The sequence below is a fragment of the Pedobacter sp. NO84 genome (assembly GCF_059703915.1).
Genome location: NZ_AP046575.1, coordinates 692,058 through 749,728, shown reverse-complemented (window position 1 = coordinate 749,728; position 57,671 = coordinate 692,058). Strand labels below are relative to the sequence as shown.

General features: G+C 39.3%; 44 protein-coding genes and 2 tRNA genes (2 of these 46 cut by a window edge). 24 read left to right on the top strand and 22 right to left on the bottom strand.

All coding sequences use genetic code 11. From position 1 onward, the window contains the following. Positions 1–856 carry the 3' portion of a glycoside hydrolase family 43 protein gene (locus AC6H0V_RS03425; RefSeq protein ID WP_497562308.1) on the top strand. It extends 806 nt beyond the left edge of the window, so only the last 856 of its 1,662 coding nucleotides appear in the window; its start codon lies off the left edge, out of view; its stop codon occupies positions 854–856. 157 nt (positions 857–1,013) lie between these two features. Here the strand turns inward: AC6H0V_RS03425 and AC6H0V_RS03420 are convergent, their stop codons facing one another. From AC6H0V_RS03420 to AC6H0V_RS03405, 4 genes are read right to left on the bottom strand one after another with little or no spacing between them, the layout of a single operon-like run. Then, the gene (locus AC6H0V_RS03420) at positions 1,014–2,108 is read right to left on the bottom strand and encodes a glycoside hydrolase family 43 protein (protein ID WP_497562307.1); all 1,095 of its coding nucleotides are present in this window, start codon (positions 2,106–2,108) and stop codon (positions 1,014–1,016) included. Positions 2,109–2,159: 51 nt separating this feature from the next. Beyond that, positions 2,160–5,018, bottom strand: coding sequence for a glycosyl hydrolase 115 family protein (locus AC6H0V_RS03415; protein ID WP_497562306.1), 2,859 nt, complete (start codon positions 5,016–5,018; stop codon positions 2,160–2,162). 4 nt (positions 5,019–5,022) lie between these two features. After that, complete coding sequence (locus AC6H0V_RS03410) at positions 5,023–6,132, bottom strand: endo-1,4-beta-xylanase (protein ID WP_497562305.1); 1,110 nt, start codon at positions 6,130–6,132, stop codon at positions 5,023–5,025. After that, the gene (locus AC6H0V_RS03405; RefSeq protein ID WP_497562304.1) at positions 6,104–8,245 is read right to left on the bottom strand and encodes an alpha-glucuronidase family glycosyl hydrolase; all 2,142 of its coding nucleotides are present in this window, start codon (positions 8,243–8,245) and stop codon (positions 6,104–6,106) included. Before AC6H0V_RS03405 ends, AC6H0V_RS03410 begins: the two co-directional genes overlap by 29 nt. A 193-nt stretch (positions 8,246–8,438) precedes the next feature. Between AC6H0V_RS03405 and AC6H0V_RS03400 the strand changes: the two genes are divergently transcribed. The 7 genes from AC6H0V_RS03400 (at position 8,439) to AC6H0V_RS03370 (ending at position 21,398) form a co-directional block, all read left to right on the top strand. Next, positions 8,439–9,476, top strand: coding sequence for a LacI family DNA-binding transcriptional regulator (locus AC6H0V_RS03400; protein ID WP_497562303.1), 1,038 nt, complete (start codon positions 8,439–8,441; stop codon positions 9,474–9,476). Positions 9,477–9,593: 117 nt separating this feature from the next. After that, entirely contained in the window at positions 9,594–11,078 is a 1,485-nt protein-coding gene (locus AC6H0V_RS03395; RefSeq protein WP_497562302.1) for a xylulokinase, read from the top strand. Positions 11,079–11,133: 55 nt separating this feature from the next. Further along, positions 11,134–12,465, top strand: a complete 1,332-nt coding sequence (gene xylA / locus AC6H0V_RS03390; RefSeq protein ID WP_497562301.1) for a xylose isomerase — start codon at positions 11,134–11,136, stop codon at positions 12,463–12,465. Positions 12,466–12,562: 97 nt separating this feature from the next. Beyond that, positions 12,563–14,248, top strand: a complete 1,686-nt coding sequence (locus AC6H0V_RS03385) for a sodium/sugar symporter (protein WP_497562300.1) — start codon at positions 12,563–12,565, stop codon at positions 14,246–14,248. A gap of 357 nt (positions 14,249–14,605) precedes the next feature. Further along, positions 14,606–17,761: a SusC/RagA family TonB-linked outer membrane protein gene (locus tag AC6H0V_RS03380; protein WP_497562299.1), complete on the top strand. Its 3,156-nt coding sequence runs from the start codon at positions 14,606–14,608 to the stop codon at positions 17,759–17,761. A gap of 8 nt (positions 17,762–17,769) precedes the next feature. Continuing rightward, entirely contained in the window at positions 17,770–19,221 is a 1,452-nt protein-coding gene (locus AC6H0V_RS03375) for a SusD/RagB family nutrient-binding outer membrane lipoprotein (protein ID WP_497562298.1), read from the top strand. 83 nt (positions 19,222–19,304) lie between these two features. Beyond that, entirely contained in the window at positions 19,305–21,398 is a 2,094-nt protein-coding gene (locus AC6H0V_RS03370) for a S9 family peptidase (protein ID WP_497562297.1), read from the top strand. A gap of 603 nt (positions 21,399–22,001) precedes the next feature. Here AC6H0V_RS03370 and AC6H0V_RS03365 read toward each other — a convergent pair. The 4 genes from AC6H0V_RS03365 to AC6H0V_RS03350 form a co-directional block, all read right to left on the bottom strand. Then, positions 22,002–22,075: transfer RNA gene (locus AC6H0V_RS03365), tRNA-Pro, on the bottom strand. A 126-nt stretch (positions 22,076–22,201) separates the two neighbouring features. Beyond that, positions 22,202–22,288, bottom strand: a tRNA-Ser gene (locus tag AC6H0V_RS03360). Between the two features lie 22 nt (positions 22,289–22,310). Next, positions 22,311–22,532, bottom strand: coding sequence for a GIY-YIG nuclease family protein (locus tag AC6H0V_RS03355; protein WP_497562296.1), 222 nt, complete (start codon positions 22,530–22,532; stop codon positions 22,311–22,313). A 226-nt stretch (positions 22,533–22,758) separates the two neighbouring features. Further along, positions 22,759–24,834, bottom strand: coding sequence for an HD family phosphohydrolase (locus AC6H0V_RS03350; RefSeq protein WP_497562295.1), 2,076 nt, complete (start codon positions 24,832–24,834; stop codon positions 22,759–22,761). 130 nt (positions 24,835–24,964) lie between these two features. Between AC6H0V_RS03350 and AC6H0V_RS03345 the strand changes: the two genes are divergently transcribed. The 7 genes from AC6H0V_RS03345 to AC6H0V_RS03315 all read left to right on the top strand — a co-directional run bounded on the left by AC6H0V_RS03345 (position 24,965) and on the right by AC6H0V_RS03315 (position 31,320). Next, positions 24,965–25,759, top strand: coding sequence for an SPFH domain-containing protein (locus AC6H0V_RS03345; protein ID WP_497562294.1), 795 nt, complete (start codon positions 24,965–24,967; stop codon positions 25,757–25,759). A 61-nt stretch (positions 25,760–25,820) separates the two neighbouring features. After that, positions 25,821–26,357, top strand: coding sequence for a hypothetical protein (locus AC6H0V_RS03340; protein WP_497562293.1), 537 nt, complete (start codon positions 25,821–25,823; stop codon positions 26,355–26,357). After that, positions 26,341–26,511, top strand: coding sequence for a type II toxin-antitoxin system antitoxin (locus AC6H0V_RS03335; protein WP_497562292.1), 171 nt, complete (start codon positions 26,341–26,343; stop codon positions 26,509–26,511). Before AC6H0V_RS03340 ends, AC6H0V_RS03335 begins: the two co-directional genes overlap by 17 nt. A gap of 74 nt (positions 26,512–26,585) precedes the next feature. Continuing rightward, complete coding sequence (locus AC6H0V_RS03330) at positions 26,586–27,764, top strand: acetyl-CoA C-acyltransferase (RefSeq protein WP_497562291.1); 1,179 nt, start codon at positions 26,586–26,588, stop codon at positions 27,762–27,764. Between the two features lie 16 nt (positions 27,765–27,780). Further along, positions 27,781–28,710 carry a hypothetical protein gene (locus AC6H0V_RS03325; protein ID WP_497562290.1) on the top strand — a complete coding sequence of 310 codons (930 nt, stop codon included), beginning with the start codon at positions 27,781–27,783 and terminating at the stop codon, positions 28,708–28,710. Positions 28,711–28,780: 70 nt separating this feature from the next. Further along, positions 28,781–30,379 (top strand): peptide MFS transporter, encoded by a 1,599-nt coding sequence (locus tag AC6H0V_RS03320; protein ID WP_497562289.1) that lies wholly within the window; start codon positions 28,781–28,783, stop codon positions 30,377–30,379. A gap of 212 nt (positions 30,380–30,591) precedes the next feature. Further along, positions 30,592–31,320, top strand: coding sequence for a polyprenol monophosphomannose synthase (locus tag AC6H0V_RS03315; protein WP_497562288.1), 729 nt, complete (start codon positions 30,592–30,594; stop codon positions 31,318–31,320). Positions 31,321–31,361: 41 nt separating this feature from the next. On the opposite strand, the gene AC6H0V_RS03310 is transcribed toward AC6H0V_RS03315, so the two are convergent. From AC6H0V_RS03310 to proS, 5 genes are all read right to left on the bottom strand, one after another. Then, entirely contained in the window at positions 31,362–31,862 is a 501-nt protein-coding gene (locus tag AC6H0V_RS03310; RefSeq protein ID WP_497562287.1) for a YdeI/OmpD-associated family protein, read from the bottom strand. Positions 31,863–32,324: 462 nt separating this feature from the next. Then, complete coding sequence (locus AC6H0V_RS03305; protein WP_497562286.1) at positions 32,325–33,182, bottom strand: TIGR02757 family protein; 858 nt, start codon at positions 33,180–33,182, stop codon at positions 32,325–32,327. A gap of 27 nt (positions 33,183–33,209) precedes the next feature. Continuing rightward, on the bottom strand, positions 33,210–34,349 hold the full coding sequence (locus tag AC6H0V_RS03300) for a cystathionine gamma-synthase (protein WP_497562285.1): 1,140 nt from the start codon (positions 34,347–34,349) through the stop codon (positions 33,210–33,212). Positions 34,350–34,406: 57 nt separating this feature from the next. Then, positions 34,407–35,093, bottom strand: coding sequence for a hypothetical protein (locus AC6H0V_RS03295; protein WP_497562284.1), 687 nt, complete (start codon positions 35,091–35,093; stop codon positions 34,407–34,409). 74 nt (positions 35,094–35,167) lie between these two features. After that, positions 35,168–36,640 (bottom strand): proline--tRNA ligase, encoded by a 1,473-nt coding sequence (gene proS, locus AC6H0V_RS03290; RefSeq protein WP_497562283.1) that lies wholly within the window; start codon positions 36,638–36,640, stop codon positions 35,168–35,170. Between the two features lie 162 nt (positions 36,641–36,802). Between proS and AC6H0V_RS03285 the strand changes: the two genes are divergently transcribed. Further along, positions 36,803–37,741, top strand: a complete 939-nt coding sequence (locus tag AC6H0V_RS03285; protein ID WP_497562282.1) for a hypothetical protein — start codon at positions 36,803–36,805, stop codon at positions 37,739–37,741. 21 nt (positions 37,742–37,762) lie between these two features. Continuing rightward, positions 37,763–39,274 carry an OmpP1/FadL family transporter gene (locus AC6H0V_RS03280; RefSeq protein WP_497562281.1) on the top strand — a complete coding sequence of 504 codons (1,512 nt, stop codon included), beginning with the start codon at positions 37,763–37,765 and terminating at the stop codon, positions 39,272–39,274. Positions 39,275–39,372: 98 nt separating this feature from the next. Here the strand turns inward: AC6H0V_RS03280 and AC6H0V_RS03275 are convergent, their stop codons facing one another. After that, entirely contained in the window at positions 39,373–40,647 is a 1,275-nt protein-coding gene (locus tag AC6H0V_RS03275) for a M16 family metallopeptidase (protein WP_497562280.1), read from the bottom strand. After that, complete coding sequence (locus AC6H0V_RS03270; protein ID WP_497562279.1) at positions 40,640–41,878, bottom strand: M16 family metallopeptidase; 1,239 nt, start codon at positions 41,876–41,878, stop codon at positions 40,640–40,642. Before AC6H0V_RS03270 ends, AC6H0V_RS03275 begins: the two co-directional genes overlap by 8 nt. Before the next feature lie 185 nt (positions 41,879–42,063). Here AC6H0V_RS03270 and AC6H0V_RS03265 point away from each other — a divergent pair, with 185 nt between their 5' ends. Further along, positions 42,064–43,188, top strand: coding sequence for a CofH family radical SAM protein (locus tag AC6H0V_RS03265; RefSeq protein WP_497562278.1), 1,125 nt, complete (start codon positions 42,064–42,066; stop codon positions 43,186–43,188). 231 nt (positions 43,189–43,419) lie between these two features. Here the strand turns inward: AC6H0V_RS03265 and AC6H0V_RS03260 are convergent, their stop codons facing one another. After that, positions 43,420–44,268 carry a ferritin-like domain-containing protein gene (locus AC6H0V_RS03260; protein WP_497562277.1) on the bottom strand — a complete coding sequence of 283 codons (849 nt, stop codon included), beginning with the start codon at positions 44,266–44,268 and terminating at the stop codon, positions 43,420–43,422. Positions 44,269–44,286: 18 nt separating this feature from the next. Further along, positions 44,287–45,012, bottom strand: a complete 726-nt coding sequence (locus tag AC6H0V_RS03255; RefSeq protein WP_497562276.1) for a ferritin-like domain-containing protein — start codon at positions 45,010–45,012, stop codon at positions 44,287–44,289. Positions 45,013–45,153: 141 nt separating this feature from the next. On the opposite strand from AC6H0V_RS03255, the gene AC6H0V_RS03250 reads away from it, so the two are divergent. From AC6H0V_RS03250 to AC6H0V_RS03225, 6 genes are all read left to right on the top strand, one after another. Continuing rightward, positions 45,154–45,933 (top strand): LytR/AlgR family response regulator transcription factor, encoded by a 780-nt coding sequence (locus AC6H0V_RS03250; RefSeq protein WP_497562275.1) that lies wholly within the window; start codon positions 45,154–45,156, stop codon positions 45,931–45,933. Continuing rightward, the gene (locus AC6H0V_RS03245) at positions 45,923–48,859 is read left to right on the top strand and encodes a sensor histidine kinase (protein ID WP_497562274.1); all 2,937 of its coding nucleotides are present in this window, start codon (positions 45,923–45,925) and stop codon (positions 48,857–48,859) included. The genes AC6H0V_RS03250 and AC6H0V_RS03245 overlap by 11 nt, the downstream gene beginning before the upstream one ends. A 377-nt stretch (positions 48,860–49,236) precedes the next feature. Continuing rightward, positions 49,237–49,443 carry a hypothetical protein gene (locus tag AC6H0V_RS03240; protein WP_497562273.1) on the top strand — a complete coding sequence of 69 codons (207 nt, stop codon included), beginning with the start codon at positions 49,237–49,239 and terminating at the stop codon, positions 49,441–49,443. A gap of 72 nt (positions 49,444–49,515) precedes the next feature. Continuing rightward, complete coding sequence (locus AC6H0V_RS03235; RefSeq protein WP_497562272.1) at positions 49,516–50,634, top strand: GNAT family N-acetyltransferase; 1,119 nt, start codon at positions 49,516–49,518, stop codon at positions 50,632–50,634. A gap of 302 nt (positions 50,635–50,936) precedes the next feature. Then, on the top strand, positions 50,937–52,283 hold the full coding sequence (gene purB / locus AC6H0V_RS03230; protein WP_497562271.1) for an adenylosuccinate lyase: 1,347 nt from the start codon (positions 50,937–50,939) through the stop codon (positions 52,281–52,283). A 127-nt stretch (positions 52,284–52,410) separates the two neighbouring features. Further along, a complete protein-coding gene (locus AC6H0V_RS03225; RefSeq protein WP_497562270.1) occupies positions 52,411–52,962 on the top strand; it encodes a NifU family protein in 552 nt (183 codons plus the stop codon). A gap of 116 nt (positions 52,963–53,078) precedes the next feature. On the opposite strand, the gene AC6H0V_RS03220 is transcribed toward AC6H0V_RS03225, so the two are convergent. The 5 genes from AC6H0V_RS03220 to AC6H0V_RS03200 form a co-directional block, all read right to left on the bottom strand. Then, the gene (locus AC6H0V_RS03220) at positions 53,079–53,867 is read right to left on the bottom strand and encodes an inositol monophosphatase family protein (protein ID WP_497562269.1); all 789 of its coding nucleotides are present in this window, start codon (positions 53,865–53,867) and stop codon (positions 53,079–53,081) included. A 110-nt stretch (positions 53,868–53,977) separates the two neighbouring features. Beyond that, positions 53,978–55,141, bottom strand: coding sequence for a prolipoprotein diacylglyceryl transferase (locus AC6H0V_RS03215; RefSeq protein ID WP_497562268.1), 1,164 nt, complete (start codon positions 55,139–55,141; stop codon positions 53,978–53,980). 50 nt (positions 55,142–55,191) lie between these two features. Then, entirely contained in the window at positions 55,192–55,626 is a 435-nt protein-coding gene (locus AC6H0V_RS03210; RefSeq protein ID WP_497562267.1) for a nuclear transport factor 2 family protein, read from the bottom strand. A gap of 144 nt (positions 55,627–55,770) precedes the next feature. Further along, positions 55,771–57,378, bottom strand: coding sequence for a glycoside hydrolase family 43 protein (locus AC6H0V_RS03205; RefSeq protein ID WP_497562266.1), 1,608 nt, complete (start codon positions 57,376–57,378; stop codon positions 55,771–55,773). A gap of 13 nt (positions 57,379–57,391) precedes the next feature. Beyond that, positions 57,392–57,671, bottom strand: partial view of a pectinesterase family protein gene (locus AC6H0V_RS03200; RefSeq protein ID WP_497562265.1) — the 3' portion only. Its footprint extends 674 nt past the window's final position; 280 of the gene's 954 nt are visible here — the last part of the coding sequence; its start codon lies off the right edge, out of view; the stop codon is at positions 57,392–57,394.

Genomic DNA, 57,671 nt, shown 5'->3' with positions numbered 1-57,671 from the left:
GCATGCCGAACTCGTGGAAGGTCCTGATGGCAAAACATATGCCGTTTTCTTAGCGGTACGGCCATACAACGTAAGTTATTACAACACGGGAAGGGAAACTTTTATAGCTCCAGTTACCTGGACCGCCGAGGGATGGCCAATCATTAATCCAGATTATAAAGAAGTCCAATATCAGTACACTTTCAATTATAAGGAGGTTAAACAAAAAAACACCCCCCCACAAAGTGGAAATTTTGCTTATAGAACAAGCTTTGAAGAAAAAATAGACCCTTCACTCCTTTTCCTTAGAACGATGGATACCAGTTGGTTTAAACTTGATCGTTCGAAAGGGCTAACTATGAAACTGAAACCAGAAACTTGCATGGGCGATGGCAATCCGGCATTTCTAGGGAAACGCCAACAGCACCTACAGTGTGCTGCTACTACTGTTCTAGATTTTTCGGCAACGGCCGAAAATGAGAAAGCTGGAATGTTGATTTTTCAAGGAGAATATAATTTCTATTATATCTGCAGATCAATCTCCAATGGGAAACCTGTAATTCAGCTTTTTAAAGGCAATCGCGCTACAAAATCCATGGATTTGATAACCGAAAAAGAACTTCAGACCACTAGCAAGTCCATCTATCTTAAAATTAGCGCAAACACTGATCGTTATTGCTTTGCGTATGCCGAAATCGAGGGGAATTGGAATGTATTAAAAGACAACGTCGAGGGGAAATACCTCAGCACCCAGGAAGCGGGAGGTTTTATTGGTTCGTTATTCGCTTTATACGCTACATCCTCAGGTAAAGCTTGTATGAATACGGCAAGCTTTAAATGGTTAGATTACGAGGGTAACGATTTGATCTATCGTTAGCTAATTAAGCAAAAAATCCCGCCCTGAACCAACAGGACGAGATCGACTAACCAAATTGATCTTTATTTTTTTTTTACCACAAAGGCACAAGCCGCAAGCCCGGTTGATTAACCAAACCTTAGTGTGTCGTGACTTTGTGGTTAATAGATGATTGACTTTACTTTGCTATCGGTTCTATCAATGCCAATGTTCCATCCGGATTATGGGTAAGTGCGGTTACCTTGATATTTCTTAAGTGAGTTTTATTAGATAGTTCTGTATCATGATAAAAAATCCACCATTTTCCTTTTACTTCTACAATAGAATGATGGGTTGTCCAGCCCTGTACGGGATTCATAAAAGTTCCTTGATAGGTAAATGGCCCTTTCGGACTATCACCAATTGCGGAAGCCAAGTAATGTGTATCGCCAGTTGAATAGGTAAAGTAGTACTTGTTGTTATATTTATGCATGTAAGCGCCTTCAAAAAATCGTCTGTCGTGATCTTGGGTTAACAGTTCCTTACCATTTTTATCAATGATTTTCACCTCACCCACCGGACCATCAAAGCTGAGCATATCTTTGCTTAATTTGGCAACTCTTGCCGAAATCGCAGGTTCATCGCCTTTTCCCAAATCAGTTTTAGAACCGTTTGCGTTGTATTTTCCATTACTCCATCGTTGTAGTTGTCCGCCCCAAATTCCACCAAAATACATATAACTGGTACCATCAGTATCTGTAAAAACAGCGGGATCAATACTAAAACTTCCTTCAATAGGTTGTGGTTGGGCCACAAATGGCCCAGCGGGATTTTTGGATGTGGCTACACCGATCCTAAATACATCGTTTTTATCCTTAACAGGAAAGTAGAGATAGTAAGTTCCATTTTTAAAAGCCGCATCTGGTGCCCAAAGCTGCCTTCCAGCCCAAGGGATGTCTTTTACACTTAATGCCACTCCGTGATCGGTTACTTTACCACCTATGCTGTCCATGCTAAGAATATGGTAATCTTTCATATCAAAATGGTCTCCCATATCATTTTCTGGCGTACCTGTAGAAATATCATGGGATGGATAAATGTAAATCTTTCCTTCAAAAACATGTGCTGAGGGATCGGCTGTATAAATTTCTTTTATTAATGGGGGAGAAAGAAACTTAGATTTTTTAGTCGAATCAGCAGTGGTTTTTTCTGCGGTTTTAGGGTTTTGTTGACAACCGCTCGCTGTTAAAGCCACTAGTAGCAAGGCACCCCAAAATTTTAGGTTTTTGTTCATGAGATTATATTTTGGTTAATAAATTAATTCATATGTATCTATGCAAAGGCATCAATTGCTAACAAATGTTTCAGGAGGCCCAAGATAACTTGGTTTTAATCCCCCTAGGTTTAGTACTAGTTTTTGGAGCACAACACCCGGGCTCACTAGCCAATAGTTGATTTTATGTTTACCCGCTTGATCAAATTTTAGCTCCGTTTTAAAAATTTTAATGCTATTGGCTACAGATTTTTCCCATTGTTTATCGGTTTTATAATCGGCACTGATATTCACTATTTCCATCGGCCCATCATCTACAGACAAGGCAAACTTTAGCCCCCCGTTGTTCGCAAAATCGATTGTTGGCGAAACGTAACTATACAGATCAAAATGGCCAGGATCTTTTAGATAAATATCGTATTCCAGATGCGGACCATTTAATTCTAATCTTAGCGGAGCCTCCGTAACGGGCATTGTAGTAACTCCACCAGTGGTTTTCCCATAATTTGGAATGGTTTTCCAAGAAATTGGCCTAGCATTTATTGCCCTCGAATAATTGGGCGCCTCCATAGAAATAACACCATCCTGCTCCACAAATCCAGTTATCTTTTGCTCTGCAAACCTCCTATTATCTATAGTTACCGGAATGTTGATCTTTGAACCCTCGGGCCCATTAACCTGCACCTCGGTTGTTGTTTTGCCTGCAGGTGCTTTACCCCAATTAATGGTTATTTCGATTCGCTGTTCCTCAAGTAGCTCACCCTTTGGCTTGCTAACGCTGATGTAGGATGGGGCTACGATCTGATAGTTAAATTTTTCGTTCCGTGTATTGAAAATTTCAAAGGATGATGATTTATTTCCATAGTAATTAAATGATGGAAGGTTAGTACTTACTTTTTGGTTCGCATACCATGCCAAATCATTTCCTGATAAGGCAATTCCCCACCTATTTGTTGAAAGATCGGCTTGCTCTAAGGTGAAGGTTTTGGGCATGATATTGGTTTCTGGCTGCTGCCAATTGGTATAACCGATATGCGTCTGGTCCATCATGTGATCCCACTTTCCGCCAGCCATTACCTTATTGTAATAATTGCTTATTTCGGCATCTTTTTTAAACAGCGAATCTGCAGCTTTAGCATATGAATTAGTACTTATTCTTTTCTGGGTTGCATATAGTTTATTCTTTGCTACCGCATAATAGAGGTGATATAAATTTCTACTAGCCTCTATCGGATGTAGCACCAATTGATAATAGGCATCCTTTTGATCGTTGGCAAGCTGATCCGAAATGTATTTCGCTCTGTCAAACAAGGCGTCAAAATCTGCTATTACCCGATTAAATTCGTTATAATTTACCAAGCTATAGGTACTGCTGTTAAGTAATTCTGGCTTAACCCTTCCATTGTATTTGCTACCCAAGTCGATCAGCTCTGCAATTTGGGGAGCAAATTGATCACCAAATTGCTTTGATGCCCATTTGATGGTGTATTCCTTCAGCTGTTCGGCAGGGATGGCGTCTGGTGACCAGGCATAGTCTAAAAAGAACTCTATCGGAAATTCCATTGGTTTAAGATCGCCAACATTTACAATCCAAATCTGATTTGCTTGATATTGATAAGCGAGATTCATTTGCTCCCAAATTTTTTGAATAGGATTGGTATTTATCCATTTGTAATTTCTTGGTCCGCCAACGTAATCAAAATGGTAGTAAATCCCATAGCCACCGCTTCGAGGAGCTTCATTTAATTTGGGAAGCTTCCTGATGTTTCCCCAATTGTCATCAGCCAGCAACAGGGTTACATCATCGGGAACACGCATACCCTGATCGTAATAATCTTGTACCTCTTTATACAGCGCCCAAATTTGCGGCGTTTGTGATGCAGGTTTTTTGGTCACTTTCTCGATAATTTCACGCTGATCTTTAACAATCCGCTCTAGTAGAGCTGTGGCGGTGCCTTCAGACATGGGTTCATCTCCGTCGCCCCGCATCCCGATGGTGATAATCTGTTCCTTATCCGCTACGCGCTTCAGGCCACTTTCCCAAAATTCTCGCAATTGTTGTGGGTTTTGGTCATAGTTCCATTTTCCGCCCTTGTATCTTCTCCATTCATCGTGTGCCCGTGTTAAGGGCTCGTGATGTGAGGTTCCTATCACCACTCCGTATTCATCCGCCAGCACCGGATTAAGGGGGTCATCGTCGGTAAATGCATTTCCCCACATGGCTGGCCATAAATAATTTCCCTTTAATCTTAGAATTAGCTCAAAAACTTTTTCATAAAATTGATGGTTAAATCCTCCAAACTGCTTTTTAGACCATCCTGAAAGAGCAGGTGCTTCATCGTTAAGGAAAATGCCCCGATACTTTACTGCGGGAGAGCTGATTACATGTTTCCCTGCTCTAATAAAGAGATTTTCACTTTTTTTGATAGGTACATCGGCCCAGTAATACCATGGAGAAACACCAATTTGATATGAAATTTCATAGATACCATAAATGGTTCCCCGCTTATCGCTCCCAGCAACAATAATTGCGCTGTCTATCCCTGCTATAGGATTTTTAACCACTTCAATTAAGGTACTCTCCCATTTTCCGGCAATCCCCGCAACATTGATTTTATTTTCCCTAATCAATTGATCAATAACGGTGCTGTGTCCAATAGTACCTATAATAACTGCCATAGGCGATGTTTTGTCTATCGAGAGTAATGGCTTTTTTCCGGTAACCTGTTCAATATCTTCTTGAAGATTTTTAGCTGCTCTCATCACCCCTGGGTAATCGTTAGCGCTTAATACCAATGATGCGGTTTTACCCTTGTTTGCTAACGAAAAACTTCCTGCCACGTAGGTTTTGCTAACAAAGGGATCAGTACCCGAGGCAAAACAAGCCGAAGATAGGACTACGAAGAAGATCAAAGGGAAGCAACTTTTCATGATATTATTTGTTAAAATTGATCACTTTATAATAGGCCTGCTTTGGTTTCAGTTGCGAATCGAAAAGCAATGGATAATTTTTTCTCCCCATAACCGGATACTCGTCTAACCAGGTGTGCCGATCAGAAACATTCCAAAAAGTAACATTGGTAATTACTTTTTTGTAATCCCGAAACACTTTAAATACCATGGCATACTTATCTGCCTGTTTTTGGACCAGTTCTGGGGTATATTCATCCGATTCATCTGGACGTCTTGCCCGTTTATTTTTCTCCCAGGGATAAATGGAAAGATCTACTTCGGTAAATTGGATTTCGAGCCCTAGCGACGCATATCGCTCAATTGCGGCACGTAGATCATGTTCGCTAGGCTCATAGATAGACCAATGGCCCTGTAGACCAACACCGTTAATTGGAATCCCCTTATCCTTTAAGCTTTTTAATAGGCGATAAACGCGCTCTCTTTTTTCTGGACGTTCGGTATTGTAGTCATTGTAATATAATTTTGCGTTGGGATCTGCAGCATGTGCATATTCAAACGCTTTTATGATAAATTCATCCCCGCATATTTTGTACCATTTAGAATTCCTAAAATACTTGGTCGAATCGTCGTCTATTGCTTCGTTTACTACATCCCAGGCATAAATTTTTCCTTTATATCGGTTTACTACCGTGGTGATATGGGTTTTTAGACGCTCGAGTAATACTTCTTTGCTCACTTCATTTCCATCTTTGCCTACAAAAATCCAGTTGGGCGTTTGTTGATGCCAACACAGGTTATGTCCCCGGATTTTAATTCCATTCTTAACGGCAAAATTTACGATGCTATCTGCAATCTTCCAATTAAAAACCCCCTCTTTGGGCTGAATAGGCCCCATTTTCATTGCATTCTCAGCTGTAATGCTGTTAAATTGTTGCTTTATCATTGTGCCCTCGTCGCCCGATAAATTACTAGGACCTACAGCTACCCCAATCGAAAAATAAGATGAATAGTAGTCTTTAAGTCCTTTATCCATTTTTTGGGCACTGCAATTGATAGATAGAAGAAGTGTAGTAACTAGCAAGGCTGAGAAACTATTCAACAACCTAATTTTGGTCTTTAATTCCTGGTACATATCTAAATTCTAAATTTTCGTAATAGCTTAAATCGTGTGCTGGTTTAAATAATGCATCTGGGATGGGTCTTCCTGAAAATGATTGAAAATAAAGCACGCAAGCATCTCGCCACCATATAGCTTCTTGTTGTTGGATAGCCAAAAGCTGCTTTACTTGAACGAAAGTATCATTATCGATGCTGCCAGCTAGGCCATTCCATTTTAGGATCATATTGTCCACTTGTACCGTTCCCTGATTATATTTCTTAACCAGTCCATCCCATAAGATATCTCCAGATTTTAATCTGTAATCCCATGGGAGATGATGAAACCATAACAGGTATTCTTCTGGGCAGGTGGTTAGATTATTGAATTTATCAGCAATTGGCTTAGCATACTGTGCTGTAGCATTGCTTCCTGTCTGCGTTCTGTTAAATCCGATCCCGTTTTTATCGGCCTGATGATAGTAAACAGCGGTCCAATCGGCTCTAGCTTTATCTTTGATCCAGGGTGATGGTCCATAATGATGACTCCATCCCATCAAATGGGCCAATCCTAAAGGTGTCATATAATTAACCACTGCTTCGCGGCTGTCCATCATTAGTCCCTGGATTACCTGCGTTATTTTGTCATCGGTTTTAAACGAAAGACGGATCCATTCTTTTGCAATCTGATTTGAAGTAAGCTGATGATTCCAGGCTAGCCTTCCAAAAGCGAACCAATTGGCCTGTGCAAAAGGGTGGCCACACCAATTAATGTCGTTACCAATATTGGCCACTCCGGCAATTGCTGTAATTTGATAGGGATAAAGGCTCCCATCGATGATTTTTGCAACAGTGCTCCCCGCTCCCCTCACGTAGGTATCCGCATCAAGTACTTCTTTAAAGAGCGGAGCCAAATAAACCAGATTGGTCGACATTCCAAGGTACTCTTGCGTAAGCTGAAGTTCCATCATGGTGTTTGTTTTTTCGAGCGCGTCAAACAAAGGGTGGAAAGGTTCTCTGGGCTGAAAATCCAACGCACCGTTTTTTACCTGAATAATCACATTGCTATCAAATTGACCGTCAAGGGGTTTAAATTCGGAGTAAGCTTGTTTAACCCTATCTTCAGGTACGTGCTGATCGTAAACAAATGCCCGCCACATTACTATCCCTTGATGGGGTTTTAATGCTTTGGCCAGCATATTGGCACCGTCGGCATGGTTTCGCTCGTAATTTTGTGGACCCGGCTGCCCCTCAGAATTTGCTTTTACTAAGAAACCCCCAAAATCAGGAATGAACTTATAGATTTCTTCTGTTTTTTTCTTCCACCATTTAATAACCTCTGCATCTAAAGGATCCGCTGTTTTCAATCCGCCAATTTCAATAGGAGCACTAAACCTAGCAGTTAAATATACCTTTATCCCATACGGGCGAAAAGTATCAGCTAAGGCTTTAACCTTCACTAACCAATCCTGCGTTAATACCAGTGCATTGGCATTAACATTGGTTAATACCGTGCCATTAATCCCCACAGACGCATTTGCCCGAGCATAATCAACATATCTCTGATCGATATACCCTGGCAAAGTTTGCCAGTTCCATAACGAAAATCCAGCATATCCCCTTTCCACTGTTCGATCTAAATTATCCCAATGATTTAGTATTCTATACTTTACCTTAGGCTGGTCCGAAAAATTTAATGCTGAAATGGGCTCCTGAAGTTGTAATTTTCTCAAAAACGCAAATGTCCCGTACAAAATTCCCACATCAGTTGCTGAAGATATGAGTGTTATTTTTTTTCCTCCTAAGATTTGAGAAAGGATTACAAAACCTTCAGGGTTTGATGGAACAGTGGCATTTAAGTGATATCTTTCAAGATCTGATGACTTGACCAGTACAATGGATCCATTGATTGGAGAGGTGGTAGTGCTTAATTTTTTCCCAATAAGGCCATTCAGCCCCCGGTAAATTTCATTGCTTGCTACGGTTAAGGTTGGAGAATTTCCAGCTACAAATAGGGAGCTGAAAATACCTGAATATTGGGCAGCGATTTTTGGGTTTAGCAGGTCGTATTTTAACCAAAGTCGATAATTATCATCGGCTTTGGCAAACAATCCAATAACAACAAGAAAAATAGTGAATCTATATTTCATAATGATCTATTCGAAAGGCATGGTTCTCGATAAAACCTACGACCCGTATATTTGGTACAACGAAAATATATTTATTTTTCTAAAATTGCAATCGATTGCACATTTTTATTTTATAAAACAAATTTGTTGCAGAAAAAATTGTTTTGATTAACTTTGAAAATAGAGTTCCGACTTATTAGCTTATATTGACGCATTGAAAAAAAAAATTACCATATACGATATTGCCAAGGAGCTCAACATTACTGTTTCGACAGTATCGAGGGCCCTTAGCGGCTTTCCGGCCATAAGCGATACCACCCGTGAGGCAGTAATGGAAACCGCAAAGAGGTTAAACTATAGTCCTAATCGATTGGCGTCAGCTCTTAAATCGGGCAAAACTTATATAATCGGAGTAATAGTGCCCAGCGTTCAGGCACATTTTTTCGCGTCAATTATTCATAGCATCGAAGAGGGGCTGAAAGATAGCGGCTACAGGGTTATTCTATTTCAGTCTAACGAATCGCTCCAAAACGAGATCGATGGGATTAAAACACTAATGGAGGCCCAAGTTGACGGTATTATGGCCTCTGTTTCTCTAGAAACGCAGAACACATCCCACCTAAAGGAAATCGTTAAACAGAACAAACCACTTATTTTATTTGACCGTGTTCCTGAAGAACTGAACGTGCCTACAGTAACACTAGATGATTTCAAGGCCGGTTATATCGCTACCCAACATTTAATTGATCAGGGCTATCGTCGAATTGCATTTGTAACTACAAGTCACCAAGTTAAGGTCTTTACGGATCGCCTCGAGGGCTATAAGGCGGCACTACAGGCTAATGACTTACCTGTTAAGGAAGATCACATTATTTTTGGGGGGCTGTCTATTAAAGATGGGAGATTTGGAGCAGGAAAACTGATGCGCAAGACAGATCAGCCAGACGCCATTATTGCTGGCGATGACTTTACAGCACTTGGCGTGATCAAAAAGTTAAAAGAGCTGAACCTAACCCCTCCCCATATTGGAGTTATAGGATTTGCCAACGAAGCATTTTCTGCATACATCACACCAAACCTCTCTACAATTGATCAGCATGCCAATCAAATGGGCACAGAATGCGCCAAGATGTTCTTAAAAATGATTGGACAGAAAAATCCTTATAGTGATATTTCACACATCATATTGCCCCCCTCACTCGTAGAAAGACAATCTACAGACAATACTAAATCTGTTACTACATTGGCATAGTATTTTATTTGTTGCATAAAAACTTATTTTTTTTCAAAGAATTATTTGACATTGTTAAATTAACATATATCTTTATGCAACCGTTTGCATGAACATGAATTTAATTTTATTAACCAAATGTATTTATTAGGGATAGATATTGGTACCTCATCGATAAAAGTTTCGGTAGTTGATGCCAATACACAGCGATGCATTACTGCTGTTCAGTATCCCGAGGAGGAAGCGATTATCATTTCCGAAAAGCCTGGTTATGCAGAACAAGATCCGATGGAGTGGTGGCACAATGTTCAGCTAGCCATACTAAAATGCAATGCCTCAGACCTCTATAATCCTAAAGAAATAAAAGCAATCGGTATCGCCTACCAAATGCATGGGCTTGTTATTGTAGATCAAGAGCAAAATGTGCTGCGCAATAGCATCATATGGTGCGATAGCAGGGCGGTTGAACTTGGGGAAGCTGCATTTCAAGCAATCGGTCCTGAACTGTGCCTCAAAAAATTGTTAAACTCGCCAGGAAATTTTACAGCATCAAAACTAGCCTGGGTTAAAAATAATGAACCAGAAATTTATAATAAGATCTATAAATTTATGTTGCCGGGCGATTTCATCGCCATGAAACTTAGCGGAGAAATCACAACCTCTATCTCAGCATTATCCGAAGGCATTTTTTGGGATTTTGAGGCAGACAAAATTTCTTCAGAACTAATGGAATATTACGGGTTAGACTATGGTCATATTCCCGAAATCCGACCGCTTTTTGGCGAACACGGGAGTTTAAAGGAAGGCATTTCGCAAAAATTAGGGCTAACTGCAGGCATTCCCATCACTTATAAGTCCGGAGATCAACCAAATAACGCACTTTCTTTAAACGTTTTAAAACCTGGAGAAGTGGCCGCAACGGCGGGAACCTCCGGTGTGATCTATGGCATTAGCGATGAATTAACCTACGATCAGAACTCTAGGATAAACACCTTCGCAAACATCAATTATACACCTGAAAAGAAACGAACCGGTGTGCTGCTCTGCATCAACGGAACGGGGAGCTTATACCGATGGGCAAAAAATAATTTCGCCCCTTACCTCTCCTACTCAGAAACCAATCAGATTTCATCTAAATCCCCAATTGGCAGCAAAGGATTGAAAATTCTTCCCTTTGGTAATGGCGCAGAAAGAATGCTCAATAATCGGTATACCGGAACACAGTTGATCGGTGTAGATCTTAATCTGCATGATCAGGCCGACATCTTTAGGGCGGTACAAGAAAGTATTGCCTATTCCTTTCGCTACGGATTAGACATTATGCGTGAAAATGGAATGAAACCAAAAGTGATTAGAGCCGGGCATGCCAATCTCTTCTTAAGTGATCTTTTTACCCAATCGTTTGTTGATGTAACAGGTATTCCTGTAGAGATATATGAAAGTGATGGCGCTACCGGTGCGGCGATAGGCGCAGGTATTGGAGCGGCGATATTTACCAATGCAGACGATGCATTCTCCAAACAGAGCCCCCAACGTGTTGTAACTCCAAAGAACGAAAAGGTTTGCGAACAACTCTATCAGGAATGGAAAGGATACCTAAACAGAACATTAGAAAATCAATAAAAAATGCTTACTAAATATTCTATTTTTAAGCAATTACTACAAATAAACAGAAAACATGAGTAAAGTAACAAAAGGAGGAACTGAATTTTTTAAGGGTATAGATCAAATCCAATTTGAAGGCCTTCAAAGTGATAATCCATTTGCATTTAGATGGTATGATGCAAATAAAATGGTTGCAGGTAAAACCATGACCGAGCACTTTAAATTTGCCTGCGCATATTGGCATTCTTTTAATGGAAATGGGGCAGATCCTTTTGGAGGACCTACACATATTTTTAAATGGGATGAAAAAACAGATGCCGTAGAAAGGGCAAAAGACAAAATGGACGCAGCTTTTGAATTTATTACCAAAATGCAGTTGCCCTATTATTGTTTTCACGATGTTGATATTGTAGACTATACCGATAATGTGGTTGAAAACGAGAAAAGACTACAGCAGATGGTAGATTATGCCAAGAAAAAGCAAGAAGAAAGTGGGGTAAAACTACTGTGGGGCACCGCAAATCTTTTTAGCCACAAACGCTACATGAATGGAGCTGCAACAAACCCAGACTTCAATGTACTGGCCCATGGAGCAGCACAGGTTAAAGCAGCACTTGATGCTACCATCGCCCTTGGCGGAGAAAACTATGTGTTCTGGGGAGGTCGCGAAGGATACATGAGTTTGTTAAACACCAACATGAAACGCGAACAGGAACATTTGGCCAAATTTTTACATACTGCTAAAGATTATGCGCGCAAACAGGGCTTCAAAGGCACTTTTTTCATCGAACCAAAACCTTGCGAGCCTTCTAAACATCAATATGATTATGATGCTGCAACCGTAAAAAGCTTTTTACAACAATATGATCTTTTGGGCGATTTTAAATTAAACCTCGAAGTAAACCATGCTACCCTTGCAGGGCATACGTTCCAACATGAACTTCAAGTGGCGGTAGATAGTGGCCTTCTAGGATCAATTGATGCTAACCGTGGCGATTATCAGAATGGATGGGACACAGACCAGTTCCCAAATGATATCAATGAACTAACAGAAGCCATGATTATCATCTTAGAAGGGGGCGGATTAAATGGTGGGGGCGTAAATTTCGATGCCAAAATAAGAAGGAACTCAACCGACCAGAGCGATCTTTTCTACGCCCATATCGGAGCAATGGATATTTTTGCTAGAGCTCTCGTTACTGCAGATGCAGTGCTACAAAAATCAGATTACAAACAAGTTAGAAAAGAGCGTTACGCCACTTTTGATAGTGGAAAAGGAGCGGATTTTGAAAATGGAAAGTTAACCTTAGAAGACCTTAGGAACCACGCCGCCAATAATGGCGAACCAGAAACTAAAAGTGGAAGACAAGAATACTTGGAAAATTTGATTAACAGATATATTTAATTCAAACGCTTAGATGAGGGCTATGAATAAACGGATGAACCAATGAACTAATGAACTAATAAGCTATCAAAAAACCTAACCAAATATAAACTCACAAATGAACAACTTACTAAACATCAAGGACTATATTGTTTTCGCAATATATTTTGTAATTGTGGCGGGGTATGGTCTGTACATCTACAGAAAGAAAAAATCGCATGCCACGGGCTCCCAAGATTATTTCCTCGCCGAAGGTTCACTTACCTGGTGGGCCATAGGGGCATCGCTCATTGCATCCAATATTTCTGCCGAACAATTTATTGGCATGAGCGGCTCGGGCTTTAAAATGGGTCTTGCTATTGCCACCTACGAATGGATGGCTGCTGCCACACTGATCGTTGTAGCCGTATTCTTCATTCCTGTTTACTTAAAGAATAAGATTTCAACAATGCCGCAGTTCCTCAATCAGCGGTACAATGGTACGGTTGCCATGATAATGGCCATATTTTGGCTCTTATTATACGTGGTCGTAAACCTAACTTCCATTTTATACCTTGGCGCATTGGCAGTAAGCAGTATCTCTGGATTTGATATTGATTTCTGTATGTATGCCATCGCCATTTTTGCAATCATCATTACCTTGGGCGGAATGAAGGTTATTGGTTATACGGATGTAATCCAAGTATTCTTCTTGATATTGGGAGGATTAGCCACTACTTATCTCGCCTTAAATCTGGTATCAGACCATTATGGCACAAGTGGGATATTTGAGGGCTATAAGGTGATGAGCCAAAAAGCTTCAGAACACTTTCACATGATTTTGAAACCTGAAAACGAAAGTTATATCGACCTTCCTGGTCTAACCGTTTTGATTGGCGGAATGTGGATCGTGAACCTTAATTACTGGGGATGCAACCAATACATTACCCAAAGGGCCCTAGGCGCCGATTTAAAAACCGCTCGTGGAGGAATACTATTTGCGGCATTCTTAAAATTATTGATGCCAATTATAGTGGTATTGCCAGGTATTGCTGCCTATGTACTGTATAAGGATGGTGCTTTTCAAACCGAAATGCTGCAAGGCGGTTCGGTAAATCCAGATAGAGCCTATCCAGTATTATTAAACCTGTTGCCATCTGGTCTTAAAGGACTTTCTTTTGCTGCTTTAACCGCCGCAGTTGTTGCATCCCTAGCGGGGAAGGCAAACAGTATCGCCACTATTTTTACACTTGATATATATAAAAAGGCAATAAAAAAAGATGCTTCAGAAAAGACATTGGTAAGTATTGGAAAGATTACGATTGTAGTGGCCATGGTGTTGGGAGTAATCATCGCTCCGCATTTGGGAATCGACAAAAAAGGGGGCTTTCAGTTTATCCAAGAATATACCGGTTTCTTTTCACCAGGTATCTTCGCAATGTTCATCTTAGGGTTCTTTTGGAAAAAAACTACTTCAAATGCCGCATTATTTGCAACGGTTGGAGGGTTTTCGCTCTCAGTTTTCCTTAAACAACTTCCATTGTTTGCCAATCTAGAATTCTTAAATAGCTTTGGCTTCTCTAAATTGGTACTGCAGGAGAATGGTTCTAGAATTTATGAAATTCCGTTTTTAGACCGAATGGGCTTCGTATTTCTATTTTGTGTAATCGGAATGGTCATCATCAGCCTGATTGAAAACAAAAAAGGTGTTGTTCCAAAAGGACTTGAAGTAGATTCAAGCATGTTTAAAACTACGAAAGGATTTACTGTGGGTGCCTTAATCATCATAGGCATACTGGTTGCCCTTTATACCATTTATTGGTAGTTGAAAAAATAACCCTTACCCCTAAATTAAAGCTCCTAATAACTTATTAGGAGCTTTTTTATTTTGCTCGGTACGGTTTCCGCTACTGTAACTAACTATGCTTATGAATGTCTTGATTAATGCCTTTGTTTTACTGCTATTTTAGCGGTATTTCATTATTACCTTAGAGATATTACAGTTTAGGCCTCAATATATCATCAAAATTAGGGTAAAGACCTCCTTCCTTGGCATTTTTCGATAAATTAATCTCTTTCTTACAGCTTTAAGATGAAATAATCAAATTTCATATGTTAAAATTGTGTTAAATTTATATTAATATTATATTGCATTTACAAACAACCTTTAAACCAATAAATTATGAGAAAAATTTTTACATCACTTTTTCTTTCTTTTATGCTCTTACTCAGTCTTTCATTACAGGCTCAGGTAAGAACCATAACCGGGAAAGTAACTGCTGCTGATGATGGCCAGCCATTACCGGGAGTAGGCATTAAAATTAAAGGCACTACCACTTCTAGTGTAACCAATGTTCAAGGAACTTATTCTATCGCAGTACCAAATAATAATGCGGTGCTTGTATTTAGCTATATTGGTTTTGAAGCACAAGAAATTACGGTAGGTACAAAAACCACCATAAATGTGGTACTAGCTTCAGATACGAAGCAATTACAGGAAGTAGTGGTAAACACCGGATTAGGCATTACTCGCCAGGCCAAATCACTGGCTTACTCTGCACAAGCGGTTAGTGGTGAAGACTTAAACTTTAACCATCAACCAAATTTGTTAAATGCCCTACAAGGTAAAATTGCAGGCGCAACCATTACAAGTGTAGGTGGTGGCCCTGGGCAGGGTACTGCACTCCGTATCCGTGGTGTAAACTCAATAGATGCGAGCACATCTGGAGACCCTTTATATGTAATTGATGGAGTTCAGGTAGACAATACCACTTCTACATTTGGTGCTACACAAAATGGCTCACAGGGCTTTAGGGCAAGATCAGTGGGTAACCGTGCCTCTGATGTTAATCCAGAAGATATAGAAACCATTAATATCCTTAAAGGTGGGGCAGCTACTGCATTATACGGATTAAGGGGCGCAAATGGAGTGGTGGTTATCACCACTAAAAAAGGCTCAGGAAATGGCTTTAGAATCAATTTTTCAAGCACCTACGGTCTTGATAACATTAATAAAATTCCTGAAGTACAAACAACCTATACCTCTGGGGTATTAGGTAACTATAACAATGGAAGCAATGGTATCGGACCAGCATGGGGGCCAACCATCGAGGAAGCAAAAACCGGTGCTAAAGTATTCGGTAACACTGCAGCTGCAGATCCAAGCCATCCCGATAAATTGTTTGATAACTATGAACGTGCTTACGAAACTGGGACCCAAGCTAAAACCAGCATTTCGGTGGCGGGTGGCTCAGAGAGTATTAAGTTCTTCTCATCTGCTTCAACCTTGTTTCAAAAAGGAATGATGCCAGGAACAGATTATAAAAACCTTTCTGCACGTTTGAATACCGATGTTACTATCAGTCCTAAGATAAAAGCAGGCGTAAACATGAACTTCACTAATTCAGGTGGTTTCCGTTACAGCCCTGACCGTTTTGGCGAATCATTAGCCTATTGGGCACCTCGTGTTGATGTATCAGATTACATTAAACCAGATGGTACCCAAAACTATGTGGGAACCAACAACCCGGTTTGGGGTGCCGAAAACAATAGGTTAAAAGATAATGTAAACCGTTTTATAGGTGGCGCTAATTTGAGTTACCAACCGATATCATGGCTTAATCTGAGCTATCGCTTTGGGGTTGACACCTATTCTGATAACCGGGTAGCTAATTCTCCAGCCGCACGTGGCGTTCCTGGGGAGGTAACCTACGATAACTCTACGGGGCTTGTGGGCGAGTATAACACCAATTTCAGAGCTCTAAACTCTACCTTTATTGCTACATTATCTCATAAGATTACTAACGATATAAACGGTACGATACGCCTCGGACATGAACTTTATAACAGAAGATATAAAGAAGCTAGAACTGAAGGAACCAACTTCAACATCTGGAACTTCTATAACCTGTCTAACGCAAAAACAATTACCGTAGGCCAATCGCTTGTACAAAAAAGACTTCAAGGCCTTTTTGGTGAAGCCACCTTTGATTATAAAAACTACTTATTCTTAACGGTAACCGGTCGTAATGACATTACCTCTACCCTTTCTAAATCTAATAGAAGTTTCTTTTATCCTTCTGCAAGTGTTTCCTATGTGTTTTCAGATCAGTTTAAATTGCCTGAATGGATGGGTCAATCTAAAATTAGATTTTCTTATGCAAAACTTGGAAAGGATGCAACTGAGTATTCAACATCGTATGGTTTTGGCACATACACCCTTCCTTCGGGATTTACCGGCCTAAGTATTTCATCTAACCTGGGCAACGCAGATCTGCGCCCAGAGTTTACCAATACGTTTGATACAGGCCTAGAAATGTCGTTTTTGAAAGATCGTTTAGGCTTCGACTTTACTTTCTACTATTCTTTAAGCAAGGATCAGATTGTTCAATCACAGATTTCTTCAACTACAGGTTATATCACCACATCTGTAAATGCGGGTGATATTCGTAACAGAGGTATAGAATTAGTGCTAAAAGGCGTACCTGTAAAAACCAAGGATTTCTCATGGGATGCTTTGATCAATTTCTCGTTGAACCGCAACAAGGTATTGCGCATGCCGGGTGATATCACCGAATATGTATATGGAACAGATATCAGTCGCTCGTACGGAAGTGGGATTACCCAAAAAATCGTGTTGGGCCAATCGTATGGTAATATCTATGGCAGCTATTTCATGCATTACGGACCAAGCGCTGAAGATCCAGATGCGCCCCTATTGATCGGCGCAAACGGTTATCCAGTAAGTTCTGGAAATGCATTTAAATTGTTGGGCAACTCTCAGCCTCAATGGATTGGTGGTATCACAAACAATTTTAGATACAAAAGATTTAATCTTATGACACTGATCGATGCGCGTTGGGGATTTGAAAAATATGATGGACTAGAAGACTTCTATTCTGCTTTTGGTTTACCTAAATATACCGAAGACAGACGGTCGTTCAAGGTATTTGAAGGTGTATTAGCTAACGGTACGCCGAATACTAAAGCGGTATGGATGGGCCAGGGTATGGCGCCAGACGGTGTTGTTTACAGTACCCAAGGTTATTACCGCGATGTTTATCGTCTTCTTGCCGAGCCATTTGTTCAGGATGCCTCTTGGGTTAAATTAAGATCGGTTAGCCTAGGTTATTCGTTGCCATCTGCTTGGTTACCTAAAAATGCGATCCGCTCTGCTAACATTTCGGTTACCGCTAACAATATATTATTACACACTAATTATTACGGCCTCGATCCAGAATCAAGTGCATTTAACAGTGGAAGCAATATTGACGGTTCAGCAGGATTCACCTATCCCGCGGCCCGTTCTTTTTTATTCACACTTAACATTGGCCTCTAAATATAGACATGATGCAAAAACTAATTAAATACACGTTATTTTCAGCGATAGCTGTAATAATGACTTTTCAAAGTTGTAAAGACGATTACTTTGAAGATGTGACCTTAAATCCCAATCAGGTTACGTCGCCCACCTTAGCTTCGTTATTGGCCACATCTACGTATAAGATTGGCCAAAACAATGTAAATGTGGCCACTATTACCAACCCATTTGTGCAGTATATAGCCAACCCTTCGCCTAATGCCGCATCGGATATTTATGATGCCAATGATCAGAGTGGAACATGGAATGCCCTTTACTACGCAATGGCTGATGCCAATGAGCTTAAAAAATTGGCCATTAAAGAAAATTCCAACGAATACGTTGGAGCTGCAGACGTAATGCTTGCCTATAACCTGATTCTTGCCAATGATTTGTGGGGAAGCATACCTTTTTCACAAGCATTTGTAGCCAGTACATTGCAGCCAAAATACGATGCAGACCAGGCCGTGTATAATTCGAGTATGGCACTGATAGACGAAGCGATTACTAACCTTTCAGCTACCACCACGGGCACACCACTGCCTATTGGCGCTACCAATAGCGATATGATCTACGGAAAAGTTGCTACCGCAGGTACTCCAAATAAGGTGTATTGGAAAAAGTTTGCCTATGCCCTAAAAGCTCGCCTTCTGATTAAAGTGAGCAAAACGGCTAGCTTTAATTCAGCAGCAGTTTTAACAGCCGTAGCCAATTCGTTTACCTCTAACGCTGACGACGCCGGAATGAACAACTTCATCACCCGTAACAACTGGGCGGGTGTAGCGGTTTCCAATGCAGCACAATCGCTGGGAGGATGGTTATCAGAACAATTGGTTGATCATTTAAACGGAGTAAGCTACGGGATATTCGATCCACGGATTCGGAAAATTACGGATCCAGCTCCGGCTAATGGTTTATTCATTGGTACCACAAACGGTCAAGGTAACCGCCCTCCAGGTGGTAACACTACCAAAGATGAGGTTTATATTGCTCAAAGTTCACCATGGACAAGCGATACTGCTCCAATTTGGATCGTAACCTATGCAGAACTTAAATTTATCGAAGCAGAAGCTGCACTTGCCGCTGGCTTAACTACCCAAGCTAATAATGCTTACCAAGCTGGTATTACAGCTAACTTTGATAAATTACAGGTTCCAGCAGGTGCTGAAAGGACCGCTTATCTGGCAGCGGCCTTTGTTCCGGTAACGAAAGACTTGATTTTTAGAGAAAAATACGTTGCCACTTATCTAAACCCAGAAGCATGGAACGATGCTCGTCGTTATAATTATGCCTATAAAAACTTTACGGTACCTATCGGTGCGGTATTGGGCAACTTGTTTATTCGCAGAATCGACTATGTAAAAGACGAAATCAACGAAAATAATGCAAATGTTCCTGCTGCAACACCACGTTCAACCAAATTATGGTGGGATCAGTAACAATTTTATAAAAAATGATTTAAAAGCCCTAGCTCATTGGCAGTTAGGGCTTTTTTTTATACTTTATCGTAAAATACTTGAGCATGAAAAAATACTTCTTCATTTTATGTTGTGGACTGATTTCAACAAACCTCCTCTCGCAGAATTTCACCTTAAGATCAGTTCTGAGCTATCCATTCCCTTCAGAGTTAACCGCACACGATAAAAGCAGTAAAATTGCTTGGGCAATGAACGAGCAGGGTAAAAGAAATATCTATACTGCTGAAGGACCAGGATTTAAATCACTAAAAATAACAGACTATAATTTTGATGATGGCCAAGAGTTGACCAGCTTAGCTATATCCGCAGATGGGAAATGGATAGTTTTTGTTAGAGGCGGCGATCATGGATCAAGAGAAGGAACCAACCCCGTAAACGCTGCATCAAATCCGACTGCGCCAAAAGTACAGGTTCTTAGCATCCCTTTTGTAGGTGGAAAAGTAAATGTGATTGGCGAAGGTGATAATCCGGTTATTTCGCCCAATAGCGATCAGGTTATTTTTACTAAGAACGGGCAAATCATGACTTGCTTAATTGATGGTACGTTACCAGCTAAACCGCTATTTTATGCCAAAGGTACAAATGGATCAGCGAGCTGGAATCCGGATGGCTCCAAACTTGTATTTGTTTCATCAAGAGACGATCATTCTTTTATTGGGATTTATACCAACCAGGATACTCCTATACAATGGCTTCTTCCTTCCTTTTCCAAAGATAGCTCGCCAAGATGGTCGCCAGACGGGAAAGAAATTGCATTTATCAGAAGCCCGGGCTCAGGGGGCGATCCTGATTCTATCTTAACCAGAAAGCATCAGCCCTGGGCTATATGGAAGACGGATTTCCTTACGGGAAAGAGCACACAAATTTACAAAGCTGTTGAAACGCCAGAAGGATCCTTACCTGCTGTTTCTGGTGGAGCTAACCTCTTATGGGCGGCAAATAAAATCATTTTCACGTCTTATGAAGATGGATGGCCACATTTGTATGCTATAAATAAGGATGGATCAAACAAACTATTGTTAACGCCAGGACATTTTATGGTAGAGCATGTGAAGTTAAACCCCGATCTAAAATCATTGGTATTTTGCGCCAACACCGGAAAGGAGGATGCGGCCATTGATCGCAGGCACTTATTTAGAGTTGCTGTTGATAAAGCAGATATGATTGCCCTAACCAGTGGAACGGGAATAGAAGCCTACCCTGTTGTAACCGGCAATCCATCTGTTGTGGCCTATCTTAGCTCAACTGCACAGCAACCCCTATTGCCTACCATTTTAGATGAAAAAGCTAAAACAACAACTATTTTGGCCGCGGAGCTCTTACCAAAAGATTTTCCTTCAAAACAATTGATCACACCTACGCAAGTTACTTTTAAAGCAGCAGATGGAAATATCGTATACGGACAACTATTTATGCCAAATCAGAAGAAAGCTAAAAAACCTGCAATTTTATACGTTCATGGCGGTCCACAAAGGCAGATGCTGTTAGGATGGCATTTTATGGATTATTATTCGATTGACTATGCCCTAAATCAATACCTAGCTAGTTTAGGATATGTGGTGCTCTCGGTAAATTATAGGCTGGGAATTGGATATGGCTACGAATTTCATAAACCTCTAAATGCAGGTACCCAGGGCGCATCAGAATATCAGGATATCAAAGCTGCCGGCGAATGGTTGGCCCACCAACCCTATATTGATCCCAATCGGATAGGAATTTATGGAGGTTCATATGGCGGATACCTTGTTGCACTAGCATTAGGAAAAGATTCTAAACTTTTTGCTGTTGGTGTGGATGTTCATGGCGTAAATAATAGGTTAATGAGTACCGGTGCCGAAAGGCAAACTAATGGCCCTGATGCGAAATTGGCTGCCGAAAGATTGGTAATCTCATCGCCAACTAGTTATTTAGAAACGTGGACTTCACCCACGCTGATCATCCATGCAGACGACGATAGGAATGTCCCTTTTAATCAGAGCGTAGATCTGGCCAGACGTTTCGAAAATAAAAAATTTGACTTCGAATACCTTGCCATTCCAGACGACACCCATCATTGGATGAAGTTTTCTAATGCGGTACTCGTAAGTGAGGCTATCGCAGAGTTTCTAAACAGAAAATTAAATCAAGAAAAAAAATGATTGCTGTGCAGAACTCAAAGTTGCAAAATACTTCGCCTTTGCGATGAGCGCAGCGAAGAAATCCAAAGAAGAGCAAGCCAAGATCGTGACTTCTCCTGCCTATATATCGGTACCAACTCCGTTGTCAGGCTGAGCGTAGTCGAAGCCAAGCTGAACCAAATGTATACAGGATGTTGCTCCGCAGATCCTGGAAGGAGGGGATTGGGGACAACCAAGCCTATCGCTTCTCCTGCGTCTAGATCGGCTCCGTTTAGTTGTCAGACTGAGCGCAGTCGAAGCCAAGCTGAACCAAAAGACACAGGATGTGGCTGCGAGATCCTGTAAGGGGTTTTTGGGGACAAGCCAAGCCTATCGCTTCTCCTGCGTCTAGATCGGCTCCGTTTAGTTGTCAGGCTGAGCGCAGTCGAAGCCAAGCTGAACCAAATGTATACAAGATGTTGCTACGCAGATCCTGTAAGGGTTTTTGGGGACAACCTCAAGCCTATCGCTTCTCCTGCGTCGAAGCGGGGCTTTGTTGTTCCTCCTCGCGCTTCAAGCCTGCGGCTTGGCGCTCGTTGAAACAACAAAGCCTATTTTGCGATTTGCAAAACAGGCTTGTTTTTGTCGGGGTGGCAGGATTCGAACCTACGACCTCCTGCTCCCAAAGCAGGCGCGATACCGGGCTACGCTACACCCCGAACTGGTATCTTCTTTTTTAACCCTCTTGCGAGGGGATTGCAAAGATAGGATTTAAAAACAAAAAATCCAATAAATTGCAATATTATTTTAGAATTATTCCTTCGCCCTTTTCGTGGACTGGAAAGCGGAGAGGGCGGGATTCGAACCCGCGGTACCGTTGCCAGTACGACAGTTTAGCAAACTGTTCCTTTCGGCCACTCAGGCACCTCTCCGTCTATGTAATATTATTTGTCCTCAACCATCGATATCCTTCAATGGTTTTAAAAAAATACTCTCTCTTTTGGGCGTCGCCTCTCGACGAAAACTCTTCAAAGTAATGTAAACAAATGGCACTCTACTTTTAGTGGATCTAACTTTCCCAGCGTTGTGAACCAACAATCGTTGGTCTAAGTTTTCACAACTTCCATAATAATATTTAAAATCCTTTAAACTCTTAAGTATATAAACATAGTACATCTACCTTCAGTATAAGTAAGTTTAGCGCCGCAGGCGTCCCTTCGGGACAAACTGTTCCTTTCGGCCACTCAGGCTCCAAAGGAGTCCCTTTGGGACACCTCTCCAATTCTCAAAACTACTTCTTAATAGGAATTTCCTATACTCAAAATATCCCTTTTGAGGTTGTGCTAAAGGCATCCCTTAGGCGGGACAAATATAGCAATTCATTAATGTTTGCAAAAAAAAATTACGTTGTTTGTAGATAATCTATCCGAACATGATAGATACTCATAAGCATAGTCTTGAATATCAGCTTTATAGTTTCTAAATCTTTTAAGGTAAGATCACAGTTATCAAGCTGGTTTTGTTCCAATTTGTAATTGATTATCCGTTCTACCAAAGCATTAATGTTCTGAGCATCCGGATTTTTAAGACTTCTGGATGCCGCTTCCACCGAATCAGCCAACATCAAAACACCGGTTTCCTTAGAAAATGGAATGGGGCCTGGATAACGAAAAATATTTTCGTCGACAAATTTTTCTGGGGAGTTCTTCAAAAAAGACTGATAAAAATAATCCACCCGGGTGTTGCCATGGTGAGTTCTAATGAAATCGATCACATTTTCTGGTAATTTATGCTTCCGCGTTAATTCTATCCCTTTATGAACATGTTTGATAATAATCTGTGCACTTTGTTCGTATGGTAATTTATCATGCGGGCTAGTAGCCGTATTTTGGTTTTCTATAAAATACTGTGGATTTTCCATTTTACCAATATCATGGTACAATGCCCCCGCCCTAACAAGCAAAGAATTGCCGCCGATCTTAAAAATTGCCGCCTCTGCCAGATTAGCTACTTGTAGCGAATGCTGAAAAGTACCCGGAGCCTTAAACGCTAGCTCCCTCAAGAGTTTATTATTAGTATTAGTAAGCTCTATCAACGCTACATCAGACGTGATACCAAATACCCGTTCAAATGCATAGATCAATGGATAGGCCAACAGTGAGAGTAAAACACTGAATATGAAAGGTAGAAAGCTCTGCCAATCAATCTCATTAAATGAACCCTCTCTAAGTAGATCAATCCCAACAAAAGTTACAAAATAAGCGGCTAAAATAAATGATGCCGAAATGAGCAATTGCTCCCTCCTTATCAAGTTTTTAATGCTATAGATCGCAACCATCCCCGCTGTAGTTTGATAAAATACAAATTCAAAACTGTTCGGCACGAAAAAACCAGCAATCAAAATTACCAGTAAATGCAGATTTAATGCCAACCTGGTGTCGAATAGAATCCTGATAATGATGGGTACAATACAAAAAGGAATGTAATATAAGCTGGGCAAATTTAATTTTATAGCCCAGGTTAAGGCCAACAACATGGAAGTAATAACCAATAATATTAACGAAAGCTGACGGTTATCAGCGAATATATCTTTTCTGAAAATGTACAGAAAGACCATCAACAGCGTAATTACAAATCCAACCAATAAGATCTGACCTAAATAAACCAATTTATAATCGCCTATGGTTTTTGTTTGTGCCTCGTAGGCATCTTTAAAGGAGAGTAGTTTCTGGTATGCTTCATCATCTATGATTTTGCCCTTCGTTATAATCAGCTCACCTTTCTGTACCATCCCCTTGGTGGTAGACAAGCTATTAACCGTGCTATTTTGAACAATGAGAGTTAAATTTTCATCGAAGCTAATATTGGGTTTAAGATGGCTTTCGATCAGGTCTATAATCACATCCTTTACCCTAAGATTAATAGATTTAAAATTACTTTTAAAGTAATCCAATGCACTTTCCGTAGTGTACACATCCTGCGAATTACGTTGGGAGGAAATATTATTTTCCACTAAAGAAAAATCATAGTGCTTTCCATCATTCTGATGTTTCGATGTGAGCTCTATAATCCCCTTTTTATACACTGCCTGTAGCATCTTAAAAGCAGCCTGTTTATTTGTTTCCTTATCATTATCAGGAAAAGCGTTTGCTCTCCATTTTACATCGAACTCATTTGAAAAAGTTTCACTCTGTTCCTTAAAAACGGCATCATCGTATTTATAAATAGGCAAAATATGATTTAATACTTCCTTTTTATCCAATGCAACCTGAGGAGTAGTCTTTAAAATCGCAAAGCTGAAAGGAGCTACCAAATCTTTATTAAGCCAAGTTTTACCTTTTTCAAATTCATATCTAAATCTGGGTTGCTTAGGTAAAAAGTAAGTGATAGTAAGTACGCATACCACCATCATTACATACTTGATGTTTGATGAATATTTACGGTAAAGTACTTTAGGATTTTTTCTGATTTTGGCCAAAATTGTACATTTGAGTAATTCAAAAATAAGATTATTTCATTACAATTAGCTAATTTACTAATTAGCCAATTAGCTAATTTGGAAATCTCATTTATTATACTTTCATTTGTGATATCAAATTAATATCATTATGTATACAGAAAAAATCATCAAACCGCCTTCAGGTTATTTAACCTTGACCTTATTTCTAGTTTTATTAGCCGCAGGAATTTATACTCTTTCCACGCAAAACTATATTACGGGAGCTGCTATATTTGTGGTGAACTTTATTTTGGTATTACCGGGATTAATTATTGTAAATCCTAACGAATCAAGGGTCTTAACCTTATTCGGGAAATATGTTGGCACGGTTAAATCCGATGGGTTTTTCTGGGTAAATCCCTTAACTACAAAGCAAAAACTTTCTTTACGTGCACGTAATTTAAATGGTCAGCAATTGAAGGTGAATGATAAAATGGGCAATCCCATCGAAATCGCCGCCGTAATTGTATGGCAAGTTAATGAAACTGCTAAGGCAACTTTTGCAGTCGAAAATTATCTTCAATACGTTAATATCCAAAGCGAGGCTGCGGTTAGGCATTTGGCAAATAGTTTCGCCTATGATAACATGGAGGACGAAAGTGCCGAGATTACCTTAAAGGACGGCGCTGATAAAGTAAGTGTACTTTTAGAACAAGAACTAAATGAGCGTTTATCTAGGGCCGGTATTGATGTGATAGAAGCGAGGATCTCCCATTTGGCCTATGCGCAAGAAATAGCCAGTGCCATGTTACAACGCCAACAGGCTACTGCTGTTATTGCCGCTAGGCGATTAATTGTTGAAGGTGCGGTTGGGATGGTTGAAATGGCGCTGGAAAAATTATCGCAAAAAGGAATTGTAGAATTAGATGAAGACGTAAAGCAGCAATGGTTAGCAATCTATTAGTGGTGCTTTGCGGAGATAGGCATGTACAACCCGTAGTTAATACAGGTACATTATACAATTAATGGAATTTATAGATAAGCAACAGTTAAACCTTTGGTGGCTTTATATTCTTTTAGGGCTTGAAACCGTTGTTGTGCTGTGCATTTTACTCTTTGACAAAGGCGGAATGAGCTTCCAAGACCTAAGGGATGCTTATTTCTTGCCCGTTATTGGGATTTTACTTCCTTACCTGCTTGTTTACCTGATTTGTAAGAATACGTTAACCCTAAAGATAGATCAGTGTGGGATTAATTATCATTATTGGCCCTTTGCTCGAAAAAAGAACATCTCGTGGACACAGATCGAAAAAATTTACATCAGAAAATATGATGCATTAGGAGAATACGGCGGGTGGGGAATGAAAAATCGCCTGTGGTTTAAATTTAAGGATAAGGCTTATATCCTCAACGATCAAAACCTGGGATTGCAAGTTATATTGCACAATGATAGAAAAGTGCTTTTCAGCATTTCTAAAATCGATGAATTAAGCCTTTTTTTGATCAACCTAAAGCGTCAATATCATATAGGAGCAATAGAAACAGATGTCAGAGAAAGATAAAAAAGCTTTTGTATTACGGATAAATCCCGCACTGCTGAAAGAAATAGAACAATGGGCCGCCAATGAATTTCGAAGTACCAATGGGCAAATCGAATACTTATTAAATGAGGCGATCAAAGGCCAAAAGAAACGTAAAAAGAATGAGGATTGTTAATTAGCGAATTAACTGATTAGCTAATTAGCTAATTATTCTATCTTTGCGCCACCAAGTATAATAAAAAATATCCTATGAGAGACGTAGTTATTGTAGCGGCTGTTAGAACACCTGTTGGTAGTTTTGGTGGTTCGCTAGCCGCATTTTCGGCAACACAGTTAGGTGGTTTTGCTATTAAAGCAGCTGTAAAAAGCACGGGTTTAGCACCAGAAAGTATTCAGGAAGTTTACATGGGCAATGTACTTTCCGCTAATTTAGGTCAGGCCCCTGCCACTCAGGCGGCAAAATTTGCAGGTTTGCCCGATGTACCTTCAACTTCCATCAACAAAGTTTGCGCAAGTGGTACAAAAGCAATTATGCTGGCCGCACAGAGCATTGCATTAGGACAAAATGATATCGTGGTTGCAGGAGGTATGGAAAGCATGAGCAATGTTCCGTTTTATCTTGATAAGGCTAGAAACGGGTATCGCTTAGGTCATGGCCAAATTACCGATGGCTTAATTAAAGATGGCCTTTGGGATGTATATAACGATTATCACATGGGCTCGGCAGCAGAATTGTGCGCCGAAACCTGTAATATTAGCAGGGAAGACCAAGATAATTTTGCCATAGAATCATACAAACGAGCTCAGGCTGCCCAAACTGACGGTAAATTTAGCAGTGAGATTGTTCCAGTTGAGGTAAAAGACCGTAAAGGAGAGATTACCCTGATCAGCAACGATGAAGAGCCAAGCACCGTAAAATTTGATAAAATTCCCGGGTTAAAACCCGTGTTTAAAAAAGATGGAACGGTTACCGCAGCAAATGCATCAACCCTAAATGATGGAGCCGCAGCCTTGGTGTTAATGAGTGCAGACAAAGCCCAAGAAATGGGAATTACACCATTAGCTAAAATTTTAGCCTATGCTGATGCCCAACAGGCACCAGAATGGTTTACAACTGCTCCTTCTAAAGCCATTCCACTTGCATTAAAAAGGGCAAATTTAACCATAGGTGATGTAGATTTCTTTGAGATTAATGAAGCTTTCTCTGTAGTTTCGTTAGCAAATAACAAAGAGTTAGGCTTAAACGAGAATCAGGTAAATGTAAATGGGGGTGCTGTAGCTATCGGACATCCACTTGGAGCTTCTGGAGCGAGAATCGTGGTAACGCTATTATCAGTATTAGCACAAAACAAAGGAAAGATCGGTGTAGCCGGGATCTGTAATGGTGGAGGCGGTGCAAGTGCAATAGTTATAGAAAATTTGCGTTAAACAACAATATATTTCCATGTTAAGAGTTGTTAGAAGCCTATTCATTTTGCTCCTGTTTAGCACACTTGTGTTACCTAAAGTATATGCACAGCATACATTTAACGTTAACAACAAACCAAAATTTGATGCCTATCAGGATTCATTATTGGTTTTAAGCGAAGAAACATTTGCCTCAAAAGATAATACAACGCGGTTTGAGAAAAACGCAGCTTTCGTAAAGAAACTGGTGACGGCGCTCAAAATAAATGGCTCATTTAACTATGGTTTTGATTCGCTCAAGCGGATTTCGATTCTTAAATCGCCAGACAACTCTTTCAGGATCATAACCTGGTTTGTTCCAACTGATGAAGGAACATATCGATATTATGGCACCATCCAAATGGGCACTGTAAATGGGAGTTTAAAACTTTTCCCTTTAACAGACGACAGCAACAATCTAACCGATATAAACGCAATAACTGGTAGCAAAAACTGGCTTGGTGCACGTTATTACCAATTGATTCCGATTATCGTAAATGGAAAGCCACCCTATTGGATTTTCTTAGGATGGAAAGGTAATGATCAGAAAACCACTAAAAAGGTAATTGAAGTCCTCTCTTTTGAAAAAGGAGAACCCGTTTTTGGAAAAGCGATTTTCGAAACGGTTAAAAATGGCGGACTAAAAAATCGTGTGGTGTTCGAATACAATAAACTTAATTCCATGACTTTAACGGTGGATAATAAGGTAAATATGATTGTTTTTGATCATTTGGCACCCTACGATCCTAAAATGACAGGCAACTATGAATATTATGCCGCCGACTTAAGTTTTGATGGCTTTAAGCTAGCCTGGGGAAAATTAACCTTGGTAGAGGATGTTGAACTCAAAAACGAGCCTTCGGCAAACGACGAGTTTTATGGGAAACCCGTAAAGGCATCCACTATTGTTACAAAGTCTAAAAACTAAACTTACGAAGTCTCAAAAAGACTTCGTAAGTTAGCTAATTAAAACTGAAACTAAAATCTTATACGAACCTATGGCAAATGAAAACATCAGCCTAAGCCAAGATCAGGCACTCGATTTACACCTGGAAGCTAACGGTGTTGAAACTCAAAAAATTCTTAATCATCCTGTAGGGTTATTTGTGCTCTTCTTTACCGAGATGTGGGAGAGATTTAGTTATTATGGCATGAGGGCACTATTGACCCTTTTTTTAGTTAGCGAGGTTAGTAAGGGAGGCTGGCATTGGACAGACCCACAGGCGCTGCGACTTTACGGATGGTATACTGGACTAGTATACTTCACACCAATTATTGGTGGTTTGATCGCGGATCGTGTAACTGGTTACCGCAAAGCTGTAATTATTGGGGGTTTAATCATGACTTTAGGGCATGCATCCATGGCGATGGAAGGTTTTACTAATATTTTCTTCTATCTGGGCTTGTTTCTATTGATTACAGGAAACGGAATGTTTAAGCCAAATATTTCATCAATTGTAGGACAACTATATCCACCTATTAGCGATAAAAAAGATTCAGCCTATGCCATATTCTACATGGGAATTAATTCTGGTGCGTTCCTCGGAATATTAATGTGTGGGTATGTTGGCGAAACGCAAGGTTGGCATTGGGGATTTGGGTTAGCAGGGATTTTTATGCTTTTTGGTACTATTCAATTTTATTTTGCGCAAAAAATCTTTGGTGTACTTGGACAGAAAATTAATAAGGCAGTAGTAGTTGTCGCAAATGATGAGGGATTTTCAAATAAAAAGGAAGAAGTAAGTATCATAACCAAACAAAGATTGTGGGTAATTGGTGTTTTCTCTGTGTTCACCATTTTCTTTTGGATGGTTTTCGAACAAGCTGGGGGCTCTATGACCCTTTTTGCAAAGAATTTTACTTTACGCGACCTAACGGGGTCTTCGGGCACAGCCTTTAGATGGGTGGATTCTATTTTAACCATTTTTCCATTAATTGCTGTAACTGTTGTTCTAATTGCGCTAGGTAAAAAGATTTTTAAAAAATATCCTGCAACTATATTTTTTACCGCCTTAAGTTTTATAATTATTTGGTGTTTAGGGATCTGGAAAGTTCAGAATGTTTTCTCTGCCGAAAAAACTGAAGTTCCTGCCTCATGGTTTGGGATATTAAACTCCTTTTTTATTGTTTTGTTGGCTCCATTCTTTTCTAAAATATGGGAAAGTAAGTTTAATCCTAGCGGACCGGTAAAATTTGCTATCGGATTAATCTTTTTAGGGGTTGGTTTTGCTGGCTTAGCTTATGGTGGAATGGATATCGCTTCAGGTGCCAAGGTTGCGCAAGTAAGCATGTTCTGGCTAGTATTCGCTTATTTCTTTCATACCGTTGGCGAATTATGTGTGTCTCCGGTAGGATTATCTTATGTAAGTAAATTGGCTCCAGCAAAGCTAGTTGGTTTAATGTTTGGCGTATGGTTCGTGTGCACCTTTATTGGCAATTTACTTGCAGGGTTGTCTGGTAGCTTAATTACTTCAATTAGCGAAACATATTCTATATCTACATTCTTTTTAATTTTTACCGCAATTCCCGTTGTAGCGGGCTTAGGAATGCTTGCTTTATCTCCGAAATTGCGTAAATGGATGCATGGTGTCCACTAACATATTTAACATCATTTAACCAAAAGCCCGTAAAGAAATTTCGGGCTTTTGGTTTTTAATACTTAGTTTTGACTATTCATTAATTTGTGGTCAATAGACCATAGTCCATAGATCATAGTTAAATTGCATAGGCATTATCTCTAGGCATCCTGGCTATCCACTATAGACCATGACCATCGACCGAATCGTAAATGTAAATCGTAAATCCAACAGTGTCCGATAGCCTAGTCATCATCCCTACCTACAACGAGAAAGAAAACATCGAGAAAATTATTCGTAAAGTTTTTTCTTTAGATTATGCCTTCGACATACTAATCATAGATGATGGAAGTCCGGATGGTACTGCTACTATTGTAAAATCCTTACAGCTTCAATTTTCTGAACGCTTACATATCGAGGAACGAAGAGGTAAACTTGGGTTGGGAACAGCCTATATCCACGGGTTTAAATGGTCTTTAGATCGCGGGTATTCGTATATTTTTGAAATGGATGCAGATTTTTCCCATAATCCAAAAGACTTAATAAAATTATTGGGCGCATGTATAAGTGGCGCTGACTTAGCCATAGGTTCTAGGTATGTAAATGGCGTTAACGTAGTTAATTGGCCAATGGGAAGGGTCTTAATGTCCTATTTTGCATCTATGTATGTCCGCTTGATCACCGGAATAAACATTCAGGATGCCACGGCAGGATTCAAGTGCTACCGACGGCAGGTTTTAGAAACCATTCCAATGCATAAGATCAAATTTGTGGGCTATGCTTTTCAAATTGAGATGAAATTTACAGCCATTAAATACGGATTTAATGTAGTTGAGGTACCTATAATTTTCACAGATCGCACCGAAGGCACCTCTAAAATGAGTACCCGCATTTTTCGAGAAGCTTTTTTGGGGGTAATCCAAATGAAAGTTAATAGTTGGTTCAGGAAGTACAAGCGTTGAGCGCGTGGCGATAAGCGTGCAGAACGCCAAACGCAATACGCTTACCGCTTATCTCTAAGCATCTTTCCAAAATCCCACTTATTAACCATGGCATTTACAATCATTACCAAACGTTTTGTTCGGGTAGGCTCTGTTTTGGCCATATTTAACCAATTGATAAAATAATTCTGGTGGGATTTGGGCATCGATAAAAAATGTTCGAGCAGCTCACTTTCATCGGCTAGGCAAATTTCAAGATCATCAGGCATTTCAATTTTAAAATCAGCATCAAATTCTACATTTAGCTCTACTTCTGCCCCTGCTTCTTTTCTTAGCTGTTTTCTTAAAGGCTTATTAAGCGCCATAATAAAATCGCCGTTCCCCATGGGCATTAGTCCGACACCGCTGATTTCAACCAGATCAATCTTACCCTTAACCCGAATACTTCTGCGCTCACCGGGCCTTATTTGTTCGGCAATCGCCTGAGGAATAAAAACATAGCTCCAACCGGTTTTTTCGCCATTGACATCAAATCTTTCTATTTCGGCTTTGAGGTTAATCATGGGACTAATTTATTAAAATGATTACACAAATGATTACCCCGATTATTTCTTTTCGCTTTGCGGATGATTACACCGTCCCGATAGCTATCGGGATTTAGATTACACCGATGATGGTTTTCAACCGCTGTTTATTGACGGGCTTTGTTTTATAGCCCCGACAGTAACGAAAATCCTTTTTGTCATGCTGAGCGTAGTCGAAGCACAAAAAGATTGTAGTGAATGGCGGGACTCACTTTCATCGACGCTTCTGTCCTTGCGCTTCAAATAATGGTGGACTTGAAAACGAACGTTAGTGGCATATGGCAAAGGCAGCCCCGCTAATGTTGCAATTTTTTATTGATCTTCAACAAATAGACTGAAATAAAAAATTTCCACGTATATCGGGTTTAATTAACAAAGGCAGTAGTTCTTTTGGGAAGATTGTTCCGTCAACGCTTACCGCTCAACGCCTAACGCTTATCTTTAGAACTTCTCCTCCACCCCCATCCCAAATAGTGCAAAGTCATATTTTACAGGGTCGCTGGGGTCAAATTCTTTTAGTTTTTCGGTAAGTTCAACCGCTGTTAACCAATCGGTTTGTTTTCGGGTTATCAATCCCAGTTTTCTGGCTACCCGGTCAACGTGTACATCACATGGACATACCAAAGCTGCTGTTGGAATGCTGTTCCAAAGTCCAAAATCTACCCCACGGTTATCTTTGCGTACCATCCATCTTAGAAACATGTTCAACCGCTTACAAGTAGACTTTTGGATGGGCGATGATATGTGTTTAAATGTTCTACGCGGAAAATCAGGCAGGCTAAAAAAATAGGCCCTGAAATGATTAAGTGCTTTTTCGGTTGTAAATAAGCTATCATCAAAACTACCCACCATACAGGTTGATGAAGCCAATTCTACCTCCATGTTTCCACCTCCCAGCAAATAGGCTGCATTAAATTCTCCAGGCAAGAAAGCCGTCTCTAAACTGTTGGATCTGGAATAGTGTTGCTTAAAAAAGGACACGAAGTACAACAGATCGGTATCGTTAAATGTGCGATGCTTGAATCCTAATAATCGCTTGAGATCATCATTACTATGGTTTAGCATAAATTGATAAGGTTGGTTATCCATCCTTAAAAACAGTTCGTTGCATTTGTTGATGATAGTTTTACGCTGTCCCCAAGCTAAAATTGCCGCAAAAAAAGCAGCAATTTCAATATCTTGTTTTATGGTATACTGATGCGGAATGCAAATTGGATCATTGGCAATAAAGCTGGGCCTATTGTATTGATCTACTTTGAAATCTAGAAATTCTTTGAGTTCCATATGTAAATAACTCATCGGATGACTTAAGTCATCCGATGAGTGCTATCCAAGTGCTTGCTCCAAATCTGCTAAAAGATCATCAATATCCTCTACACCCACACTTAAACGCAATAAATTATCGGTTACACCCACTTTTTCTCGCTCTGCTTTAGGAATAGATCCGTGGGTCATGGTAGTAGGGTGATTAATTAACGACTCTACTCCGCCCAACGATTCGGCCAAAGAAAAAACCTTAAATCTAGAAGCTATCCTAAAAGTTTCTTTTAAATCCGCATCCTTTAGGGTTATAGAGACCATCCCACCAAAACCACGCATTTGTTTTTTGGCTATATCATGATTTGGATGATCTTCAAATCCTGGCCAATAAATTTTATCAATTTTAGGGTGTTTCTTTAAGTAATGGGCAACTTTTTCGCCATTTTCGCAATGGGCTTTCATCCGAAGGTGCAAGGTCTTGATACCACGTAATACCAAAAAAGAATCCTGCGGACCCGGTGTTGCTCCACACGCATTATAAATAAAGAACAGATCTTTATACAATTGTTCGTTATTGGTTAATAGCGCGCCCATTACCACATCAGAGTGGCCCCCGATGTATTTGGTTACCGAATGCATTACGATATCTGCTCCAAGATCAATCGGGTTTTGCAAATAAGGGGAAGCAAAAGTATTATCTACGGTTAACCATACCTTATGGGACTTTGTAATTTTGGCAATCCCTTCAATATCAATAATTCGCATAGTTGGATTAGTAGGTGTTTCTATCCAAACCAGTTTAGTATTTTCATTGATGTAAGGGGTAATATTTTCAGGGTTTGAAAGATCCAAAAAATGAAATTTAATGCCATATTTCTCGTAAACCTTTGTAAAGATGCGGTATGAGCCACCATATAGATCATTTCCAGTAATTACCTCATCGCCAGGCTTTAATAATCTCAACACACAATCCGTCGCCCCCATTCCGCTACTGAACGCTAACCCATACTTACAATTTTCTAAGGCGGCTAAACAATCTTCCAAGGCTTTTCGGGTTGGATTTGTTCCTCTCGAATATTCGTAGCCTTTATGTTCACCCGGCGATTTTTGCCAATAGGTAGATGTTTGATAAATGGGGGTCATCACCGCACCAGTGGTTGGGTCTGGTTCTTGACCAGCATGGATAGCTTTAGTTGCAAATTTCATGATTTGTAGTTTGTATGCGTTTAGCGCAATGTAAGCTCTGCGTTCTCCGCTATGCGTTTAAATTTGATTCTGCTGTATTTCTGAGTTGAATAAATATCCTAATCTTTTCCCAGTGGGATAACCACTAGCGGCAATCATTGATTGCTTTTGGTGTAAGGTAACCTCTTTAACCTGCGCAAATGGAGGTAAAATCAGGTCTGTTTCCAAACAATGTAAAATTGATCGCTCTAAGATGTCGGTTAACTTTTCTTCGGTAATGATATTTGCACTAAAATCTTCGTATAAAAAACCTAATGCACCATCAGCTTCTACCATAAAGTGTTTTTCTTTGTTCACTAATATTCGTGCTACCAGATCACCTTCATCTGATAAGCGATTATATTTTATCGAATCGGCTAAGAAATTATGGATATAGATTACACCGCAATAGCTTAAACTTTCATCTGCTTTGAGATAGTCTGTCTGAAAAATAGAGTGACCTTTATCAAAGTTAAACACATTGGTATGCATAGACAACATCAGCATATCTCCCGAAAATTTGAGTTGTGCCTCGAAGTGACTATTCTCTTTATAGTTAACCTCTACAGAAGGATCTTTCATGGTGTAATCCTGGTATAACTTGGCTGCAATTTTAGAAAGAATGGCTTTTGTTAGTCCGAAAACATCAGCTGTGCTTCTATAAATGGCCTGCTTTAGAGAGGCTTTGCTTTCGAGTTTGCTGAGTATTTCTTTGTAGTTATCCATATGGTTAGCGTTTGACGTTATGCGCTTGGCGTTAAGCGTTTGGCGGGTAGAGTTGGCGCTCTACGCCCTACGCTCTAGTATGCCCTTGCAAATAGCACTCGTTGCGCCGAAGGTTGGCCAGTTAAAATACAAACACCATCTTCGAGTTTATTGTTTAATGGAATGCATCTTATTGTTGCTTTTGTTTCTTCTTTGATTCTTTTTTCAGTTTCCGCAGTGCCATCCCAATGCGCAGAAATAAAGCCTGTTTTGCCGTCTAGCAGTGCTTTAAATTCTTCATAAGAATTGGCCTCTGTAATGTGTTCTGCCCTAAATTGATGTGCTTTGTTGTATATATTTTCCTGTATCTCCTGAAGCAATTGTGCGATGTATAGATCCAGTCCCTCTTGGGGAACCGTAAATTTTTCTTTGGTATCCCTACGGGCTAATTCTACGGTACTGTTTTCCATATCCCTGCCACCGATTGCCAATCGGATCGGCACTCCTTTTAGTTCATATTCAGCGAATTTAAAACCAGGGCGTTGGCTCTCGCGATCATCGTATTTTACGGATACGCCTAATCCTTTTAATTTTAAAACCAACTCGCTAACAAATGTCGAGATCTTTTGAAGGTCTTCATCGCCTTTGTAAATCGGAATAATTACTACTTGGATCGGTGCCAATTTAGGAGGCAGTACAAGACCTGCATCATCACTATGTGCCATTACCAAAGCTCCCATTAAACGCGTTGAAACTCCCCATGATGTTGCCCAAACATGTTCTAATTTACCTTCCTTGCTTGTAAATTTAACATCAAAAGCCTTGGCAAAATTTTGCCCCAAAAAATGTGAGGTTCCAGCTTGCAATGCTTTACCATCCTGCATCAGTGCTTCTATGCAATAGGTATCCAACGCACCGGCAAAACGCTCTGTAGGTGTTTTTTTACCTTTCACCACAGGAACTGCCATCCAATTTTCTGCAAAATCTGCATACACATCCAACATTCTTTCCGTTTCTTCTACGGCCTCTTCAGCGGTAGCATGGGCAGTATGGCCCTCTTGCCATAAAAATTCTGTAGTGCGTAAAAAAAGACGGGTGCGCATTTCCCAGCGTACTACATTTGCCCATTGGTTAATTAGCAAAGGCAGGTCGCGGTACGATTCGATCCAACCGCGGTAAGTGTTCCAAATAATTGTTTCGGAAGTAGGGCGCACGATTAGTTCTTCTTCGAGCTTAGCTGTTTCATCAACTACAATATTTCCATTGCCATCATTTTTTAAACGGTAATGGGTAACAACCGCACATTCTGTTGCAAATCCCTCTACATGGGCTGCTTCTTTAGAAAAATATGATTTAGGAATAAACAAGGGAAAATAAGCATTACTGTGTCCTGTGTCCTTAAATTTCTGATCCAAAACCGCCTGCATCTTTTCCCAAATAGAGTAGCCGTATGGCTTAATTACCATACATCCTTTAACCGAAGAATGTTCGGCAAGGTCGGCTTTTATAACAATATCGTTATACCATTGAGAATAATCATCGTTTTTGCTTGTAATACCTTTGCTCATAACTATTTGGAACGTTTTTTGTGTTAAATTTCTTGTAAAATCGTTTACAAATCTATAAATTTATAGCTACAATTTAATTTAGCACACAAAACAAAACACATATAACATGAAATGAGCTTGCGAATTCCATGTGACCATTAAAAAACAATTAAACACACACACATGAAACCTAACCATTTATTCACCAGTCTGCTCGCAGTAACCGCCTTGTTGGTTACCTCCTGCGCAGCTCCTAAATTGGCAAAAAACAATGCCGTTCAGGACGACGTGTACAACACTACCGCCCAAGCTGTAGAGTACAAACAATCAACACCTGTGCAAAATGCACAAACCACAGAAAGTTCAGCTGATTATTATGGCAAAACGAATCCTGCGTACGAAATGGATTATTATTCTCGTATAGATAGATTTTACTATGGCAATCCGTGGAGAAACTATTATGATCCTTATTATAACTATTATGGTTATAGCAACTATTATAACCCGTATGGCTATTCAATAGGCTTATATGGTAACGGCTGGTATCTACCTAATTATCGTTCATATTATGGAGGTCTGTATTATAATCCTTACTGGGGTATCTATTCTAACTACAACTATTATGGAACCGGCTATTACGGTGGTTATGGCAGCGGCTATTATGGCGGTGGCTTTTACGGTAACGGAACCTACAATGGTAACTACGCTGCAAGACCTAGACGTGGTGGCGATAACGGAGTAGATAGAAATAGTGGTGCAGGATACACTCCTACAGGAGGTGGTTCAACTACTGGTATACCAACCAGATCAACAGGAGCCGGTACAGGCAATACTACTGTAACCAGAACCCGAGCTGAAAGTTATAATCCAAATGGTGGAGCTGTATCTAGCACATCAGGTTCATCTGGTAGTTCAGCAGGCAGACCAACCCGATCATCAGACGCACCAAGTCAATCAAGACCAACCCGTAGTGATAACGATGCCCCTTCTAGACCAACCTATACCCCACCAACACAAAGTTCAAGTGGTAGTAGTGGTAGCGGCAATAGCGGTGGTAGCAGCAGCAGTGGTGGAAGCAGTGGCGGCGGTGGCGGCAGACCAACAAGAGGTGGTGGCAGATAATCTAAATAACTCAACACACAGATGAAAAGACTTATATTAATGTTCGTGGTAGCTATAGTAGCTACCACTAGCAATACTTACGCTCAATACGCGAGCGATGCCCTTCGTTTTTCTCAAACCAATTATGGAAGTACTGCCCGATTTAAAGGTCTGGGAGGCGCTCAAATTGGTGTAGGTGGAGACATGAGCTCATTAACCGGTAACCCTGCAGGATTAGGCCTGTTTACCAAATCAGAATTTAGCGTAACTCCAGAATTTGATTACAATGATTCTCAGGCAAGTTATCTGGGACAGAGTGGAAATACCACCAAAGGACAATTAAACGTCAACCAGATTGGGGCCGTGCTTTTTACTCCTGTATACAAACAGAAAGGGCAAGACACCAAAAAAGGACTTATTAGTGGTGTTTTTGGAATTGGTTATGCCCGCAATAACGATTATAGCATGGAATCGAATTATTTTGGCACTAACAATAAAACATCCATTGCTGATTATTTTGCTCAATTGGCGGGTAAAAGCACCCCAAATAATTTGGGGGATGGAAGTTTGGAGAGAATGGCCTATGACAATTATTTGATTAGCTACGATAATGTAGCTGGCAATTATTTCCCAGAAACTTTTGCAGATGCAACCACACCCAACCAGCAATATAAAAATGAAATAAGGTCTGGTTCAGTCTCTGAATTTAGTTTTTCTGGTGCTGCCAATATTTCGAACAAGATTTATTTAGGGTTAAGCGTTGGCTTAATTGATGTTAAATACAATAGCGACGCACAGTATACCGAAACGGGGAGAGCCAGAGAATATACTAGTGCTGGAGTGTTAACAGGAAATAACATCAATTATAACCTGAAATTTAACCAAAACCAAACCACCAGAGGATCGGGTGTAAATGGCAAGTTAGGAATAATTTTCAGACCTGTTGATAACCTTAGATTAGGGGCAACTGTACAAACTCCAACATGGTTCGTTATTGATGATAGTTATTCTGAAGGAATAGATAATACTGGAACCCTTAGAGGAACAAATGGTAACCAAACCTATGATTTTACCTATAAATTGCGTACGCCGTTAAAGGGTTCATTTGGGGCAAGCTATATTATCGCGGGTACCGCTATTATCTCGGCAGATATTGATTATATCGATTATTCAAATGCTAGGATAACAGCAAGCGCAGGTTTTGCCGATCCAACAACCATTAACAATACTAATACCTCTATTAGATCAAATTATCAAGGTGCAGTAAATTATAGAATAGGCGCAGAGTATAAAATTGATAAACTTAACCTTAGAGCAGGTTATGGAAACAATGGTAGTCCTTATAAAACGGATACCAATAATACTTTCGACACTAAAACCTATAGTGGCGGTATTGGATATAGGGTAAGCAACTATTATTTCGATCTAGCTTACCAACATTTACAGGTAAGCAATACTACTAGTCCGTACACTTTAAATAATTTAACCGAGCCAGTTGCATCAATAAAAAATGTTAAAGACAATTTTTTCCTAACGTTTGGATTAAGGTTCTAAGCATAGAACACAAAGCAGAAGAAAGCCCTAAAATTATTGTTTTAGGGCTTTCCTTTATAAACAGACTATAGACTATCGACTATGGACTATGGACTCTTCTACCTCTTTCCCACAATCACCTTTGTCATGGCATCCCAATTAAGGTAAACATTAGCCGCCCCTTTAATTTCTTCTGGACTGATGCTTTTAACAGTGTTGATATAAGTGGTATAATAATCATAGCTTAATCCTGCAAAATAGATGTTCTTAAATTTATCTGCATGTGAGAAAGCATTTTCTAAACTCCCCAATAGCGAGCCCAGCATATAATTACGTACCAGATCCAGCTCTTGCTCGCTTACCAAAGTGGTTTTAAGCAAATTAATTTCTTTTTCAATTTCTTGCATTGCGCTGTTACAAACCGTTGTTCCAACCTCTGTTGCGATAAAAAAATAACCAGCATCTTTTAGCGATGCCACGCCCGAGCCAATTCCATAAGTATATCCCTTATCTTCCCTAATGTTGTTCATTAATCTTGAGCCAAAATACCCTCCTAAAACACAATTCAAAATCTGTAATGAAGGAAAATCAGGATGTTTTCGGGTTATGCTTAAATTACCCATTCTTAATGCTGATTGTACTGCATCGGCTTTTTCGATATAAAGTTCACTTCCTGCAACTGGAGCAAAATCAAAATGATTAATGGTAGCAGCCTCATTGTTTTCCCAATTCTTTCCAAAAAACTGATTCAGCAGATCAAACTCGTTAGCACCAAATTTACCTGCTGCAATAATTGTACAGTTAGCTGGTGTAAAAGCCGCACTAAAATAGGTTACCAAATCATCCCTCTGGATTTGATCATAATCTTCAAGGGAAATATCAGACCCGTAAGCGGTATCTCCAAAAATGGAATTAGCAAAGGTTTTACGTGCCAGGAAGTCATTTTTTTGAAGGTTAACCCTTAGTTTCTGTTTTTGGTTCTGAATAAAAAGATCAAGTTCGTGTTGTGGAAAGGTACTTTCATTTAGAATTGACCAAACGATAGGTAGTACCGAAGCTAAATGTTTGTTTAAACTGTACAGCGTAACGGTAATTTGATCTGCAGCATATTCTGTTTGCAAAAATGCCCCATAATAATCTATCTGCTCGGCAATTTCTTTCGCAGATAGTTTTTTGGTTCCATTGTTTATAAGGTTGTTTACCGTGATGGCCTGTAATTGCTTGTTTGCATTCCAGTTTACGTTTTCAAAAATGAATTCTATCCGAACCAATTCCTGTTCTCCTGCATTTACAGTAAAAACCTTAATGCCATTGGTTAAATGTTGCGCTTTTGGGGCAATAAAATGGATTTGGTTCACCTGTCTAAACTCGGGGGCGATAGATCGATTAAGCATTGGCTAAATAATATAAAGTTGATGATTTTTCTTTTACAAAAGTGGTAGCAGCAGCATTCATAATCTGCTCAGCGGTAATTTGCAGATAGCTATCTATTTCAGTATTCAACAATTGTGCATCTCCAAGGAGTTCATAGTACGCTAAATTCATGGCTTTATCCAATAAGCTCATTTCGGCAAATACCATAATTGATTCTGACTTATGTTTCACTTTAGTAAGTTCAATCTCACTCACCAATGTTCGAGACATTTTATCCAGTTCTTTCCAAATAGCAGTTTCGGCCGCTGCCATCTCAATTCCTGCAACCAATTTACCTTCAACAATAAATAGGCCTTCGTCTATGCTGCTGGAGAGGTAGGCATTGATATCGCTAAACAATTGCTGCTCTTTTAGCAAGCTATTGTATAATCGGGATGATTGGCCCTGGGAAAGAATGTCTGACATCAGATCATAAACTTGATAGGTTGGATCCATGCGAGATGGCATTTTAAAAGCGATGTAAATGGCATTTAACGGTACATTAGCATTTACTGTAAGCTGTCTGGCCACTGTTTGCGGAAGCTCTTGGGGCAAATTCCTTGTATATTTTTCTCCTGATGGAATGGGTTCAAACCATTTTTCGGCCAATTTTTTAACCTCATCAGTTTTAATGTTACCACCAATTACCAAAATGGCGTTTAATGGATTGTAATGCTTTTTAAAAAATGCTTTTACATCTTCCATTTTCGCATTTTCAATCTGCGATAGATCCTGCCCTATAGTGGCCCATTGATAAGGGTGCGTTTGATAGGCCAATGGGCGTAATTTTAACCAAACATCGCCATATGGCTGACTGAGATAACGTTGTTTAAACTCTTCTATAACCACATTGCGTTGAGTTTCTAAGCTTTTTGCAGAAAAGGCCAAGCTTAACATGCGGTCGCTCTCTAACCAAAATGCGGTTTCTATGTTCTCTGCCGGTAAAGTGATATAATAATTGGTAATGTCGTTGCTGGTAAAAGCATTATTCTCTCCGCCCACACGCTGCAAAGGCTCATCGTAATTTGGAACATTGATTGAGCCTCCAAACATCAAATGCTCAAATAAATGTGCAAAACCTGTTCTTCCGCGCTCCTCATCCCGTGCACCAACGTCATATAAAATATTTAGAACCGCCATCGGTGTGGTTGGGTCTTCATGAACCAGAACCCTTAATCCGTTAGCGAGCGTAAAACGATTGAAATTTACCATTGTTATTTTTTAGAGCCGCTAAGATAGAAAAAGGTAAGATGGAAAATGGAAAATGGAAGATGAAAAATGCAAATTGAGGACGTAGGAAAGTCGAATAATTGTAATTTATTAATGAATGATATGTTTGTTGCCCGACCATTTTCCGTCATCCATCTTACATCATACATTTTTATTTATCTTTGCGTATGGATACCTCCGAACTATTACAACGTGCTTTAAATTTCGACTTTTTAACCAAGGAAGAGGGCGTTTTTTTATATCACAATGCCACGACATCAGAATTGGCATATGTAGCAAACGAACTGCGTAAGATCCAGGTACCCAGTGGTAAAGTTACCTGGCAGATAGACCGTAACGTAAATACCACCAATGTATGCATTGCTAACTGTAAATTCTGTAATTTCTTTCGTAGACCTGGTCATGATGAAAGCTACATTACGGATATCGAAACCTATAAAATAAAGATAGAAGAAACTTTTCGTTTGGGAGGCGACCAGCTTTTGTTACAAGGCGGGCATCATCCCGATTTGGGATTGAGCTTTTATGCCAATTTATTTAAAGAACTTAAAGAACTATATCCTGATTTAAAACTCCATGCCCTTGGTCCGCCAGAGATTGCCCATGTGGCTAAACTGGAAGGGATTTCGCATACGGAGGTGCTAAGGGAACTAAAAGCAAATGGTATGGATTCTTTACCAGGTGCGGGAGCAGAAATTTTGAACGACCGGGTACGCCGATTGATCTCTAAAGGAAAATGCGGGGGTCAAGAGTGGCTTGACGTTATGCGGGCTGCCCACCAATTGGATATTACCACCTCAGCAACCATGATGTTTGGGCATGTAGAGACCATTGAAGAACGATTTGAACATTTAGTATGGATTAGGGAGGTGCAGAGCGAAAAACCAACACATGCAAAAGGGTTCTTGGCGTTTATTCCTTGGCCTTTTCAGGATGATGGGACATTATTAAAACGATTGCGTGGCATTAGCAATAACGTTACGGGCGATGAGTATGTGAAAATGTTGGCGTTGAGCAGAATAATGCTACCCAATGTTAAAAATATTCAGGCAAGTTGGCTTACTGTAGGGAAGGCTGTAGCACAACTCTGCTTACATGCGGGAGCGAATGACTTTGGATCAATTATGATCGAAGAAAACGTGGTTTCGGCAGCTGGTGCTCCCCATCGCTTTACAGCAAAGGGTATCCAAGATGCGATAAGGGAAGCCGGATTTGAACCACAATTACGTGGGCAACAATATAACTACCGTGATTTACCTGCCCAATTAGAAGAACAGGTGATCACCTATTAGATTTACTCATCCGATCGATCAGTTAAGTCATCGGATGAGTGCCAATGATTTTATGGGGCCTCGCTCCTACACTGCCGAAATATAAATTCGGTGAGGTGAAAGTAACGAATGTTAAAGGTTATCCTCCTTATCAGGAATAGTTATTCATCGGATAACTTAAGTCATCCGATGAATAAAAAAGGGAAGAAAGCATAAAGCCCTCTTCCCCAAACTTAAACTATCAAAATTCAACTACAATTTAAAACCTGTTTTAATAAACTGATTGGCGATTGCCACAACTTCTGCTTTGGTTAAGGCTTCATCAAAAGATTCAGCAGCAATAGTTTGGGTAACATTAGTAAAGCCATTAATGCCCACAACATTTATTGTAGCTTGAGTGGTAGTATTTTCGCGTACATACGAAGCATCAACTTGGGGTACGCCTGTATCATTACCGTTTGCTGTATAGGCAATCCATGGTTTTAAACCAGATGCGCCAGTTACGTTTGCGGCAACCATTTGGCGTATATGCGAAGCATGTCTGCCCTCTACCGAGTGGATCTGCAATGCTGCAGTTAATACCGCATTTCCTTTTAGCACAGTTGCTTGACCTTTATAGGCTCTTACGCCGGTATCTTCAAAAGCTAAGGCCACTTTTAAGAAAGTTTGGTAATTAGTGAATACGTCAGCGAAAGTGCCTCCAGCGGTAAAATCAAAATTAGCCTCAACTAAATCTGTTCTATTTGCACCAGCACCCTTTAGCGTGGCTACGTGTGATGCTTCGTGTCCCCTAATGGTTGCGATTGCTCCTGTAGCCGCGCCAGCTGGAATTAAACCAGTTGTATTAAGCGCTTTATTATAAAAATTATATTCTAAAAACTCTAATGATAATGCAAAATTCAATACATCAGTGATAGCTGCTGGAGTACTTTGTCCGTATGCTTTTTGAAAAACTGAACCTAATGCCAATGGTAGAGAAGCTAACGCAACTTTTTTACCCATGTTAAAAAAGTCTTTCATTGCCGCTCTTCTCGGGTTTAATCTTTCATAGATCTCACCGTCTACTTTTTCTATTTCGTCTAATATGTTTACGATATTCATGATTTCTAATTTTAAAGATTAAAGATTAATAACACTAATTGGTGTAGTTATATATTTGCTAGCCATTGCTAAAACTTTATCAGGAGTTAAAGCTCCATCTAAACCGGCAGCTGCATTTGCACCAAGGCCATTAGCAGCAAGCTCGCTTAAATCAGCAAACGAGCCATTTGAAATCACATCACGGATATAGGCCGCGTGGCGTGCTTCTACAGAAACAATCTGACCCGCGATAACTATATAAGCATCAGTTTTTAAGCGAACACCTGCACCATTGTATGCAGCAACACCTAAATCTTCAAAAGATTTTGCGGCTGCTAAAACACTTGTACGATCACTAAAATTAATTGAAGAGAAATCTACCGCGAGACTTCCTATGGCTGCTGTTCCCAATGCATTTTTAAAAAATTCGCGGTGGGCAACCTCATGATAGGTAATGTCAGTAAAGAATGCTTTTTCTCCCGCCGTGAAGGTTGTTGGGAATGCACTAGCCACTTTAAGGTAAAACGCAGCTTCTAATTGCTCTAAAGCATAAGCATAATTTAAAACGCCAAAGTCGTCTTTAAAATCTAATGTTGCACCATTAAAAGCTGGCGCGCTCCTATCTTTTCTACAACCTGCGGCGGTTAGTGCTACAACGGCTGCCCCAGCACCAGCATATTGTAAGAAAGAACGGCGCTGTAATCTCGCTCCCAAAATGCTTTCGTCTATAAGCACATCCTGGTTTTGTTCGTTTAAATTTTCCATAAGAAATGATTTTAATTTAAGGTTAGTTTAAGGTATTGTTACTTCATCTACGAGGCTATTTCGATTTCGGTTTTTGTTTCCAAATAAATTTTCTATTACCTCCAATTTTTGATAAATTGAGCCACATAAAAATCCTATGCTGTGCTAAACGCAATAATTGTTGATGATGAAGAGTTTGCCCGTTCATCGCTATATTTTCTCTTGCAAGAAAATTGCGACAACGTAAACATTATTGGTATAGCAAAATCTGTGAACGATGCTCGTGCACTTTTAAGCATACACAGTGTAGATCTGATATTCTTGGATATTGCAATGCCAGGCGAAAATGGTTTCGAACTGATCCCTCAGGTGCAAGCTGCCAATGCAACTATTATTTTTACAACAGCTTATGATCAGTATGCCCTTAAGGCAATCAAAGCAAATGCACTTGATTACCTCTTAAAGCCAATAGATATAGAGGAACTAAAAGAAGCCGTAGATAAAGCCGATAAATACATTAAATTAAACAAGAGCAAAAACAATAGGAACGAAAGCCTTAAAAATTTAGCTGATGATCTAAACGATAAAGCTACGATCAAGAAAATAACGCTTCCTAGTGGACAAGGATACCGCTTAGTTGACATTGACGATATTATCCATATCGAAGCGGATAGTAACTACTCTGTTTTTCATTTAGTTAACCTCGAGAAAATTGCGATTTCTAAAATCTTGAAAGATTATGAAGAAATATTACCTGAAAACAGATTTGTACGCATCCATAAATCAAGTATCGTAAATCTCAAATATGTAAAAGAGTACAATTCCAAAAATGGCTTGCAGGTAATATTAAACAATGGAGAGGCAATTACCGTTTCTAGAAGGAGAACGAGCGATTTTTTCGAAAAGATTAAAACCTATACCAATTTACAAAGTGAGAATTAACTATCTATATCTATTATTTTGGTTGTCATCCCTAACTTTACCGGTTGCATTAAAAAGTGTCGCGCAAACTGCATATTTACCCCATTACACCACAAAAAATGGATTGCCAAGCAACAATTGTTACTACACGCTTCAAGATAAAAAAGGCTATATCTGGGTTGCTACAGATGCAGGCGTAAGCAGGTTTGATGGGACGATGTTCGAAAACTTTTCTGTAGACGATGGTTTGCCAGATAATCAGGTATTACAGCTTAGGGAAGATAGCAAGGGCAGAATTTGGTTTCTGTCGCTAAATGGGCAGTTAAGTTACTTTTACAATGGCAAAGTTTATAATCCAAGTAACGATAGCCAGTTAAAGCAACTTAATTTTAATGCCGTAATTGTATCCTTCTTTGAAGATAGTAAAGGCAGAATATGGTTTGGCACCAATAAGAATAGTATTGGGGTCTGGGATGGAAAATCATTGATCAAATATAGCTCGCCCATTATTGGAAAGCAATATGCCAATGCCTATATCCAGGAAGACAAACAGGGTAACATTTGGGCCTACAGTACAACGGCCGTATTTTTATACATCAAAAGTAATTTTGTTCTAATAGAGGATAAATATTTACCGTTATCGTACAAAACTTTAATCAATAGGAAAGATAAATCTACCTATTTCTTAAGCAGTGAAGGCCTGAATATCAAAACTGGTGCCTTTACCACATTGGTTTTGAAAATTAGCAAAGATCTATTGAGCAATAGCCCTGGTTATATCTATGTAGATAATAATCAGCTTTGGTTAAGCAATAATAGCGGCGTATATGTGATTGATTTTAACGGGAAAGTTAAACAATTGTTAAAGGATATAGATGTAAATCAGGTTATAAAAGACACCAATCAGAATATCTGGTTTACCACCAAGAATGGCATTTATAGACTACCGGATTCCAAAGAGCGCTTATATATTTTTAACAAGGATAACGGGCTAGGATCTAATGTGGTTAAAAGTATCGTCAAAGATGAATCAGAGAGACTTTGGCTTGGATTGGATCGTAACATCAATCTTCTTAACCTACACGATAAGAAAACTAAGGAGGTTATAATTCCGGACAGAAAAAAGTACAATATCATAAAGCAATTGGTGTTAGACAGGAAAAACCAGCGTGTGTATTTTGCATCTGATTATGGGGTTGGATCGCTCTCTGCTAATTACCCCATCCAATCGGGCATCACCTATCTAAAAGAAGCGAATAATTCTGTTTTTGTCGTAAAGAATTTCAGCATAGACACCAGTAGTAAATTAGCCCTAGCGCTATCTTCAGGTGTGGTGATTATTAATGATAGGGTTAAAAAGTTTGAGTTTTCTTCGTTAGACTACAAAGAAAAAGAAAGCTACTTTAAGGATAGGTCTTATAGTGTCTATTTTGATCATAACCAAAACCTTTGGCTTGCCAATATTTATGGATTATCCGAGTTTGTTAATGGCCAGCTCCATAAGCATTACGAAAAAGCACCTTTATTAACCAAAAGGATAAATGACATAAAGCAATTGCCCAATGGGTTAATGGCACTAGCCACTGATGGTTATGGAATCCTGATTTTCAGCAAAGATAAACTGGTGCAACAAATCAGCATCAAGCAGGGGCTAAACAACAATATTATTAATAGGCTATTTGTTAAGGGCAATTACTTATGGGCCATTAGCAATACGGGGGTTAATAGAATAGAAACAACCAACAATAAGTTTACGATCAACTCTTTTGATTATGCCAACGAACTTTTGTCTGATGACCTAAATGATCTGTACATTGATAAGGACACGGCCTATTTTGCAACCAATAACGGGCTCGTTTATTTTGCGCATAATCAAATATCACAATCTATTAAAGCCCCCAAAATTTATATTTCTTCGGTCATCAGCAATAAACAGGTTTTAGATTTAAGTTCATCAAATTTCGTCCTCAAAGCCAACGAACGGAATATCATCTTTAACTATAGCGCAATTGATTTTAAAAATCGTAAAATAGTATATAGGTATCGATTAAAAGACGACGAAAATTGGTCGGAAACCAAAAATCGAAGGCTTGAGCTTTCATCGCTCGAACCAGGTAGCTATTGTTTTGAGGTGAGCGCTAAAAGTCAGAACAGCCAATGGAGCACGCCTGCAAAAATTAATTTTGTACTCGAAAAGCACTTCTGGCAAACCTGGTGGTTTTTAATTATGATGCTGGCTATTGGCGCTTACCTATTATATATTATTACTGTCCGTATTACTAAAAGGCAAAAAAATAAAGAACAAGAACAGTTATTGCTTAAAAATAAAATTCTAATGCTAGAACAACAGGCTCTACAGGCGATGATGAACCCACATTTTGTATTTAACGTAATGAATTCTATACAGCATTACATCAATACACAAAATACATCATCGGCCAATAAGGTGCTAACGGGTTTCGCAAAGCTGATTAGAAAGAATCTAGAAATCTGTACAAAAAGCTATATTAATTTGGAAGAAGAAATAGATTACCTTAATCTTTATTTAAACCTCGAAAAAAACAGGTTTGGAGAAAAATTTATTTATCACATTCACATAGACAAGGAAATAGATAAAGAGGAAACCCTAATTCCATCGATGTTATTACAACCTTATATAGAAAACGCTATCTGGCATGGCATTATGCCGATAGAAGAAGGAGGAATTCTAGAGATCAATATCATTCAAAAAGATGAAGATTACCTATGGATAAAAATTATTGATAACGGTGTAGGGATAAAGAATTCATTAACCAATAAAAAAAGCGGACACCAGAGCAAAGGGATGAATCTTACGCAAGAAAGGATTAATTTATTGAATAGAATTGAAGCAAAACCAATACAACTGTTTGTAGAACAGAACGGAAATAGTGGAACAACGGTCACAATTTTAGTCCCTTTAAATTAATTTTTACCGTTTACTCAATTATTACTACCACTTACTAAATATCATACCTATCATCAGTCCATTAGCATTAAACTTGTTATAAGATATTAAACAAACATTTATTGTTTGACAGAACGTTCTTATAGGATTGACAAAAGATATTTTTTAACCTAACCTAAAACTATATCTCAATTCAGGTTTCATTTGTGTGTTAAAAGCGTCCCAATAATATTGAGACGCTTTTTTTTTGGTAAAAATTTTAAAAAAAAGTTTTAGAAAAAATCTTTTTATTCTAATTTTGGTATTAATAAACAATCTTTATAACGGGTTCTTTCTATTCGAAGAATTTTTGTAATTTAGAGTATCGTTTAAACTTTCCTACTATTAATTTTTGTGTTATGAAATCGCCAAAAAAACCGACCCAGAAAAACCCAGTAAGCAAGCCGCTATCAAAAAAAGAATCTGATGAGGATGAAGACGATGATATCCAAGACGAAGAAACCTTAGACGAGGACGAAGTAGATGACTTCGATGTGCCATTGGATGACTTAGATACTTTCGAAAGTTTTGATGACGATGATGACGATGAAGATGATAGATATTAATCGAATTACATACAAATGAATATAAAAAAGCATCCTTTTATAGGGTGCTTTTTATTTTAATATATCCCCTAAATGAATATTTTTCCTGTTGAAAGCAGAGCAAGCAAAAGAGATTTTTTAAACGTTGTACAACTCATCTATTCGGGAGATCGTAACTGGATCCGGCCGCTAGATCAGGATATTGAGAAGGTTTTTGATCCAGAAAAGAATGCTTTTTTTAAACATGGCGAATGCACAAGGTGGATATTAAATGACGATAGCGGGAAAACCATTGGTCGCGTAGCTGCCTTTGTGAACGAAAAAAAAGCCTATACGTATGCTCTTCCTACAGGAGGAATGGGGTTTTTCGAATGTATTAATAACAAGGATGCTGCATTTTTATTATTTGATACCGCCAAGAACTGGCTACTTTCTAAAGGAATGAAGGCTATGGAAGGACCCATTAACTTCGGAGAAAATGATACCTTTTGGGGATTGTTGGTCGAAGGTTTTACCCCTCCCTCTTATGGTATGAACTACCATCTACCGTATTATCATCAGTTATTTACTGATTATGGTTTTGAAACGGCCTATGAACAGTTAACTAATCATATTGACATTACCATCCCCTTTCCTGCCAGGTTTACAAAGATAGCAAACTGGGTGGCAGCTAAACCTGATTATACTTTCGAACACTTTAAAAAAAGCAACGCTGATAAGTACATCAACGATCTTATGGAGATCTATAATGACGGATGGCAGGATTTTGAGAATTTTGTTCCCATAAAAAAAGAAACACTGAAAGAAAGTTTCAGGCAAATGGAAGTGATCATGGACGAAAATCTCATTTTATTTGCCTACGCCAATGGAGAACCTGCGTCATTTGTGGTTGTTATCCCGGATGCAAACCAAATGATAAAAGGCCTGAACGGGAAGTTAGGGATAATAGAAAAGCTTAAATTCGCCTATAAACGATGGATTGGTGTAAAAAGAATGCGCGCTATTGTAATGGGAACTAAAACTTCGTTCCAAAAACTGGGATTAGAATCTGCCCTATTTATAAAATTGGGAGAATATGTGCTTCCAAAAAACCAGTATGTAGAACTAGAGCTTTCTTGGGTTGGAGATTTTAATGATAAGATGATCGCCATTCATCAAGCCACAGGCGCAACTTTTGGTAAGAGACATTTAACAATGAGGAAGAGTTTTTAATAATTATTCTATTTAGGCTCAATTTATTTTCTATTCCCCTTTAAAGCCTTTACCACGTTGCAAATAATTTAATCTGATAGCTTACACTACTATCTGTGTTCATCACTCTTATCTGTGGTTCCTGCAATTTATCTTTAACTATACACCTTAGTTGCATAAATAAATCACGAAAATAAATCAGCCACAGATTAAAGCTGATTAATTAATCTTAAATCTGTGGCCATAAATTTAGGTCTTACTGCAAGCAGGTTGAAAATTTAGGGGATAATTGCTAACTTTACTGACCTTACATTTTCATTCTAATGAATTTATCTCCACTTCAAGCAATTTCCCCAGTTGATGGTCGCTATAGAAAAACTACTTCAAAACTTGCCGACTATTTTTCTGAATCTGCACTGATTAAATTTAGGATATTTATAGAAATCGAATATTTTATTGCCCTTTGTGAAGCGAAAATTCCTGGATTAGAGGGTTTTGATCAAAATCTCTACCCAAAATTGAAAAACATCTATCAAAATTTCAATGATTCGGATGCACAACAGGTAAAAGACACGGAGAGTATTACCAATCATGACGTTAAAGCTGTCGAATATTTTATCAAAACCAAGTTTGACGAACTTAATCTTCAACCATACAAAGAATTCATTCATTTTGGATTAACATCTCAAGACATAAACAACACTGCAATACCACTTTCATTTAAACAAGCATTAACCGAAAGTTACTATCCAGCTATTGAAGAGTTAATCGAAAAAATTAATTCCCTAGCAAAAGAATGGGCAGATGTTCCTTTGTTGGCTCATACACATGGTCAGCCTGCTTCACCTACCAAATTGGGAAAAGAGTTCATGGTATTTGCTGAGCGGTTAAATATTCAGTTGCAGACCTTAAAAAATATTCCTAACAGCGCAAAATTTGGGGGTGCAACAGGAAATTTCAATGCCCATCATATTGCTTATCCTAGTGTAAACTGGGTTGATTTTTCAAACAACTTTGTAAATCAGGTATTGGGTTTAAGCAGGGCACAATATACCACTCAAATAGAGCATTACGATCAATTTGCAGCACAATGTGATGCCTTAAAACGGATTAACACTATTATCATAGACCTTGACCGGGATATATGGTCGTATATTTCAAAGAATTACTTTAAACAAAAAATTAAAGAGGGAGAGGTTGGTTCATCGGCCATGCCACACAAAGTAAATCCAATAGATTTTGAAAATGCAGAAGGAAACGCGGGAATTGCCAATGCATTATTTGAGTTTTTTGCTGCAAAGCTACCTATATCTCGACTTCAAAGAGACTTAACAGACTCTACCGTTCTTCGCAATATTGGCGTGCCAATGGCACATACACTAATCTGCATTAGTTCTACATTAAAAGGTCTGCATAAAATTATCCTAAATAATGAAGCAATCGCTGCTGATTTAGAAAACAACTGGGCTGTAGTTGCCGAAGCTATTCAAACCGTTTTAAGAAGAGAGGCCTACCCCAATCCATACGAAGCATTAAAAGCTTTAACCAGAACCAATCAAAAAATTACAGCACAAACTATGGCGGTATTTATTGATGAACTCGATGTGAACGACACCATTAAAGCAGAATTAAAGCAGATTACACCCTTTAATTATACGGGGGTGTTTTAGCGCTAGGCGCATGGCGATAAGCGTATGAAAACGCTATGCGCTCTCCAAAAAGCGCTCCAACATATGACCTAAATCAGACGGTAGATGAAGTTTGAATTAATTATTTTTGTAGTATAAAATTAAAGTCATGACTATTAACGTATATACTGAGCAAACGCCGAATCCTGCTACCATGAAGTTTATGGTTAATAAACTTTTGATTAACGGTAGTGAAGATTTTGCAACAAGGGAAAGTGCAGAAAATTCGCCTTTTGCTAAAGAGTTGTTCAAATTTAACTTTGTAAGTGGTGTATTTTTTGCGAGTAACTTTGTAACCATCACAAAAACAGAGGATGCCGAGTGGCCTGATATAGAAGCTATTTTAAAGGAGTTTGTTAAAGGTGCGGTTGAATCAGAACTTAAAATTAAAGATAATACCTCAGAAGAAATTCCAGCTTTCGAAGGTTCTGACCTAGAAATCAAAATCCAACAGATCTTACATGATTATGTGCGCCCCGCTGTTGAGCAAGATGGTGGTGCGATTAGCTATAAATCTTTTGATGAAGGTATAGTAACCGTAGAGTTAAGAGGTTCATGTAGTGGCTGTCCGTCTTCTACAATAACCCTTAAATCAGGGATCCAAAACTTATTACAACGCATGGTACCAGAGGTGAAAGAAGTGATTTCTGAAGCTTTGTAGGCGATATTTCATCGGATGGCTTGAAGCTAGAACTCATCGGATGACCTGAAGCTAGAACTCATCGGATGACCTGAAGCTAGAACTCATCGGATGACTTTCAGTCATCCGATGAGTTGCTAAAAATACTTTTTAATCGTATCCAAAATTTCATCGGTAACCAAGCCATTGGTTGCCAGGATTTCTCTTTTTTCGATAAAATCATCACCACCACTAAAGTTCATTACTTTTCCTCCGGCCTGTTGGACCAAGTAGGCACCTGCAGCTATATCATATGAGTTGAGGTTATATTCGAAATAGGCCTCGAATCGGCCGCAGGCCACATACGCCAAATCTACTGCCGCCGAACCAATTCTTCTTAAGCCATGGCATTTTTGCATCATTTCGGTGAAAAGTTGGATGTACTGCTGCTGTTTTTCGAATTGGTAATAAGGAAATCCAGTGGCCAGTAAACTTTGGGACAGATTAACAGCTTTTGAAACCTTGATTTCCTTGTTGTTCAAATAAGCGGCGCCACCTTTATATGTATAAAACATCTCCCCTCTATTAATTTCGTAAACCACACCAATAACTGGTTTATCATCCTCATATAGGGCAATACTTACAGAATAGGTAGGGATTCCATGAATAAAATTTGTAGTGCCATCTAACGGATCGATAATCCAGGTATAGGTTTTTCCTAAGATATTTTCGGTTTCTTCCTCAGTAATAAAGCCAGCTTCAGGCAATAACTTGGATAAATTTTTAACCAGTTGCTTTTCCGCATTTTTATCCACGTAAGAAACAAGATCATTTAAGCCTTTATATTCTATAGACTTTACTTCAAAGGACATAGCTTCCTTACGGATAAAATTACCCGTTAATCGGGTCACCGCCACTACTTTCGCACATAACAACTCGTAATTCATCTCAATTATCTTATTTCCTTATAGTAAAAGTAATCCTACAATCCTTTTATCTTACAATCTTTTATTCTTAGAATCCTTTAATCCTAGTCTTCTTAGCGCTCCTAGTCCTCCTAGTAATTTGCTAATTTTTCCTTGTTCTTAATTGAATAGGCCACCAAACACCATCCTCCAAAAAAGAGTATTGCCGAAATCAGCTCGGCTTGTGTAAAGGAAAATCCACCAATTGTACCCAATTTACTATTAACCCTAATCAGTTCAATACAAAAACGTTCTATGCCATTTAAAATCATGTAGATCCCGAACATCACGCCGGGGATATTTATGCGTTTGCGGATTTTCCATAGTACTAAGAACAGAATGAAGGCCAAGATCACCTCATAAATAGGGGTTGGATAAACCGGCTGGCTTAACTCGTTGCAATATTTGCCCACACAATTTGCAATTCTATTACCTGCATCCTCAGTGGCAACATTATTAGGATAGGTATAAGCCCACAACCAATCTGGCAACCAGGTAAAGGGCTTCGGATTTAAATTAGGTATTCCCCAATCTCCATCACCTGCTAGATGACATCCTATCCTACCCACACTATAGGCTAACATCATACCGGGCCCACCCACATCTAGCATATGCAAAATCTTAATTCCATTTTTATGGGCGATATATAACACAGCAGCACCCCCACAAATCAGTCCGCCATAAAAAGTTAAACCAGTAAAGGCAAATAAACCCCCTAGAGGATCTTTTACGAACGTATCCCAATGTTCTAGATTATCAAATATCTTAGCCCCTAAAAAGCCCCAAATAGCTGCCCATACCACCAAACTACTCATGATTTCGTAGGGATGAACAGTAACTTGAACTTGTTTTGGCTTAGGTAATTTTTGTTTATTCTTATCGTAATAGCTCCAATAGGCAAACCCTGCAGCAAAGATAATCCCTGCAAATAGGTTTCCTTTAGACGAAAGCAAAACCCCTTGTTGATCATCTACAAAAGCGTAGTAGTTAAGGGCCACGTACACCAATTTATACCCGATAAGAAAACCGAAAAATGCATTAGAAACCAACTCCAATACTGATATCGGCTCGCCTATGGTGATCATTCTTTTGGTAGGATGAAGAAGGCCCAGTGCCTCTTTGCGCTTTAGTTCTTTTGTAAATGCCCAATAGGCTGCTACAAAAGCAAGTGCAACAAAAACACCGAAAGTATTAAAAGGAAGAGGTATTTTGATACCAAAAAGGTACTCAAGAAAGTGCGAAACGGTTGGAAACATACAAGAATTTGTTTTGACGAAGATAGGAAAGATTTTAATTAACTAATATGCTAATTAGCTAATTTATAGGCTTGCCTTCCTAATAATTTCCACTCTCCACTTTGTTTTTGCCAGACCAATAAAATCCCTAAATGTACTTCTCCAGGTTTGCCTCCATCATTGGTTTTGGCATGTAGTTCGTGCCTAACCAGTGCGGTTTTCCCTGTAATAGTTAAGGTTTGATTTTTTAGTTCAATGGTTACGAAATCTGATTTTCCACTAGCAATGGATTCTACAAAAGCTGCTTTATCTTCTAGTTTACCACTGCTATGCCCATAACTCAAGTTGGTAGCGGCAATGTTTTCTAAAGCTGTTCTATCCCCGCTTATCATCGCTGATCGCATTTTTTCTACAGCTGCCCATACCTCTTTTTCGGCTTTTGTTTGCGCTTTAACCATAAGTTGGGTTATTGATAACAAGAGAAATAAACTAATTTTTTTCATCATTTTATGTTTAGTCGAATGGATGAACAAGATAAGATTTACAATTGGACTTTTTATAAAAGAAAACACCGATTAAGATGATTTTGGGCCTGTATAATCCTCTTCAACCTGTGGTAAAAAATTTCGCCCTACAACCTCTTACATCCCCTATCTTATTCTTACCCAATCAAAATCTGCGTAGCCTGAATCGTTTGTTTGTTGATCCCTTACACAGAATATGCCTACTTTTGCGCCAATCCATTTTCCCGGTTCTGCCACAAAATCTTCCTTAACATTGATAAAATTATTGCCGTCTAAACTATAACTAAACTGACAAACCGCCCCACTTGAAATTGTTACTCGCAAATATATTTCCTTTTGAGAAATTTTCGTTAATAACTCCTCCTTTTCCCTAGTGCCTTTATCTGCATTTTTACAGGTTGAATACGCTATATAAACGCCATCTTTTTTACTTTTTACCGCAATAGTTGCATAGCTCAGTCCAGCAATAATCAGCCCTGCTTTTTCATTCTCCAATTTTAGATTTGGGGTAAAAGTTAACTTAGTGGTTGCGCTAAATTTCTCCGTAGGAAACTTTTGCAGTAATAAATTAGGGACATCCCAGTAATTTTTAGCACTATCAGGCATTTTTACTGAGTACAACCTTAGAGTACCATTTGCGGGGTTTAAAAAAGACCAAGTTTCGTTTGGATTTGCTTGCCACTGCCACTGCAAACCTACTATTTTACTGTTAAATTCATCACCTGCTGCCGGAGATGCAAGGGCTGTGGCTTTCGGTACTTGTGGTTTTTTATAAATTAAAACTGGTTCTCCTGTACCATCCCCATCTGCATCCACTCCGATAACTGGCCAATTGTTAATCCATTTCATGGGCTGTAAATGCACGACCCTACCGTATGCACCCTTATCCTGAAAATGCAAAAACCAATTTTCGCCCTGAGCAGTATTTACCCATGCGCCCTGATGGGGGCCATTTATGCTAGATTTTCCTTGATCCATTACTACTTTCCTTTCGTAGGGTCCGTACACGTTTTTAGAGCGCAATACCAGTTGCCATCCTGTTGAAACCCCTCCAGCGGGTGCGAAAATGTAGTAAAATCCATTTCGTTTATAAAATTTAGGTCCTTCTATGGTTGGATCCAATTCATGTCCATCGTATACCAGTTTTCCTTCATCGATAATCTTATCTCCAACGGGATTCATCTTTTTAACAACTATAACGCTTTTTATTCCTGCTCTACTTCCTGCATATGCATGTACAAGATAAGCCCTACCGTCGTCGTCCCATAGTGGGCAAGGATCTATCAATCCTTTTCCGGCTTCAACTAGGATCGGTTCAGACCAATCGCCTGCCGGGTTTTTCGTTTTGGTAAGATAAATTCCGAAATCAGGATCGGGATAATAGATATAAAATTCGTTGTTATGAAAACGAATTGCCGGGGCCCAAACCCCATTTCCGTGTTGCGTTTTGGAAAAATGTTCAAATGGTGGCTGTTTTTTTAAGGCATGGCCGATAATGTTCCAATTTACGAGGTCTTTTGAGTGTAAAATAGGCAAACCTGGAACAGCATCAAAACTTGAAGAAACGAGGTAAAAATCATCTCCAACCCGTATCACATCAGGATCTGAATAATCGGCATCGATTACCGGATTTTTGTATTTTCCATTGCCTAAATCGGGCTGCCATACTCCAGAAACTTGGGCAAAAACAGCAGTTGATGCAAAGAAAAATAAAATGAAGAATTTAATTTTCATGAGTTAGTATTCATTATTTGGAAGGGATCCAACTTATGTTGCCTCTAAATATATTTTCCAAGGTATATTGCTTGGCCTCTTTTTTGGTTAATTGTTTGGACCATTCCACTCTACTATCTTTTACAAAACCTGGGCCCCTTGATCCATATTCTGCATAAAAAGTTGTTTTATGGTTTTCATTCTGGTTCCATACATGCCATCCCTCTGGTAAAATATGGCTGCCCATTTCAGTATTTATCCAAACTGTTTTGGCATAAGGTCTCCATGGTCTGCCGAGATATACTTTTTGAGCG

Excerpts from the sequence above, each read along its gene's own strand:
- AC6H0V_RS03420 (WP_497562307.1), bottom strand. The coding sequence starts at position 2,108 with ATGAACAAAAACCTAAAATTTTGGGGTGCCTTGCTACTAGTGGCTTTA.
- AC6H0V_RS03415 (WP_497562306.1), bottom strand. The coding sequence starts at position 5,018 with ATGAAAAGTTGCTTCCCTTTGATCTTCTTCGTAGTCCTATCTTCGGCT.
- AC6H0V_RS03410 (WP_497562305.1), bottom strand. The coding sequence starts at position 6,132 with ATGTACCAGGAATTAAAGACCAAAATTAGGTTGTTGAATAGTTTCTCA.
- AC6H0V_RS03405 (WP_497562304.1), bottom strand. The coding sequence starts at position 8,245 with ATGAAATATAGATTCACTATTTTTCTTGTTGTTATTGGATTGTTTGCC.
- AC6H0V_RS03395 (WP_497562302.1), top strand. The coding sequence starts at position 9,594 with ATGTATTTATTAGGGATAGATATTGGTACCTCATCGATAAAAGTTTCG.
- xylA (WP_497562301.1), top strand. The coding sequence starts at position 11,134 with ATGAGTAAAGTAACAAAAGGAGGAACTGAATTTTTTAAGGGTATAGAT.
- AC6H0V_RS03385 (WP_497562300.1), top strand. The coding sequence starts at position 12,563 with ATGAACAACTTACTAAACATCAAGGACTATATTGTTTTCGCAATATAT.
- AC6H0V_RS03380 (WP_497562299.1), top strand. The coding sequence starts at position 14,606 with ATGAGAAAAATTTTTACATCACTTTTTCTTTCTTTTATGCTCTTACTC.
- AC6H0V_RS03375 (WP_497562298.1), top strand. The coding sequence starts at position 17,770 with ATGATGCAAAAACTAATTAAATACACGTTATTTTCAGCGATAGCTGTA.
- AC6H0V_RS03370 (WP_497562297.1), top strand. The coding sequence starts at position 19,305 with ATGAAAAAATACTTCTTCATTTTATGTTGTGGACTGATTTCAACAAAC.
- AC6H0V_RS03355 (WP_497562296.1), bottom strand. The coding sequence starts at position 22,532 with ATGTACTATGTTTATATACTTAAGAGTTTAAAGGATTTTAAATATTAT.
- AC6H0V_RS03345 (WP_497562294.1), top strand. The coding sequence starts at position 24,965 with ATGTATACAGAAAAAATCATCAAACCGCCTTCAGGTTATTTAACCTTG.
- AC6H0V_RS03340 (WP_497562293.1), top strand. The coding sequence starts at position 25,821 with ATGGAATTTATAGATAAGCAACAGTTAAACCTTTGGTGGCTTTATATT.
- AC6H0V_RS03335 (WP_497562292.1), top strand. The coding sequence starts at position 26,341 with ATGTCAGAGAAAGATAAAAAAGCTTTTGTATTACGGATAAATCCCGCA.
- AC6H0V_RS03330 (WP_497562291.1), top strand. The coding sequence starts at position 26,586 with ATGAGAGACGTAGTTATTGTAGCGGCTGTTAGAACACCTGTTGGTAGT.
- AC6H0V_RS03325 (WP_497562290.1), top strand. The coding sequence starts at position 27,781 with ATGTTAAGAGTTGTTAGAAGCCTATTCATTTTGCTCCTGTTTAGCACA.
- AC6H0V_RS03320 (WP_497562289.1), top strand. The coding sequence starts at position 28,781 with ATGGCAAATGAAAACATCAGCCTAAGCCAAGATCAGGCACTCGATTTA.
- AC6H0V_RS03310 (WP_497562287.1), bottom strand. The coding sequence starts at position 31,862 with ATGATTAACCTCAAAGCCGAAATAGAAAGATTTGATGTCAATGGCGAA.
- AC6H0V_RS03305 (WP_497562286.1), bottom strand. The coding sequence starts at position 33,182 with ATGAGTTATTTACATATGGAACTCAAAGAATTTCTAGATTTCAAAGTA.
- AC6H0V_RS03300 (WP_497562285.1), bottom strand. The coding sequence starts at position 34,349 with ATGAAATTTGCAACTAAAGCTATCCATGCTGGTCAAGAACCAGACCCA.
- AC6H0V_RS03295 (WP_497562284.1), bottom strand. The coding sequence starts at position 35,093 with ATGGATAACTACAAAGAAATACTCAGCAAACTCGAAAGCAAAGCCTCT.
- proS (WP_497562283.1), bottom strand. The coding sequence starts at position 36,640 with ATGAGCAAAGGTATTACAAGCAAAAACGATGATTATTCTCAATGGTAT.
- AC6H0V_RS03285 (WP_497562282.1), top strand. The coding sequence starts at position 36,803 with ATGAAACCTAACCATTTATTCACCAGTCTGCTCGCAGTAACCGCCTTG.
- AC6H0V_RS03280 (WP_497562281.1), top strand. The coding sequence starts at position 37,763 with ATGAAAAGACTTATATTAATGTTCGTGGTAGCTATAGTAGCTACCACT.
- AC6H0V_RS03275 (WP_497562280.1), bottom strand. The coding sequence starts at position 40,647 with ATGCTTAATCGATCTATCGCCCCCGAGTTTAGACAGGTGAACCAAATC.
- AC6H0V_RS03270 (WP_497562279.1), bottom strand. The coding sequence starts at position 41,878 with ATGGTAAATTTCAATCGTTTTACGCTCGCTAACGGATTAAGGGTTCTG.
- AC6H0V_RS03265 (WP_497562278.1), top strand. The coding sequence starts at position 42,064 with ATGGATACCTCCGAACTATTACAACGTGCTTTAAATTTCGACTTTTTA.
- AC6H0V_RS03260 (WP_497562277.1), bottom strand. The coding sequence starts at position 44,268 with ATGAATATCGTAAACATATTAGACGAAATAGAAAAAGTAGACGGTGAG.
- AC6H0V_RS03255 (WP_497562276.1), bottom strand. The coding sequence starts at position 45,012 with ATGGAAAATTTAAACGAACAAAACCAGGATGTGCTTATAGACGAAAGC.
- AC6H0V_RS03240 (WP_497562273.1), top strand. The coding sequence starts at position 49,237 with ATGAAATCGCCAAAAAAACCGACCCAGAAAAACCCAGTAAGCAAGCCG.
- AC6H0V_RS03235 (WP_497562272.1), top strand. The coding sequence starts at position 49,516 with ATGAATATTTTTCCTGTTGAAAGCAGAGCAAGCAAAAGAGATTTTTTA.
- purB (WP_497562271.1), top strand. The coding sequence starts at position 50,937 with ATGAATTTATCTCCACTTCAAGCAATTTCCCCAGTTGATGGTCGCTAT.
- AC6H0V_RS03225 (WP_497562270.1), top strand. The coding sequence starts at position 52,411 with ATGACTATTAACGTATATACTGAGCAAACGCCGAATCCTGCTACCATG.
- AC6H0V_RS03220 (WP_497562269.1), bottom strand. The coding sequence starts at position 53,867 with ATGAATTACGAGTTGTTATGTGCGAAAGTAGTGGCGGTGACCCGATTA.
- AC6H0V_RS03215 (WP_497562268.1), bottom strand. The coding sequence starts at position 55,141 with ATGTTTCCAACCGTTTCGCACTTTCTTGAGTACCTTTTTGGTATCAAA.
- AC6H0V_RS03210 (WP_497562267.1), bottom strand. The coding sequence starts at position 55,626 with ATGATGAAAAAAATTAGTTTATTTCTCTTGTTATCAATAACCCAACTT.
- AC6H0V_RS03205 (WP_497562266.1), bottom strand. The coding sequence starts at position 57,378 with ATGAAAATTAAATTCTTCATTTTATTTTTCTTTGCATCAACTGCTGTT.